The 47,655-nt window shown below is 63.9% G+C and carries 45 protein-coding genes, 3 tRNA genes and 4 pseudogenes; 33 read left to right on the top strand and 19 right to left on the bottom strand.

All coding sequences use genetic code 11. The annotated features are described in order from the left end of the window. Positions 1-70: 70 nt before the first annotated feature. Positions 71-610 (bottom strand): Smr/MutS family protein, encoded by a 540-nt coding sequence (locus WJW29_RS00965; RefSeq protein WP_011408893.1) that lies wholly within the window; start codon positions 608-610, stop codon positions 71-73. A gap of 99 nt (positions 611-709) precedes the next feature. Here WJW29_RS00965 and surE point away from each other — a divergent pair, with 99 nt between their 5' ends. From surE to WJW29_RS00945, 4 genes are read left to right on the top strand one after another with little or no spacing between them, the layout of a single operon-like run. Continuing rightward, positions 710-1,489: a 5'/3'-nucleotidase SurE gene (gene surE / locus WJW29_RS00960; protein WP_011408892.1), complete on the top strand. Its 780-nt coding sequence runs from the start codon at positions 710-712 to the stop codon at positions 1,487-1,489. Then, a complete protein-coding gene (locus tag WJW29_RS00955) occupies positions 1,486-2,163 on the top strand; it encodes a protein-L-isoaspartate(D-aspartate) O-methyltransferase (protein WP_011259522.1) in 678 nt (225 codons plus the stop codon). Before surE ends, WJW29_RS00955 begins: the two co-directional genes overlap by 4 nt. A gap of 18 nt (positions 2,164-2,181) precedes the next feature. After that, entirely contained in the window at positions 2,182-2,796 is a 615-nt protein-coding gene (locus tag WJW29_RS00950; RefSeq protein WP_011259521.1) for a YqaA family protein, read from the top strand. Beyond that, complete coding sequence (locus tag WJW29_RS00945) at positions 2,793-3,566, top strand: peptidoglycan DD-metalloendopeptidase family protein (RefSeq protein ID WP_011408891.1); 774 nt, start codon at positions 2,793-2,795, stop codon at positions 3,564-3,566. Before WJW29_RS00950 ends, WJW29_RS00945 begins: the two co-directional genes overlap by 4 nt. 192 nt (positions 3,567-3,758) lie before the next feature. Here the strand turns inward: WJW29_RS00945 and WJW29_RS00940 are convergent, their stop codons facing one another. Next, positions 3,759-4,133: an Mth938-like domain-containing protein gene (locus tag WJW29_RS00940; RefSeq protein WP_011259519.1), complete on the bottom strand. Its 375-nt coding sequence runs from the start codon at positions 4,131-4,133 to the stop codon at positions 3,759-3,761. Positions 4,134-4,148: 15 nt separating this feature from the next. Then, positions 4,149-4,454, bottom strand: a complete 306-nt coding sequence (yhbY, locus tag WJW29_RS00935) for a ribosome assembly RNA-binding protein YhbY (protein WP_011259518.1) — start codon at positions 4,452-4,454, stop codon at positions 4,149-4,151. A 65-nt stretch (positions 4,455-4,519) separates the two neighbouring features. Between yhbY and rlmE the strand changes: the two genes are divergently transcribed. The 20 genes and pseudogenes from rlmE (at position 4,520) to WJW29_RS00835 (ending at position 24,206) form a co-directional block, all read left to right on the top strand. Next, entirely contained in the window at positions 4,520-5,152 is a 633-nt protein-coding gene (gene rlmE / locus WJW29_RS00930) for a 23S rRNA (uridine(2552)-2'-O)-methyltransferase RlmE (protein ID WP_011408890.1), read from the top strand. Positions 5,153-5,213: 61 nt separating this feature from the next. Further along, entirely contained in the window at positions 5,214-7,154 is a 1,941-nt protein-coding gene (gene ftsH, locus WJW29_RS00925; RefSeq protein ID WP_012444551.1) for an ATP-dependent zinc metalloprotease FtsH, read from the top strand. Between the two features lie 119 nt (positions 7,155-7,273). Next, on the top strand, positions 7,274-8,176 hold the full coding sequence (folP, locus tag WJW29_RS00920; protein ID WP_027703574.1) for a dihydropteroate synthase: 903 nt from the start codon (positions 7,274-7,276) through the stop codon (positions 8,174-8,176). After that, on the top strand, positions 8,176-9,159 hold the full coding sequence (miaA, locus tag WJW29_RS00915; protein WP_011408887.1) for a tRNA (adenosine(37)-N6)-dimethylallyltransferase MiaA: 984 nt from the start codon (positions 8,176-8,178) through the stop codon (positions 9,157-9,159). Before folP ends, miaA begins: the two co-directional genes overlap by 1 nt. Before the next feature lie 77 nt (positions 9,160-9,236). Further along, positions 9,237-9,515: an RNA chaperone Hfq gene (hfq, locus tag WJW29_RS00910; RefSeq protein WP_005915027.1), complete on the top strand. Its 279-nt coding sequence runs from the start codon at positions 9,237-9,239 to the stop codon at positions 9,513-9,515. A gap of 11 nt (positions 9,516-9,526) precedes the next feature. Next, entirely contained in the window at positions 9,527-10,846 is a 1,320-nt protein-coding gene (hflX, locus tag WJW29_RS00905; protein WP_011259513.1) for a ribosome rescue GTPase HflX, read from the top strand. A 431-nt stretch (positions 10,847-11,277) separates the two neighbouring features. Beyond that, complete coding sequence (locus WJW29_RS00900) at positions 11,278-11,772, top strand: CinA family protein (RefSeq protein WP_011259512.1); 495 nt, start codon at positions 11,278-11,280, stop codon at positions 11,770-11,772. Positions 11,773-12,249: 477 nt separating this feature from the next. Then, positions 12,250-13,926: a 2-polyprenylphenol 6-hydroxylase gene (gene ubiB, locus WJW29_RS00895; RefSeq protein WP_011408886.1), complete on the top strand. Its 1,677-nt coding sequence runs from the start codon at positions 12,250-12,252 to the stop codon at positions 13,924-13,926. Between the two features lie 88 nt (positions 13,927-14,014). Beyond that, positions 14,015-14,656, top strand: a complete 642-nt coding sequence (gene lexA / locus WJW29_RS00890) for a transcriptional repressor LexA (RefSeq protein WP_011408885.1) — start codon at positions 14,015-14,017, stop codon at positions 14,654-14,656. Positions 14,657-14,828: 172 nt separating this feature from the next. Continuing rightward, the gene (recA, locus tag WJW29_RS00885; RefSeq protein ID WP_011408884.1) at positions 14,829-15,863 is read left to right on the top strand and encodes a recombinase RecA; all 1,035 of its coding nucleotides are present in this window, start codon (positions 14,829-14,831) and stop codon (positions 15,861-15,863) included. Between the two features lie 302 nt (positions 15,864-16,165). Then, complete coding sequence (gene recX / locus WJW29_RS00880; protein ID WP_012444556.1) at positions 16,166-16,654, top strand: recombination regulator RecX; 489 nt, start codon at positions 16,166-16,168, stop codon at positions 16,652-16,654. 101 nt (positions 16,655-16,755) lie between these two features. Beyond that, positions 16,756-19,404 carry an alanine--tRNA ligase gene (gene alaS, locus WJW29_RS00875; protein ID WP_011259507.1) on the top strand — a complete coding sequence of 883 codons (2,649 nt, stop codon included), beginning with the start codon at positions 16,756-16,758 and terminating at the stop codon, positions 19,402-19,404. A gap of 139 nt (positions 19,405-19,543) precedes the next feature. After that, complete coding sequence (gene csrA, locus WJW29_RS00870; RefSeq protein WP_003481884.1) at positions 19,544-19,756, top strand: carbon storage regulator CsrA; 213 nt, start codon at positions 19,544-19,546, stop codon at positions 19,754-19,756. Between the two features lie 87 nt (positions 19,757-19,843). Further along, positions 19,844-19,936, top strand: a tRNA-Ser gene (locus WJW29_RS00865). Positions 19,937-20,466: 530 nt separating this feature from the next. Continuing rightward, the gene (locus WJW29_RS00860; RefSeq protein WP_011408882.1) at positions 20,467-20,886 is read left to right on the top strand and encodes a helix-turn-helix domain-containing protein; all 420 of its coding nucleotides are present in this window, start codon (positions 20,467-20,469) and stop codon (positions 20,884-20,886) included. A 363-nt stretch (positions 20,887-21,249) separates the two neighbouring features. Beyond that, positions 21,250-21,573, top strand: a complete 324-nt coding sequence (locus WJW29_RS00855) for a hypothetical protein (RefSeq protein WP_240320993.1) — start codon at positions 21,250-21,252, stop codon at positions 21,571-21,573. Positions 21,574-21,758: 185 nt separating this feature from the next. After that, positions 21,759-22,454, top strand: a complete 696-nt coding sequence (locus tag WJW29_RS00850; RefSeq protein WP_011408881.1) for a DnaB-like helicase C-terminal domain-containing protein — start codon at positions 21,759-21,761, stop codon at positions 22,452-22,454. Between the two features lie 4 nt (positions 22,455-22,458). Beyond that, entirely contained in the window at positions 22,459-23,208 is a 750-nt protein-coding gene (locus tag WJW29_RS00845; RefSeq protein WP_011259505.1) for an isopentenyl transferase family protein, read from the top strand. Positions 23,209-23,451: 243 nt separating this feature from the next. After that, positions 23,452-23,919 (top strand): annotated as a pseudogene (locus WJW29_RS00840) (glycoside hydrolase family 104 protein); the annotation flags it as partial. Positions 23,920-24,020: 101 nt separating this feature from the next. Beyond that, positions 24,021-24,206 carry a hypothetical protein gene (locus WJW29_RS00835; protein ID WP_012444564.1) on the top strand — a complete coding sequence of 62 codons (186 nt, stop codon included), beginning with the start codon at positions 24,021-24,023 and terminating at the stop codon, positions 24,204-24,206. Positions 24,207-24,351: 145 nt separating this feature from the next. Here the strand turns inward: WJW29_RS00835 and WJW29_RS00830 are convergent, their stop codons facing one another. Continuing rightward, complete coding sequence (locus tag WJW29_RS00830; RefSeq protein WP_011259502.1) at positions 24,352-25,053, bottom strand: pirin family protein; 702 nt, start codon at positions 25,051-25,053, stop codon at positions 24,352-24,354. Positions 25,054-25,189: 136 nt separating this feature from the next. Here WJW29_RS00830 and WJW29_RS00825 point away from each other — a divergent pair, with 136 nt between their 5' ends. Both WJW29_RS00825 and WJW29_RS00820 read left to right on the top strand, forming a co-directional pair. Next, positions 25,190-26,134: a LysR substrate-binding domain-containing protein gene (locus tag WJW29_RS00825; protein ID WP_011259501.1), complete on the top strand. Its 945-nt coding sequence runs from the start codon at positions 25,190-25,192 to the stop codon at positions 26,132-26,134. A gap of 44 nt (positions 26,135-26,178) precedes the next feature. Then, positions 26,179-27,165 (top strand): DedA family protein/thiosulfate sulfurtransferase GlpE, encoded by a 987-nt coding sequence (locus WJW29_RS00820; protein WP_011259500.1) that lies wholly within the window; start codon positions 26,179-26,181, stop codon positions 27,163-27,165. 167 nt (positions 27,166-27,332) lie between these two features. Here WJW29_RS00820 and WJW29_RS00815 read toward each other — a convergent pair. The 9 genes and pseudogenes from WJW29_RS00815 to WJW29_RS00775 form a co-directional block, all read right to left on the bottom strand. Continuing rightward, positions 27,333-27,409: transfer RNA gene (locus WJW29_RS00815), tRNA-Arg, on the bottom strand. A 93-nt stretch (positions 27,410-27,502) separates the two neighbouring features. Beyond that, positions 27,503-27,579 (bottom strand) — tRNA-Arg (locus WJW29_RS00810). Between the two features lie 40 nt (positions 27,580-27,619). Then, a pseudogene (locus WJW29_RS00805) lies at positions 27,620-28,483 on the bottom strand (alpha/beta fold hydrolase). Further along, positions 28,480-29,289, bottom strand: coding sequence for a bifunctional hydroxymethylpyrimidine kinase/phosphomethylpyrimidine kinase (gene thiD / locus WJW29_RS00800; protein ID WP_011259497.1), 810 nt, complete (start codon positions 29,287-29,289; stop codon positions 28,480-28,482). Before thiD ends, WJW29_RS00805 begins: the two are co-directional and overlap by 4 nt. Positions 29,290-29,373: 84 nt before the next feature. Next, positions 29,374-29,856, bottom strand: a complete 483-nt coding sequence (locus tag WJW29_RS00795) for a hypothetical protein (RefSeq protein WP_011408879.1) — start codon at positions 29,854-29,856, stop codon at positions 29,374-29,376. Next, on the bottom strand, positions 29,856-31,253 hold the full coding sequence (locus WJW29_RS00790) for a PhoH family protein (RefSeq protein WP_011259496.1): 1,398 nt from the start codon (positions 31,251-31,253) through the stop codon (positions 29,856-29,858). The genes WJW29_RS00795 and WJW29_RS00790 overlap by 1 nt, the downstream gene beginning before the upstream one ends. Positions 31,254-31,335: 82 nt before the next feature. Then, the gene (locus WJW29_RS00785) at positions 31,336-31,818 is read right to left on the bottom strand and encodes a peroxiredoxin (protein ID WP_011259495.1); all 483 of its coding nucleotides are present in this window, start codon (positions 31,816-31,818) and stop codon (positions 31,336-31,338) included. A gap of 37 nt (positions 31,819-31,855) precedes the next feature. After that, positions 31,856-32,206 (bottom strand): ribonuclease E inhibitor RraB, encoded by a 351-nt coding sequence (locus WJW29_RS00780; RefSeq protein WP_011259494.1) that lies wholly within the window; start codon positions 32,204-32,206, stop codon positions 31,856-31,858. 11 nt (positions 32,207-32,217) lie between these two features. After that, a complete protein-coding gene (locus WJW29_RS00775) occupies positions 32,218-32,844 on the bottom strand; it encodes a glycine cleavage system protein R (protein ID WP_011259493.1) in 627 nt (208 codons plus the stop codon). 93 nt (positions 32,845-32,937) lie between these two features. On the opposite strand from WJW29_RS00775, the gene dapA reads away from it, so the two are divergent. Beyond that, positions 32,938-33,846, top strand: coding sequence for a 4-hydroxy-tetrahydrodipicolinate synthase (dapA, locus tag WJW29_RS00770; protein ID WP_011259492.1), 909 nt, complete (start codon positions 32,938-32,940; stop codon positions 33,844-33,846). A 16-nt stretch (positions 33,847-33,862) separates the two neighbouring features. Then, complete coding sequence (locus WJW29_RS00765; protein ID WP_011408878.1) at positions 33,863-34,381, top strand: hypothetical protein; 519 nt, start codon at positions 33,863-33,865, stop codon at positions 34,379-34,381. A gap of 124 nt (positions 34,382-34,505) precedes the next feature. Here the strand turns inward: WJW29_RS00765 and fdxA are convergent, their stop codons facing one another. From fdxA to WJW29_RS00740, 5 genes are all read right to left on the bottom strand, one after another. After that, entirely contained in the window at positions 34,506-34,829 is a 324-nt protein-coding gene (gene fdxA / locus WJW29_RS00760; protein WP_011259490.1) for a ferredoxin FdxA, read from the bottom strand. A gap of 82 nt (positions 34,830-34,911) precedes the next feature. Next, entirely contained in the window at positions 34,912-35,790 is an 879-nt protein-coding gene (locus WJW29_RS00755) for a 2-dehydro-3-deoxygalactonokinase (protein ID WP_011408877.1), read from the bottom strand. Then, positions 35,787-36,698 (bottom strand): SMP-30/gluconolactonase/LRE family protein, encoded by a 912-nt coding sequence (locus WJW29_RS00750; RefSeq protein WP_011408876.1) that lies wholly within the window; start codon positions 36,696-36,698, stop codon positions 35,787-35,789. The genes WJW29_RS00755 and WJW29_RS00750 overlap by 4 nt, the downstream gene beginning before the upstream one ends. Next, positions 36,692-37,840: a galactonate dehydratase gene (dgoD, locus tag WJW29_RS00745; RefSeq protein WP_011408875.1), complete on the bottom strand. Its 1,149-nt coding sequence runs from the start codon at positions 37,838-37,840 to the stop codon at positions 36,692-36,694. Before dgoD ends, WJW29_RS00750 begins: the two co-directional genes overlap by 7 nt. Then, a complete protein-coding gene (locus WJW29_RS00740; protein WP_011259487.1) occupies positions 37,837-38,469 on the bottom strand; it encodes a 2-dehydro-3-deoxy-6-phosphogalactonate aldolase in 633 nt (210 codons plus the stop codon). Before WJW29_RS00740 ends, dgoD begins: the two co-directional genes overlap by 4 nt. Positions 38,470-38,881: 412 nt before the next feature. On the opposite strand from WJW29_RS00740, the gene WJW29_RS00735 reads away from it, so the two are divergent. Then, a complete protein-coding gene (locus WJW29_RS00735) occupies positions 38,882-39,853 on the top strand; it encodes a LysR family transcriptional regulator (protein WP_011408874.1) in 972 nt (323 codons plus the stop codon). Positions 39,854-40,050: 197 nt separating this feature from the next. On the opposite strand, the pseudogene WJW29_RS00730 reads toward WJW29_RS00735, so the two are convergent. Beyond that, positions 40,051-40,401: pseudogene (locus WJW29_RS00730) on the bottom strand (relaxation protein); the annotation flags it as partial. 253 nt (positions 40,402-40,654) lie between these two features. On the opposite strand from WJW29_RS00730, the gene WJW29_RS00725 reads away from it, so the two are divergent. From WJW29_RS00725 to xylA, 4 genes and pseudogenes are all read left to right on the top strand, one after another. Next, positions 40,655-43,558: a TIM-barrel domain-containing protein gene (locus WJW29_RS00725; RefSeq protein ID WP_011259484.1), complete on the top strand. Its 2,904-nt coding sequence runs from the start codon at positions 40,655-40,657 to the stop codon at positions 43,556-43,558. Positions 43,559-43,649: 91 nt separating this feature from the next. Beyond that, a pseudogene (locus tag WJW29_RS00720) lies at positions 43,650-44,779 on the top strand (glycoside hydrolase family 95 protein). After that, a complete protein-coding gene (xylB, locus tag WJW29_RS00715; protein WP_011408872.1) occupies positions 44,776-46,269 on the top strand; it encodes a xylulokinase in 1,494 nt (497 codons plus the stop codon). The pseudogene WJW29_RS00720 and the gene xylB overlap by 4 nt, the downstream one beginning before the upstream one ends. 47 nt (positions 46,270-46,316) lie before the next feature. Beyond that, a complete protein-coding gene (xylA, locus tag WJW29_RS00710) occupies positions 46,317-47,654 on the top strand; it encodes a xylose isomerase (RefSeq protein WP_011259480.1) in 1,338 nt (445 codons plus the stop codon). Position 47,655 lies beyond the last annotated feature (1 nt).

The raw sequence follows: 47,655 nt of genomic DNA, 5'->3' as shown, positions 1-47,655 counted from the left end.
CATCCGCCATCCGCCATCCGCCATCCGCCTACCGCCATCCGCCTACCGCCTACCGCCTACCGCCTACCGCCTACCGCCGTGCCAGCAACACCAGCAGCGCCCCGGTGCCGCCCTGCGTGGGCGGCGCCGAATGAAACGCCAGCACATCGTTGCGTTGACGCAGCAGCCGGTCCATCAGGTTTTTCAGCACGGGCGCACCGTTGTCGGACTGCAGGCCCTTGCCGTGGATGATGCGCACGCACCCATGCTCGTGCGCATGCGCCTCCAGCAGAAACTGGCGCAACAGCGATTCGGCCTGAGCGGCGGTGGCGCCGTGCAGATCCAGTTCGTCCTGCACCGAAAATTGCCCGCGCTTGAGTCGCTGAAACAATCGGCTGGGAAGATTCTCGCGCCGATAGCTGGCGGTATCGCCCGCTTCCAGCGGCGCGCTGTCGCGTAACAGGCGCGCAAATTCGCCGAGCGCTTCGGCGTCATCGCGCTCGGCCATGCGCGCACGCGGCTTGGGGCGCGGCTTGGCGTTGGCCGGTGGGGCGACTTCACGAATCGGCTTGACCGCGCCGATCGCTGCGCGGAACAACGCGCCGTCGTCTTCGTCTTCAGGATGCGACATCCGCACAGCGTACCCGGTCCAAGCGCAGACGCACGCGAAGATCAAGCGCGAAGGCGCGGGACGCATCCGGTATCATTGTCCGGTTTTCCGAGGAGTCTCATGCGCGTACTGGTTAGCAACGACGACGGTGTCGACGCCCCCGGCATCCAGATATTGGCCGAGGCGCTGCGCCATGGCGGTCATGAAGTGATGGTCGTCGCGCCCGACCGCGACCGCTCCGGCGCCAGCAACTCGCTGACGCTGGACGTGCCGATCCGCACCCGCCGCATCGACGCGCAGACCTGCGCCGTGGCCGGTACACCGACCGACTGCGTGCATCTGGCACTCACCGGCATGCTTGATTGCGACCCTGACATCGTGGTCTCCGGCATCAACAACTCGGCCAATCTGGGCGACGACGTGATCTATTCGGGCACCGTGTCTGCCGCAATGGAGGGCCGCTTCCTGGGCCTGCCGGCGGTAGCGGTGTCGTTGGTCACGCACAATCACCAAGCGCATCACTACGACACCGCTGCGCGCGCTGCGGTGGAAATTGTGGCACGTCTCAAGGCCGACCCATTGCCCGCCGACACCATTCTCAACGTCAACGTGCCGGATCTGGCGTGGTCGGATGTGCTCGGTTTCGAAGTGACTCGGCTCGGCAATCGCCATCGTTCCGAACCATGCGTGCCGCAGCGTGACCCGCGCGGCCGCACCGTGTACTGGATCGGCCCGGCCGGGCCGGAGCAGGATGCGGGTGCCGGCACCGATTTCCACGCCGTGCGCACCGGGCATATCTCGATTACCCCGATTCACGTCGATCTCACTCGCTACCAGGCGCTGGAGACTGTCGCCGGCTGGGTGGGCGGGCTGACCGCAGCGCTGGACGGCCCGGCATGACGCCGAGGCTGCGCCTGCAACCGGAGTCGGTCGGAATCGGCATGACCTCGCAGCGCGTGCGCGACCGCCTGGTCGAACGGCTGCGCGAGGCTGGCATCCACGACGAGGCGACGCTCAACGCGATGCAGACCGTGCCGCGGCACTTGTTCATCGATGAAGCGCTGGCCTCGCGCGCGTACGAAGACACCGCGCTGCCGATCGGCCACGGCCAGACCATCTCGCAGCCATGGGTGGTGGCGCGCATGACCGAGGCAGTGCTGCAAGTGACGCCGACCAAGGTGCTCGAAGTGGGCACCGGCTCCGGCTACCAGGGCGCGATTCTGGCGGCGCTGGGGCTGGAGGTGTACACCGTCGAGCGCATTGGCGATCTGTTACGGCAAGCGCGCAAGCGCTTTCGGCATCTGGGCATGAACGTGCGCAGCAAGCACGACGACGGCCGTATCGGCTGGCACGAGCACGGCCCCTATGACGCCATCGTGGTGACCGCCGCCGCACCGGCGCTGGTCGATGCGCTGGTCGATCAGCTGGCGGTCGGTGGACGCCTGGTCGCTCCGGTCGGCGGCGCTTCCTCGCAATCGCTGGTGCAACTCACACGCGGCGCCGATGGCACCATCGAACAACAGGTTCTGGCGCCGGTCACGTTCGTCCCGCTGTTGTCGGGCATGCTGGATTGAATCCATGAGAGTTTCTCGATGAAGATTTTCGGTCCGTTGTACGACGTGGCCATCCGTTGGTCGCGCCATCGCCGCGCCCCCACGCTGTTGACCGGTCTCAGCTTCGTAGAGGGTTTCATCTTCCCTGTGCCGCCGGAAGTGATGCTGGCACCGATGTCGCTGGCCGAGCCAAAGCGTTCGTTGTGGTTCGCCACCTTGAGTCTGCTGGGATCGGTCTGCGGCGCATTGGTCGGTTATCTACTCGGCCATTTCGCGTTTGCGGCGTTGCAGCCGTTGATCGAGTGGCTGGGCTGGAGCGCGAAGATCCAGCAGCAGATCGAAACGCTGCGCACGCTGGTCGCCGATTCGCCGTGGAAGGCATTCTGGGCGCTGGTCCTGGTGGGTTTCACTCCGATTCCGCTGAAGATCTTCACCTGGGCATCGGGCGTGGTCGGCGTGCCGATCCTGCCGTTCATCGCCAGCATGTTGGTGGGACGCGGCAAGCGCGTGTATCTGGTTGCCGGTGCGATCCGCCTGGGTGGTGCGCGTGCCGAGGCGGCGCTGCATCGCTGGATCGAGCCGCTGGGCTGGGTTGCGATGGCGGTGCTGGCGGTAGGTGCAGGGTGGCTGGTGTGGAAGACAACGAACGGATGAGCAAGACGCAGATGAATTCGGTACGCAAGACAGCAGTCATGCTCGCAGTGGCCATTGGGCTCACCGCCTGCAGCAGCGCCACGGTGGTGCGTTCGCCTGGGGCGAGTGGTGGTTCGTCGTCGCGTCCAAGCACGGCGCCACGCCCGTCGCTGCCACGCCCGGGTGCCACGGTGACCGTCCAGCGCGGCGATACCCTGTATGCGATCTCGCGCCGGACCAATATCACTGCCGCGGACCTGGCAGCCTGGAACGGCCTGTCGTCGCCGAATACCATCTATCCCGGCCAGACCCTCAAGCTGTATCCCGACGGGGCGAGCAAGCCCGGCAGCAGTGCGCCGGTTGCCGGCAGCGTGGCTCCGCCGCGTCCGGCTGCGCCGATCGCCGCACCGGTCAGCAGTGGATTCTCCTGGCGTTGGCCGGCCGATGGCGTGGTCGTCGGCACCTTCGTCACTGGCGAAACCACCAGGCAGGGCGTGGACATCGCCGGTGCCAGCGGCCAGGCCGTGCGCGCGGCCGCTGACGGCGTGGTGGTGTATTCCGGTGCCGGCCTGGTCGGTTACGGCGAGCTGATCATCATCAAGCACAACGACCAGTGGCTATCCGCGTACGGGCACAACCGCAAGCGTTTGCTGAACGAAGGCCAGAGCGTCAAGGCCGGGCAGCAGATTGCAGAAATGGGCCGCAGCGGTGCTTCCCGCGACATGCTGCACTTCGAGATCCGCTACAACGGCAAGCCAGTGGATCCGTTGCTGTATTTGCCCAAGAAATGAGATTGGGGCGTTGGGATTCGGGATTCGCAACGGCCCCGGGCTGTTCGTATCCGCATGGAGAGTGCGTTCTTCGAACTCACCACGTGGTGACTGATTGACGCTCTAGCCTGGTGTGGCGATTGAAAGCGCAGCTTGCTACAGCCCGCTCTTACGAATCCCCGATCCCGACGCCCACATCCCGTCCCACGCCATTCAGCCAGGCAACACCATCGCCAACGCCACCCGCCGGCCTTCGCTGGCCAGCACGTTGTAGGTGCGCGCGGCGGCGGCATTGGTCATTGCTTCCAGGCCAATACCGCGGGTCAGGCAGGCTGCCACTACATCGGCCTTCGGGAATAGCTGGCGCGCGCCGGTGCCGAGCAGGATCACGGCCGGGCTGAGTGCCAGCACCGCGTCCATATGGCTCACGTGGAGTTGCTCCAGGCTTTGCACCGGCCAGCGTTCCACCAGCTCGTCCGGCATCAGGATGAAGCTCTGCTGCAGAATTTGATCGTTCACCTTGGCATGACGGCCATCGGCCGCGCGCAGCGCATAAGCGTAATCGGGGTGTTCCTGACTTAAAGGCATGGCGAACTCGTTGGCTCAGCCGCGCGGCAGCACAATCTGGCGCTTTTCCTTGCCGGGGCGGTACAAAATTGCGACGTGGCCGATGCGCTGCACCAGCGCACTGCCGGTCTGCTCGATCAGCTCGGCAATCAGCGCATCACGGGTCTCACGATCCTCCGATGCCACTTTTACCTTGATCAATTCGTGGCGCTCGAGCACGTCCTCGAGTTCGGCCAGAAATGCCGGCGTGACCCCTTTGCCGCCGGTCTGCAGCAAGGCTTTGAGATCGTGGGCCTGGCCGCGCAGGAAACGATTCTGGGCGGAGGTGAGAACAATGGACATGCAGGATCGAAGCGAAGGAAAGGGTGTTCAGGGTATCATGGCGACCCGTTCGGACCGCTTTGCCAATGCCTTCCCGCAGTAAAAGCAGCCAGCGCTGGCTCAAGGAACACTTCGCCGACCCTTACGTGAAGAAGGCCCGGGCCGAGGGCATGCGCTCGCGCGCGGCCTACAAGCTGGAAGAGTTGCTGCAGCGCGACCGCCTGCTCAAACCGGGCATGGTGGTGGTCGATCTGGGTGCGGCCCCGGGCGGCTGGTCGCAGCAGGTGCGCAAGTCCATGGGCGACAGCGGCCGGGTAGTGGCGCTGGATATCCTGGACATGCCGGCCCTGGCGGGCGTGGAGTTCCTTCACGGCGACTTCAGGGAGCAGGCCGTCCTATCGCAGTTCGAAGCGATGCTGGGCGATGTGCCGGTCGACCTTGTTCTGTCCGATATGGCCCCAAATAAGAGTGGCATGGATGCGGTCGACCAACCGCGGATGATGCACCTGGCGGAACTGGCGATGGAATTTGCCGACGCCCACCTCAAACCGGGCGGGGCGTTCCTAATCAAGCTGTTCCAGGGTGTTGGGTCCGACGACTACATTCGTGAGCTTCGCCGCCGCTATGAGAAGGTGACGATTCGCAAGCCGGCGGCCTCGCGCAAGCGCTCCCCGGAAGTTTATGCGCTCGGTCAGGGCAAGCGTGTCCAGATCAAGTAAGCTGCCAATGACCACCGTGTTTGAAGAATTTAAAGAGTAGAGGGCACCGGAGCCAATGAGGATGAACGACTTGACCAAGAATCTGCTGCTGTGGGTGGTCGTCGCAGTTGTGCTGATGGTTGTCTTCCAGAGCTTCTCGCCGCGGATGGCAGGCGGCGTCGGTCCCGACTCGATCACCTACACCCAATTTCTGAAGGAAGTGGACTCCGGGCGCGTTAAATCGGTGGACTACACCGACGAGACCAACCTGGCCGTCAACGCGATCCGCTTCAAGCGTACCGACGGTAGCGAAGCTACCGTCTACGGTCCGCGCGACGACAAGCTGGTCGACGTGCTGTACAGCAAGAACATCGAAATGACCCGCCAGAAGCCCTCGACCGGCCCTGGCTTCTGGTCGTTGGTCCTGAATTTCCTGCCCGTCATCCTGATCATCGGCTTCTGGCTGTTCATCATGCGCCAGATGCAAGGCGGCGGTGGCGGCGCGAAGGGTGCGATGAGCTTCGGTAAGTCGCGCGCCAAGCTGCAGGGCGAAGACCAGATCAAGATCACCTTCGCCGACGTTGCTGGTTGCGACGAGGCCAAGGAAGAAGTGGGCGAACTGGTCGACTTCCTGCGCGACCCGACCAAGTTCACCAAGCTGGGCGGCAAGATTCCGCGCGGCGTGCTGATGGTGGGCCCGCCGGGTACCGGTAAGACGCTGCTCGCCAAGGCGATCGCAGGCGAAGCCAAGGTGCCGTTCTTCAGCATCTCCGGTTCCGACTTCGTCGAAATGTTCGTCGGTGTCGGTGCGAGCCGCGTGCGCGACATGTTCGAGCAGGCCAAGAAGCACGCGCCGTGCATCATCTTCATCGACGAAATCGATGCGGTGGGCCGTCATCGCGGCGCCGGTCTCGGCGGCGGGCATGACGAGCGCGAGCAGACCCTGAACCAGTTGCTGGTCGAAATGGACGGCTTTGAAGGCGGCGAAGGCGTGATCGTCATTGCGGCGACCAACCGTCCCGACGTGCTGGATCCGGCCTTGCTGCGTCCGGGCCGTTTCGACCGCCAGGTTGTGGTCGGCTTGCCGGACGTCAAGGGCCGCGAGCAGATCCTGCGCGTGCATATGCGCAAGCTGCCGCTGGCCGACGACGTCGTGCCGATGGTGATCGCCCGCGGTACCCCGGGTTTCTCGGGTGCCGATCTGGCCAACCTGTGTAACGAAGCGGCGTTGTTCGCGGCGCGCGGCAGCGAGAAGGAGGTCCGTATGGACCACTTCGACCGTGCCCGCGACAAGATCCTGATGGGCGCCGAACGTCGTTCGATGGCCATGAGCGAGGACGAAAAGACGCTGACCGCGTATCACGAAGCAGGCCACGCCATTGTCGGCCGCCTGGTGCCGGAGCACGACCCGGTCTACAAGGTCACCATCATTCCGCGCGGCCGCGCACTCGGCGTGACCATGTATCTGCCGGAAGGCGATCGTTACTCGATGAACCGCGTGGCGATCGAATCGCAGCTGTGCTCGCTGTATGGCGGCCGCGTTGCCGAAGAGCTGATCTTCGGCGGCGACAAGGTCACGACCGGCGCCTCCAACGACATTGAGCGGGCTACCAAGATGGCACGCAACATGGTCACCAAGTGGGGCCTGTCCGACGAGCTCGGCCCGGTTGCCTATGGCGAGGAAGAGGACGAGGTGTTCCTAGGCCGTTCGGTGACCCAGCACAAGAACGTCTCCGATGAGACCACGCGCAAGATCGATGAAGTCGTGCGTTCGATTCTGGACAAGGCCTACAGCAAGACCAAGACCATCCTCACCGATAATCTGGACAAGCTGCATGCGATGTCGCAGCTGCTGCTGCAGTACGAAACCATCGACGTGCCGCAGATCGATGCCATCATGGAAGGCCGCGAGCCGCCGCCGCCGGCCGGTTGGGGCAAGTCCGACAAGGACGGTGGCAACAACAACGACAAGGGTAGCCCGCGGCCGTTGCCGCCCATCGCCGGGCCCGCCGAGCAGATCTGAGCCGGCTGTGCACTGATCTGCAGCGGCATGCATCAAGGCCGGGAAGCGATTCCCGGCCTTGATGCGTTATCGGGCGTAGCAATGCCCACATGCAAGCAATGACCCAGGAGACATCGTCGATGTTCGATACCGCCCTCACACTGGATTGCGCCGGCCGCAGCCTGCGGCTGGATACGCCGCAGGTGATGGGTATCGTCAATGTCACGCCCGATTCGTTCTCCGACGGCGGCCAGCATGCCAGCTGCGAAGCGGCGATCGCGCATGGACTGGCGCTGGTGGAGCAGGGTGCTGCGGTGTTGGATATCGGCGGTGAGTCCACACGCCCGGGTGCCACGCCGGTATCGGTTGAAGAAGAACTGCAGCGGGTGATTCCGGTCATCGAAGCACTGGCGCAACGCACCCGCGTGCCGATCAGCGTGGATACGTTCAAACCGGAGGTCATGCGTGCAGCGGTCGCGGCCGGCGCGGGCATGATCAACGACGTGTATGCACTGCGTTCGCCCGGTGCACTGGAGGCGGCGTCGGACCTGCGCGTGCCGGTGGTCTTGATGCATGCGCGCAGCGCGCCGCACGCCATGCAAGATGCGCCGCAGTACGACGATGTGGTGGGGGAAGTCCACCGCTTTCTGGCCGAGCGCATCTTCGCCGCCGAGATGGCCGGCATCGACAAGCGCCGGCTGATCCTGGACCCTGGTTTCGGCTTCGACAAGACCACCACGCACAACCTCGCCCTGCTTGCGCAGCTGCAGCGCCTGCAGGAATTCGGCTTGCCGGTATTGGCCGGGCTGTCGCGCAAACGCAGCATCGGCGAATTGACCGGGCGTGAGGTTGCCGCCGAACGTGTGCATGGCTCGGTGGCCGCCCATCTGATCGCCGCCCAGCACGGCGCGCTGCTGTTGCGCGTGCACGATGTGGCGGCCACCGTGGATGCGTTGAAGGTATGGAACGCGATGGCGGCGATTCCGGTCCCGCGTGTCAGCGCGCCGGTCGCACCGACCATCCGTTGGCCGGACGAGGACTGATGCCTGCCGACCAACGCCCGCTGGCGATCGCCCTGATGGGCCCCACCGCCAGCGGCAAGACTGCGCTGGCGCTGGAAGCAGCAGAGCGCTGGAACGGAGAAATTGTCAGCGTCGATTCTGCGCTGGTGTATCGCGGCCTGGAGATCGGTGCGGCCAAACCCGACGCGGCGATGCGCGCGGCAGTTCCGCATCATCTGCTCGACTTGCGCGATCCCTGGCAGGTGTATTCGGCAGCGGAGTTCGCCGGCGATGCGCGCCAGGCGATCGCGCAGATCGTGGCGCGCGGCAAGCTGCCGATTCTGGCCGGCGGCACCGGGCTATATTTTCGCGCGCTGCTGGAAGGCTTGTCGCACCTACCCGAGGCCGACCGAGCTGCGCGCGCGTCCATTGCGGCCGAAGCCGAGCAGATTGGTTGGGCAGGTTTGCACTCAGAGCTAGCTCGCGTAGATCCAGTTGCAGCTGCGCGCATTCATGCGACCGACCCGCAACGGATCCAGCGGGCGCTTGAGGTCTACCGCATCAGCGGGCGGCCGATCAGTTATTGGCAGGCGCTACCGCCAGGGCTGCGTCTGCCAGTGCGTGTGTTGAAAGTGGTACTGGCACCACGTGAGCGCGCGGTGCTGCATGGACGTATCGAACGACGCCTGGACGCGATGCTGGCACAGGGCTTTCTGGCAGAAGTGGAGCAGGTGCGGGCGCTACCGCAGATGCGGGCGGTGGCAGTACCGCTGGATCTGCCGGCGGTACGCGCGGTCGGTTATCGGCAAGCCTGGGAGTATCTGGATGGGGCAGGCAGCCTGGCCGAGTTCCGCGACAAGGCGATCCAGGCGACCCGGCAACTGGCCAAACGGCAGCTCACTTGGCTGCGTGGCGAGCTGGACGCGCGCTGGTTCGACCCGGAGCTTGATCGCCATCAATTGGAGCGCGCACTTGTCGGCTTCCTCGGTGATCGTTCCGCTGTGCGGCAGGCTTCAGGCGTGTAACATCCCGCTTCCGGGACCGGCTGGGGATGCCAGGTGTCGACCGGGACAATAAGAACAATAACGAAGAGGATTTTTCGATGGCTAAGGGGCAATCTTTACAGGATCCATTCCTCAATGCGCTGCGGCGTGAGCGGGTTCCTGTGTCGGTGTATCTGGTCAATGGCATCAAGCTGCAGGGCACGATCGAGTCGTTCGACCAGTTCGTGGTCCTGCTGCGCAATACCGTGAGTCAGATGGTGTACAAGCACGCCATTTCCACGGTGGTGCCGGCGCGCAATGTGCGCGTGGGGCCGGGTGGTGGGTATGTGCAATCCAATGAAGGCAATCAGGCGGAAGATGACGACGTCGAGCAGTAACGGAGTAGTGCGTGTTTGACCGGTCCCGCAAGGGTGAACACGCGTTGTTGATACAGACCCACTCCGGTGGACCTGCCGAAGACGATGGCATGGAGGAGTTCGCCGACCTTGCAAAGTCGGCGGGCGCCACGGTGGCGGCCACGCTCACCGCACGTATCGACAAACCAAGCCCGTCGACCTTGATCGGTAGCGGCAAGCTGGAAGAGGTCAAGGCGGCAGCCGAAGCCACCGGTGCGGATCTGGTGTTGGTCAATCACACCTTGTCGCCCGGACAGGAGCGCAACCTGGAAAAGTATCTGGAGCGGCGCGTGATCGATCGCACCGGGCTGATCCTGGACATCTTCGCGCAACGCGCGCGCAGCCACGAAGGCAAGCTGCAGGTGGAGCTGGCGCAGTTGCGTCACATGGCTACGCGGCTGGTGCGTGGCTGGACCCACCTGGAGCGTCAGCGCGGCGGCTCGATCGGCCTGCGCGGCCCCGGCGAAACCCAGCTGGAAACCGACCGCCGCCTGCTGCAAAAGCGCGTCGAACAGTTGCAGCAGCGGCTGGAAAAAGTCGAGGTGCAGCGTACCCAGATGCGTCGTGCACGGATGCGCAGCGAATTGCCGCGGATTGCATTGGTTGGCTACACCAACGCCGGCAAGTCGACGCTATTCAATGCGTTGACCGGCGCCGAGGCCTACGTGGCCGACCAGCTGTTCGCCACGCTGGATCCCACCGTGCGGCGCATCGCGTTGCCGGGCGGTAGCGCGATTCTTGCCGACACGGTCGGCTTCGTGCGCGATCTTCCGCACGAACTGGTCGCCGCGTTCCGTTCGACCTTGTCCGAAGCGCGCGATGCCGATCTGTTGCTGCACATCGTCGATGCGGCCGACCCGCTGCGCGAAGAGCGCATTCTGCAGGTCGATGAAGTGTTGCAGGCCGTCGGTGCAGGCGATCTACCGCAACTGCTGGTGTTCAACAAGATCGACAAGATCGACGGCGCCGAAGTACGCCACGATGCGCAGGACGGCATTCCAGACCCGGCACGCCGCGAACGCGTATGGGTGTCGGCGCGCGACGGGCGCGGGCTGGAAGAATTGCAGCATGCGCTCGGTCAGCGACTGGACCTGTGCCATCTGACCGGCCAGTTGCGGCTGCCGCCGTCGGCCGGCCGCCTGCGTTCGCGGCTGCATCAGCTGGAAGTAGTGCGCAACGAGCAATCGGACGAAGAGGGTTGGTTGCTCGATGTGGATCTGCCGATGGTCGAAGCCGAGCGGTTGGCCGCTGGCGAGGACGGTGCGCCACTGCGCGCGATGCTGCCGGATCGCCGCGAAGACTGGGAAGCGTGATGCAGGCAGCACAGTCCGCATAGCGCGACTGTGCTGCTGCTTCAAAGCGAATGAGGTGGATGTTTTGCGTCGTTATGCGGCGGTTGCCACGTCTCGTTGTGGCGACTCGGAAAATCAAACGACATGGGCGATGGCATGGTGCTGTGGTAGACCGCAGTCGTGAGCTGACGCCCTGCACTATCTCGCTCCTCAGTAACGTGGCGCCCTGGCTGCGGTGCTCAGTGATCTGGAGGTTGCGGTGCTGCAGGTTGACGGCGCGCGGCCGGCAACCTGCTGCACATCCGGTGCCGATCCATGCCCGAAGCACCGCCTGTCGGCCACACATTGCCACTGAACCTCGGCCACCTCACGCCCAGCCGGAATCGGCGCTAGCCGCAGACAGGCGCGGCAAATTGGGCTAAAACGTCCGCTGCCCCTTTATTGCCCTGCCCATGTCCCTGTCCGCCGATTCCGAACTGCAGCAGCTGGCCGAAGCCCTCGGGCAGCAATTGCTTGCCGCGCGCGAGCGCCTGGTCACTGCCGAAAGCTGTACCGGTGGCTGGATCGCCAAGGCGGTGACCGATGTCGCCGGTTCCTCGCACTGGTTCGACTGCGGCATGGCGGCTTATAGCTATGAGGCTAAACAGGCGTTGCTTGGCGTCCGTCCGCAGACCCTGGAAGTGCATGGAGCGGTCAGCCGCGACACCGTGATCGAAATGGTCTCTGGCGCGTTGGTCAATTCCGGCGCGAGCATCGCGGTGGCGGTGACCGGCATTGCCGGGCCCGGTGGCGGCAGCGACGACAAGCCGGTCGGTACGGTCTGGATCGGTTGGAAGCGTCGCGGCGGCTATGCCACGGCGCAACTGTTCCACTTCAATGGCGACCGCGATGCAGTACGGCGTCAGACCGTGGCTGCCGCACTGCGCGGGTTGAGCGCGCTGCTTTAACGTCTCGCAGATTCGCTGGATGGCGTTCGGCATCGCACTCGTGGTGCGCGCCATTTCAGCGTGATATAGCGCGGCATCGAAACCGAAGTGCTGAGACAGGGCTGCATGCCCGAGGAAACCTATTGGCAGAGCGTCATCGACAAGCCACTGCAGCCCGCTTCGTAGAACGCATTTTGAGGCGCGCCGCGCGGCGTTGGTGTGACCTTGCGACTGCGCGATTGAGCTGCATGCACCCGACGAAAGTACGCTGCATCTTGCACCTGCGCTACGCAGCGCGTTGCAACCTGCGCTGAGCTTCGAGCGGGCCAGGGCGCGACAGCGGCGGGCAGATCGGCTACAAACGAAGCTCTCGTCACCGCCTCGTGTGCCAATGCGTTCGCTCCTTGCTACTGTCTCATCTTCCCCAACGCTGCAGGCCGCTGTGCAGTGCAGTGTCGCGCAGCATCTGAGAGCGGCATGCTCGCGGGCGGTGCACTGATGTGGGAAGCGCTTGGCACGGTGCGTGATCTTGGGCGTTTGCAGGAAATCGCCTCGGTCCTGATCCGCTACGGCTTCGGCGATGTGGTGCGTCGCATCGGCATGGGCGATGTGCTCGAGCGTGCTGGCAGGTTGTTGCATTGGAATAATGCCGAGGGTCGCTTGCGCATGTCCGCGGCATTGCGCGTGCGGCGTGCGCTGGAAGCCCTCGGGCCCACCTTCGTCAAACTCGGACAGGTGTTGGCCACGCGCGTGGATCTGCTGCCGTCGGAGTGGATCGAAGAATTAAGCGAGCTGCAGAACGCCGTGCCGGCGCTGCCGTTCGAGCAGATCCGCCCGCAGCTGGTTGCCGCGCTGGGCATGGAGCCGGAGAGCGTGTTCGCGCGCCTGGACGAACAACCGCTGGCGGCCGCATCGCTGGCGCAGACGCATCGCGCGTGGTTGGTCGATGGCACGCCGGTGGTGTTGAAGATCCGCCGTCCCGATATCGGCGACACCATCGATGCCGACCTGCGCTTGCTGGCACGGCTTGCCGAAATCGTCGAAACCCGCGCACCGGATCTCAAGCGCTATCGTCCCGCCGAGGTGGTGCAGCAATTCACCGTCTCGCTGCGCCGCGAGCTGGATTTCGCTGCCGAGGGGCGTAACGCCGAACGCATCGCCGCCAACTTCGCACACGACCCGCAGGTGGTGGTGCCGGCGGTGTACTGGGAGTGGACCTGCGAGTCGCTCAACGTACAGGAATTTATCGATGGCATTCCGGGGCGCAATCTGCTCACCGTCGATGCGGCCGGTCTGGACCGCAAGGCGCTTGCACGTGCCGGGGCCGGCATCGTGCTCAAGATGGTGCTGCAGGACGGCTGCTTCCACGCCGATCCGCATCCGGGCAATATTTTCTATCTCCGCGACGGCCGCATCGCGGTCATCGATTTCGGTATGGTGGGGCGCGTCTCCGAGCAGCGTCGGTTTCAGGTCGCGCAACTGCTGCATGGCATGGTCAGCTACGACGCCGAAGCGGTGATCGATGTGCTGCTGGAATGGGCAGGCACCAGCCTGGAGATCGACGAGCCACGGCTGCAGCAGGACATTGGCGCGTTCGTCGACGAGTATCGCGGCGTGCCGCTGAAAGAGCTGCGGATCGGCGCAATGCTCGGCGATGTCACCTCGATCCTGCGCGACCACGGGCTGACGCTGCCGTCGGATCTGGCGCTGATGATCAAGGCGTTTCTCACCCTCGAAGGCATGGGGCGTCAGCTCGATCCGGATTTCGACATGGCCACCGAGGCGCGCCCGTATCTGGAACGCCTGGTGCTGCAGCGTTATGCGCCGCGCGCCATCGTGCGGCGTGGCCGGCGAACAGTGACAGGCGCAATCGACCTGATCGGCGATCTGCCGCGCGACCTCAAGCGGCTGCTGCAAGCAGCACGCCGCGGCAAACTGCAGTTGCAGATCGAAACGCGCGCACTGCGTGAGTTCGGCGAGCAGGTCGACCGTGCGGCCAACCGGCTCACGATGGGCATTGTCACTGCCGCGCTGGTGATCGGCTCCTCGATCGTCATGAACAGCGTCGGCGGTAGCGCCAGTCGTTGGTTGCTCGCGCTGGGCGTGGGTGGCTTTATCGGCGCGGCGCTGTGCGGCATCTGGATCCTGTTTTCGATCTGGCGCAGTCGGCGCTAGCGCATCACATGCGGCATCGAGGTGGCGGTGCGGTCGAAGTGGTGCGAAGCGCTTGCGCAAGTACTCATTAGTAGTAATAATACTAAACATGGACCTGACCGATACCCAGCAAGCAATCCTGGCCTTGATCGCCGAGCGCATCGACGCCGATGGCGTCCCGCCGTCGCAGACCGAAATCGCACGCGCGTTCGGCTTCAAGGGCGTGCGCGCCGCGCAGTATCACCTGGAGGCGCTGGAGCAGGCGGGTGCGATCCGTCGTGTCCCAGGCCAGGCGCGTGGGATCCGGCTAGCTGGGCAGGGCGGACAGACGCGCGCAGCGGCGGTGAGCGAGCCCGTTCGCGACGATGTGCTGCGTCTGCCCGTGCTGGGCCGCGTTGCGGCGGGTTTGCCGATCGGTGCCGATATCGGTTCGGATGACTTCGTGGTGCTGGATCGCGTGTTCTTCTCGCCCTCGCCAGACTACCTGCTCAAGGTGCAGGGCGATTCGATGCGCGACGAAGGCATCTTCAACGGCGATTTGATCGGTGTGCACCGCACCCGCGACGCGCGCTCGGGTCAGATCGTGGTGGCGCGGATCGATGAGGAAATCACCGTCAAGCTGCTGAAGATCGGCAAAGACCGGATCCGGCTGCTGCCGCGCAACCCGGACTACGCGCCCATCGAAGTGCTGCCGGATCAGGATTTCGCGATCGAAGGCCTGTATTGCGGGCTGTTGAGGCCTAACCGCTGAGCTCTGTACCGATGGTCGTGCTGGCTTTTTCCCGAGCAGGCACCGCAGGATTTCCCCCTGCCGCGGGACATGGCGTCTCCCTAATATGAGTGTGTCGCCTGCAGTCTCAGCCTGTGCGATACACCGCCGCTACATTAGCCCCATACCGAAATCACTGACGAGGATCACCCAGATGGACGAGAACAAGAAGCGCGCCCTTGCCGCCGCACTGAGCCAGATCGAAAAGCAATTCGGCAAGGGCTCGGTCATGCGCATGGGCGACCGTGTCATCGAAGCGGTCGAAGTCATTCCGACCGGCTCGCTGATGCTGGATATCGCCCTGGGGACCGGCGGCCTGCCGAAGGGGCGCGTAGTCGAAATCTACGGGCCGGAATCCTCGGGCAAGACCACCCTGACCCTGCAGGCGATTGCCCAGTGTCAGAAGCTGGGCGGCACCGCCGCCTTCATCGACGCCGAGCACGCGCTGGACCCGGTCTATGCGGCCAAGCTGGGTGTCAACGTCGACGATCTGCTGCTCTCGCAGCCGGATACCGGCGAGCAGGCGCTGGAAATTGCCGACATGCTGGTGCGTTCAAGCTCGGTGGACATCGTGGTGATCGACTCGGTTGCCGCACTGACCCCGAAGGCAGAAATCGAAGGCGAAATGGGCGACCAGCTGCCGGGCCTGCAGGCTCGCCTGATGAGCCAGGCGTTGCGCAAGCTTACCGGCAACATCAAGCGCTCCAACACGCTGGTGGTCTTCATCAATCAGCTGCGCATGAAGATCGGCGTCATGATGCCGGGCCAGAGCCCGGAAGTGACCACCGGCGGCAATGCCTTGAAGTTCTACGCCTCGGTGCGTCTGGACATCCGTCGTATCGGCGCAATCAAGAAGGGCGACGAGATCATCGGCAACCAGACCAAGATCAAGGTGGTCAAGAACAAGTTGGCGCCTCCGTTCAAGCAGGTCGTGACCGAAATCCTGTACGGCGAAGGCATCAGCCGCGAAGGCGAATTGATCGATATGGGCGTGGAAGCCAAGCTGGTTGAAAAGGCCGGCGCCTGGTACAGCTACGGCGATGAGCGCATCGGGCAGGGCAAGGACAATGCGCGGACTTACCTGCGCGACAACCCGCAGGTTGCGGTCCGGCTGGAAGCCGAACTGCGCGAGAAGTTCCAGCCTGCCGAAGCGCCGCGCGAAGCCGGCGACGACGAAGAGAAGGAATAAGACGCAGCTGCACAGCATTGCCGGTCGCCGTTAGGCGGTTCGCCGAGGTTAGGGTGGCCCTAATGCTGTCAGTAAGCGATGGGTGACCGTCGGGTGCCCGTGGTAGGCGACGACTCGAGCACCGGCCGCGCTCGCCCGGCGTTGGCACAACAGGTCCAAAAGCGTTTGAAGTTTTTCTATCGCGAGGACGGCGGAGTCAGTGCCGTCGCTTCTCGCGGTAGATCTATCGAAGGCCAGGAGGGCAGGCGCCACGGACGGCGCATTTGATGCAATGCGATTTTGGCGATGCAGGACACCTCACGATGAACGAGCAAGAGCCCGCACCAAAACGGGGGCGCCGGTTCAAGGAGCAGACGCCGGTCCAGCGCGCACTCGGTCTATTGGTGCGGCGCGAACATTCGCGCAAGGAATTGAACCGCAAGCTATTAGCCCGCGGGATCGAGCCAGATGCGGCGCAAGCCGCCGTCGATCGCCTCACTGGCGAAGGGTGGCAGGACGACGCCCGTTTCGCAGCAGCAGTCGTGCGCAATCGCGCCGGCTCCGGTTATGGCCCGCTGCATATTCGTGCCGAACTGGGAACCCATGGTCTGGATAGCGAGGCCATCAGTGCCGCCATGGCGACGTTTCAAGGCGATTGGACCGAAAACGCGCGCGATCTGATCCACCGTCGTTTCGGCGAGCAGGGCCCAATAGACCTTCCACAGCGGCGCAAAGCCGCCGATTGGCTGGCTCGGCGTGGTTTCGACGGCAACAGCATTCGCGCCGCCACGCGCTTCGACCTTGAGGACTGAGGGCGTCAGGCCTGCTACCCTTCGTGGTTTCAGGTTGTTCCCCTCATCTGCACCCACATCGCATGGGGTGACCGGGACTGCCGCCCGCCCAATGTCAGCTCATGAACGCACCTGCCAAATTCAGCACTTCCCAGATCCGTAGCGACTTCCTCGCGTTCTTCGAGGGGAGGGGCCACACCATCGTGCCATCCGCGCCGCTGGTGCCGGGTAACGACCCCACCTTGCTGTTTACCAACTCCGGCATGGTCCAGTTCAAGGACGTCTTCCTTGGCGCGGAGAAACGCAGTTACGTGCGTGCCGCTGACGTGCAGCGCTGCCTGCGTGCCGGTGGCAAGCACAACGATCTGGACTCGGTCGGCTACACCGCGCGTCACCACACCTTCTTCGAAATGCTAGGCAACTGGTCGTTCGGCGACTATTTCAAGAAGGACGCCATCGCCTGGGCATGGGAACTGCTGACCCAGATCTGGAAGCTGCCGACAGACCGTCTGTTGGTCACCGTCTACCACACCGACGAAGAAGCTTTTGCGTTGTGGCGCGACATGATCGGCATCCCGGAAAGCCGCATCGTGCGCATCGGCGACAACAAGGGTGCGCCCTACGCGTCGGATAATTTCTGGCAAATGGCCGACACCGGCCCGTGCGGCCCGTGTACCGAAATTTTCTTCGACCACGGCGATCACATCGCTGGTGGTCCGCCGGGGTCGCCGGATGAGGATGGCGACCGCTTTATCGAGATCTGGAACCTGGTCTTCATGCAGTTCGATCGCCAGCCCGACGGCACACTGGTACCTCTGCCAGCGCCATGCGTGGACACTGGCATGGGATTGGAGCGTCTTGCCGCGATCCTGCAGCATGTCCATACGAACTATGAAATCGACCTGTTCCAGGCGTTGATCGGCAAGGCCAGCGCGCTGACCGGCATCACCGATCTGGAGAACAAATCGCTGCGGGTGATCGCCGATCACATCCGCGCTTGTTCGTTTCTCATCGTCGATGGTGTGCTGCCCTCCAACGAAGGCCGCGGCTATGTGCTGCGTCGGATTATCCGACGTGCGCTGCGCCATGGTTGGATGTTGGGCGTGCGCCAGCCGTTCTTCAGCAAGATGGTGCCCACGCTGGTCGAACTGATGGGCGAAGCCTACCCCGAGCTGGTGGTGGCGAAGGACACCGTGGCGCGCGCCTTGTTGGCCGAAGAAGAGCGTTTTGCGGAGACGCTGGACGCCGGCATGAAAATCTTCGACGAGGTCGCGTCGCGCTCGCAGGACATTATCCCGGGCGCCGATGCGTTCCGGTTGTACGACACCTATGGCTTCCCGGTCGACCTGACCGCCGATATCGCACGCGAGCGCGGCATGCGCGTGGACATGGAGGGCTTCGAGTGCGCCATGGAGCGCCAGCGCGAGACTGCGCGTGCGGCCGGCAAGTTCGGCGGCGGCGTGGCATTGCCCGCCGATCTGGTCGCCAGCATGTCGCCAACGGTGTTCCTGGGTTACGAAGCGTACGATGCCGATGCGCTCAGGGTCGTGGCGTTGCTCAAGCAGGGCCGCCCGGTCGAACGTGCGCAGGCCGGCGACGAGGTGATCGTGTTCACCGACCGCACGCCGTTCTACGCCGAGTCGGGTGGTCAGGTTGGCGATAGCGGTCAGCTGAACGGCCCCGGTGTGTTGATCGAAGTTGCCGACACGCAGAAGTTCGCCGGTCAGTTCCATGGCCATGTGGGTCGCATCAGCGAAGGCACGCTCGCGCTTGGCGATGTGCTTGCCGGTGGGATCGACGTACAACGTCGCGGCAAGACCATCCTCAACCATTCGGCGACCCATCTGCTGCATGCCGCGTTGCGCGAAGTGTTGGGAACGCATGTTCAGCAGAAGGGCTCGCTGGTCGCACCGGATCGTCTGCGCTTCGACTTCTCGCACTTCCAGCCGATCACTGCGGATGAGCTTGCTGTGATCGAGCGCAAGGTCAACGCCGAAGTGCGCACCAACCATGGCGTGGAAGTGCATAACATGGCCATGCAGGAGGCGCTGGATTTCGGCGCGATGGCGTTGTTCGGCGAGAAATACGGCGAAAACGTCCGCGTGCTCAAGATGGGCGGTTATTCCACCGAACTGTGTGGTGGCACGCATGTCACCCGTACCGGCGACATCGGCCTGTTCAAGATCACCTCCGAAGGCGGCGTGTCCTCGGGAGTGCGTCGTATCGAAGCGGTGACCGGGCAGGGCGCGCTGGATTATGTGGCCGACGAAGAGCGTCGCTTGCTTGAGGCTGCCCATTTGCTCGGCGGCAACGCGACCGAGGTGGTGGACAAAGTGCGCGCACTGACCGAGCGTCAGAAGCGGCTGCAGCGCGAGCTGGAATCGCTCAAGGCCAAGCTGGCGTCGGGTGCAACGGCTGACCTGGGCGCTGCTGCGATCGACGTCGCCGGGGTCAAGGTGGTGGCAGTGCGTCTGGAAGGCTTCGATGCCAAGGCGCTGCGCGATGCGATGGATCGCCTGAAGCAACAGCTCGGCGACTCTGTGATCGTGCTGGCTGGCGCTTCAGGCGGCAAAGTTGCGCTTGTCTCTGGTGTGAACGGCAGCCCAACTGGCAAGGTGAAGGCAGGGGAACTTCTCAGCAATATCGCCAGTCAGATCGGCGGCAAGGGCGGTGGCCGTCCAGATCTCGCCCAGGGTGGTGGCGAGGACGGGCCCGCCCTTGCGACCGCACTCGACGGTGTGCCCCTCTGGGTCAAGCAACACTTGGGCTGAACACTTTTCCTGCTATCCCTTGCTGGCTAGCAGGATGTGACGCTACCATTTATGGTCTATTACCTTTACGTAGGACGCGTCTCACTCAGGAGGCCGTCGATGCTGGTGGGAAATCCACCGGTTCCAGGAGATATGCAAAATGTTGATCCTCACTCGCCGGGTAGGCGAAACCTTGATGATCGGCGACTCGGTCACCGTGACCGTTCTCGGCGTCAAGGGCAATCAGGTGCGCATCGGTATCACCGCACCCAAGGATGTCGCTGTGCATCGTGAAGAAATCTATCAGCGCATCCAGCGTGGGGATGAGCCGGTCGCTTCCGGCGCACATCACGGTGACGATTCTTCGAATTGATCGTTGTAAAGGGTTTACGGTAGCCCCTCTTACCCGCTATTCTTCGCGGCCTGCCACGGACATCGCGGCAGGCAGCAAAAAAAAACTGGAGCGATGCCCGAGCGGCTGAAGGGGCTCCCCTGCTAAGGGAGTATAGGGTCAAAAGCTCTATCGAGGGTTCGAATCCCTCTCGCTCCGCCATAACCAACAAAAAACCCCGCTAAATGCGGGTTTTTTTGTTGGTTGCGTTGCCTCTACCCATCCATTTACCCGCCCTCCTGAAACGCCTGGTCCCGCGCGAGCAAGGTGCGCAGTAGCACGCACACGAGTGGCAAGGACTGCCGATCAATAGGGGCATGGACGTGCGTGCGTCCGTCGCGTGGTAGTGGCCGCGGCGGTGTCTGGCGCGAAGAGGCGGGCCGCTTGGCCGTTCGCACATCCCTTTCGTCCAGAGAAGACGAAGCCCCCGCCGTCGACCAAGACAAGTGCGGGGGCTTCGTGGAGCACGAGGTCACGATGCCACCGAGCCACCCTGCATTTCAAGAGCGCGCCATGGAAGGCTTGCGCGTGTTTTCCCATCGCTGCGTTGAACGCTGCCTGGAGCCGTCTGTCTTGCTGATCGAGTGCCTGTCCACCGGGCGTGCGCCAGCGCGGACGATCACCAGTCGCCACGTGAAGCGCTTGGCTCAAATGGTGTTGTCCGCCTTTGCGAAAGGTCAGTAGGGTGGCGCATGAGTGTCCAGGTCATGGCATGGGCGCTTGAGCAGCGCATTGTCCTGGACGCGCCAGCGCGGCACGTGCTGCTGTGCCTGGCCAACTATGCCGACAAGGACGGGCGCGGCGCGTTCCCTGCAGTGCAACGGCTCGTAGACGATACCGGGCTGAGCGGGCGCACGGTCCAGCGGCAGTTGGCCGCCCTGGTCGCGGCCGGGGTCATCCGTCCCGGCAATGAGGCCATCGTCGCAGCCTACATTTCGCGCGCTGATCGTCGCACGGTCTGCTACGACATCATCATGCAGCGGGGTGACACAGGTGCACCCGGTGAGAGGACACGGGGTGACAGCCGTGCACGCCACGGGGTGACAGCGACGACAGAACGGGGTGTCACCGTGTCACCCAATCCGTCAGATAACCATCAAAAAGAAACCTGATTAGCCCCGACCTTCAGCTGCAGCACCTCCGCGCTTATCGCTAAACCGGCCTAATGCCAGGCCGCCATGGGGTCCTGGCTGAAAGAACTTCGCACCGGCTCCTCGCATCAGCAGCGCCAAGATCAGACATCATGGAACACATCGGTAAAACGAAGCTATTTGCAGGACTGCAACAAAAATCCAGCTGACGGTCAGGGCTAATCAGGAAAAGAAATCCATCCCCCTATAGTCCCCGATGGGGACTCAGAAGCCAGCGAGCAACTGCTAACCAATCAGGAAGATCTGAGCAATCAGGGAGAACTGGGTCTTCAGGAAGAGCTGGTTCAGCAGAAAGATCAACACGGACAACCGACACCGGTGGAGGTGATCCGAGAGACCTACAACCGGATGCTTGGGCATCGCCCCGGATGCACTGCCAGCCTGGCGACCACTGCGCTACTGGAACGCAAGCTGCGCAAGGCTGATGCCAACGCACGCAAAACCTGCAAGGCAGCGGGGGTGATCTTCGATCCGCCAGAGTTCTGGGAGATCTACTTCAGCGTGTGTCTGCAGGATCCCTGGATGCGGGGGGATCGTCCGACCCCCAACAACGCGCGCTGGAAACAATCGCTGCCGACGCTGATCGACGATGAGCGATTCGAGCAGGTCATGAACATCGCGCTCGGCAGCCTGGAGATCGAGCAATGAGGCGGCTGGAATTTGATGCCGAATCGGCCGTGCTCGCGTGCCTGATTCGCGATCCGACCTGCTGCAGGTGGACGACTTTGCGGATCGTGAGTGCCGCGCCCTGTTTGAGGCGATCAAGTCCGAGATCGCGGCACGGCGTCCCTCGGACGTGGTCACGCTGGGCGAACGCCATCCGGTAATCGCGGATGTGGCATTTCAACACCGATCAGCACATGACAGGGGTTGCCACCGGATTCCGCCCGCTGGATGACCTCACCGGAGGATGGCAGCCGACCGACCTGATCATCGTCGCGGCAAGACCAAGCATCGGTAAATCGGCGTTTGCGCTGCAGACGCTGCTGCATGGCACACGACCGGACGGGGGCGTGAACGGATTCCTGGCGTCGCTGGAAATGTCCGGTGAGCAGTTGGCCGATCGGGCGATCTCCAAGCTGGGTCGCATCAACGCCATGCACATCCGCAGGCCCAAGCTGATGGAGGAGCAGGAGTGGGCCAGCGCGCCGGCTGCCGCCCAGCAACTGACCAAGCACCTGCTGTATGTCGACGACGCTTCGTCGCTGTCGGTGAAAGGGGGGCGACTCAAGTTCCAAGTGCAACACTTTTCTCGACGGCAGACCCGCGTTTTCTGTCAAAACACTGGCTCACGTAACTTTTGCACAATCAATGGCCTGCTGGGCTGTCCGTCCATACGTTGCGCTAACAGCAGGTCTCTCGAGGTGTTGCACTTGACTCTTGAGACCGCCGTCTCCGGAAGATTTCTTGACTGTCATCGCCTCCGAGTAGGTGGGCGGCCGCGATGTCCTTGCTTTTCACGACGTGCATGCATACGGGCCTATAGCTTTATGGGCATTGTAGTTAAAATTTTTCCATGCATGGCGTGATGCTATGAGTTGCATACTGCACCTGATCTGGGGGCCGACCTGTAGCGGTAAAACCGAGGTGGCCGTCGCGCTGGCAGAGCAAACCGGATGGCCGGTTATCGCGCTCGACCGAGTTCAGTGCTGTCCGGAAATGTCCACGTGCAGCGGACGTCCGCTACCGGCCGAATTGCGCGCTACGCGCAGGATCTATCTGGCCTCGCGCGCGGTTCGCGAAGGCATTATTGCCGCGGATGAGGCACACGCACTGTTGGTTGATCTGGTCGATAGGCGCAGCGCTGCCGGCGGTGTGATCTTGGAGGGCGGATCGATCTCGCTGATCAATCGCATGATCCTCGATCCTTACTGGGCGAATGATTGGCAGTGGCGCTCGCACAGGTTGCTGCTGGGCGAGTGCGCAGATTTCCTGGACAGAGCCCTACGTCGCGTTGAGAAGATGCTGCGCACGGGCATGGGACGGCCGTCGTTGCTGGAAGAGCTGGTGGCGCTATGGCCCGATCCTGCGCTCCGTCCAACTATCGAGGATGTCGACGGATACCGCTATTCGATCCGTTTCGCACGCCAATGGAACGTACCGGTCGGCCAACTGCTGTCCATAGGTGATGAGATGAAACAGCGCCTGATTCACGGTATCGCCGAGGAATATCTTGGCCATGCGCAGTGGCAGGAGCGGGACCTGCTTACGTTGCCAGCGAACTGGCAAGCGCAGGACGTATCGATGGGTGGTTCCAAGTCCGGATTACACCATCGGCTGTGACCAGCCCTTGCGGCCTGGCGCGACCGACCTCATCGTCGCGGGGCTTTTCGATACCGTTTGCGCGACTGGTCCTGCCAAAGCGATACCGTCTTGCATGGGGCGCATGAAATTTGATGTCAATATGCTTGATCGCCTGAAGAAAGCGCGCAGGGCCATGCGGGTCATGCCCAGACTGTCCGCTTACCCGACGTGTGACCCAAGCCCTGCCGGCGACGATGGGGCTTTTTTGTATCCGCAGACTCTGTGGCGTTCATCTCGTTTGAGCAGGCCGGCGGCCGCAATGTCGTTGCGTTTCTCGACATGGTGGCGTGGGCGGAAGGGACGGATAAGCCGAGTCAGCCGACCAAGGATCACGGCTACGACGTGCTTGTCGGCGGCGGGCCATTCGACCGCTATGCAGATCATCCGTATGTGCCAGCGTTGCGCGTGTTCTTGACGGCGGCAGGGCGCTACCAACTGCTGCGACGGTACTAAGACGCATATCGGAAGACGCTCAGGCGATCGGACTTCTCGCCGTTGAGTCAGGACCTGATCGCCCTGCAGCAGATCCGCGAGCGGCGCGCGCTGCGGCTGATCCAGGCCGGGCGCATCCAAGAAGCCATCGCCAAGCTGTCCAGCATCTGGGCGAGCCTGCCGGGCGCCGGCTATCAACAGCATGAGCAGGCCCTGGGTGACCTGATCGCTGCCTACGTGTTTGCTGGCGGGCAACTGACGGAGGAATCAAGATGGACGCGCAACCGAGTGCCGACGGTCGCCCGCGTGTTGTTCTGGGAAGCTTTGAGTGCTGGGCGCTGGGGATCGACGCATCGGTCATGACGACGGCATCGATCGCGTTGGTGACGACCGTCCTGCAGACCAAGAGCGCGGTGGACAAGGTCGCCAAGCAAGAAGCGATCCAGAAACTCTCCGAGCAGCAGGCGGTGATGAATTCGCCCCCCGTTTCCGCAGAATTTGATTTTCGGTTGGTGACCCATGGTCAGGCACAAACAGCCCGATGAGCTGGCCCGCCTCAAGGGGGCCGACAGGCAAAACCCACAGCGATGCAAGCGCCAAGTACCTAAGTCCACATGGATGTCATTGCGTGCCGTGCAGCGGTCAACGCAGGCAGTGGCTGATTGAATGGCGTTTTTCAGGGGCGACCGATTACTTCGGCAGGTCGAACACCAGGACTTCGGCATCGCGTGCATCGGCCAGTACGATTTCCGGCTCGCCGATGATCTGCATCGCGTCGCCTGCCGACAGCACCTGGCCGTTGACGCTCAGGCTGCCGCGGGCCACTTGCACATAGCCGATGCGGCCTTCGGCCAGCGGCTGCTGGAGACGCACCTCGCCATCGAGGATCGAGGCGTACAAGCGCGCATCCTGGTGCAGGCGCAGCGAACCATTCTCACCACCCGGCGAGGCGATCAGGCGCAACTGGTTGCGCTTGCTGTCCGCATCGAAGTACTTTTCTTCGTAGCTCGGCTCGATGCTGGCGCGCTCGGGCATCACCCAGATCTGCAGGAAGTGCACCGGCTCGCTGGACGAGTGGTTGAACTCGCTATGGGTCACGCCGCTGCCGGCGCTCATGCGCTGCACATCGCCGTAATGCAGCACCGAGCCGGTGCCCATGCTGTCCTTATGCTCCAGCGCGCCGCCCAGGACATAGGAGATGATCTCCATGTCGCGGTGTGCGTGGGTGCCGAAGCCTTCGCCCGGCTGCACCTTGTCCTCGTTGATCACCCGCAGTGGGCCGATGCCCATGTGGCGCGGGTCGTGGTAACTGGCAAAGGAGAAGGTATGGCGCGAGGACAGCCAGCCATGCTCGGCGCGGCCACGGGTTTCGCTCTTGCGGACATTCAACATGCTGCTGCTCCTTGAAAGATTCGAATTGGCGCTGGGGGATGAATCGGCGTCCCAGCGGCTTGATGCGTAGTCTCTGCCTTCGCAGGCAAGAGAAAAAGCGAGTAGATTTGGCCGCTATCATCGAAAATTTCGAACAATGAAAATCAGCCTGGAAGCGCTGCAGATCCTCGATGCCATCGACCGCCGTGGCTCCTTCGCTGCGGCAGCCAAGGTGCTGTTCAAGGTGCCGTCGACGATTTCCTACACGGTCGCCAAGCTGGAAGAGGATCTGGGCGTGCAGCTGTTCGAGCGGGTGGGGCCGAAGGCTACGCCCACGCAGGCGGGCCGCGAACTGCTGCGCGAAGGGCGTCATCTGCTGCGCGCCGCGCAAGAGCTGGAGGTGCGCGTGCGCCGGGTGGCCTCGGGCTGGGAATCGGACGTTGCGATCGGGCTGGATGCGGTACTGCCTGCGGCCTTGCTGCAGCCGCAGATCCTGGATTTCTACACCGTGGCCGACAGCACGCGGCTGCGCGTGCTGAGCGAGTCGTTATCGGGCGGTTGGGAAGCGTTGCTGGACAGGCGCGTGGACCTGATCGTGGCGGCGGGCGAGGGGCCCAGTGGCGGTGGCTATGTGGCCGAGCCCATCGGCACGTTGCGCTTCGTATTTGCCGTGGCATCCACGCATCCGCTGGCGAGTGCGGGCGTGCTGGGTGCGGCCGAGCTGGCCGAACACCGCGCGATCGCGGTGGCGGACTCGGCGCGGCGCCTGCTGCCGCGCACGGTCGGGCTGCTGTCCGGTCGCGATGTGCTCACGGTGCCGGACATGCGCACCAAGCTGCTGCTGCAGCTGGCTGGCGCCGGCTACGGCTTTCTGCCCGAGCCGTATGCACGCGGGGCCCTGCAGGACGGCCGGTTGCGCGAGGTGCAGGTGGAAACACACAAGCCCGACGAAACCTTCTACCTGGCGTGGCGGCCGGGCGAGGAGGGCGAGGCATTGGGCTGGTGGCGACGCGCTTTGCGCAGCGAGGGCCTGTTCGACAGCTGGTTGCACGCCTTGGCCGCAACGTATCGTTCCGTCGCCGCGGGGCAGTCGCCGCGGTGAGGGAAGGCGGATAATGGCGGCTCGCCGTCGCGCAGGATCGTCGCATGCAAGGCCTGATCGAACAGTACGGATTGGCGCTGGTGTTCGCCAACGTGCTGGCGTTGTCACTCGGGCTGCCGGTTCCGGCATTGCCGACCCTGTTGCTGGTCGGTGCGAGCTACGCGTTGCAGGGAGGGAGCGATGCCTGGCTGGCCGGGCTTGCGGCATTGGCCGTCTCCGTATCGGCGAGTTTGTTGGGCGATCTGGCGTGGTATCTGGCTGGCCGTCGCTTCGGCAATCGCACCCTGCAGTCGCTGTGTCGACTGTCGCTGTCGCGCGATAGCTGCATGAAGCAGACCGAGCGCTTCTTTTCGCGCTGGGGCGTGCGAGTGCTGGCAGTTGCCAAGTTCGTGCCCGGCTTGTCGCTGGTGTCGGTGCCGATGGCCGGTGCGATGCGGGTGCGTCCTGCGGCGTTCCTGCGATACGACGCCTTCGGAGCATCGCTGTGGGCATTGGTCGGCTTGAGTGTGGGCGCCGTGTTCGCGCACCAGGTGCAGGACGTGCTCGTCTTTTTGTCCGAACTCGGCTCGGGCGCGGTCGTGGTGTTGGCGGCGTTGCTGGCCTGCTATGTCGGTTGGCGCTGGCGGCGGTACAGCCTGTTGCGATCGCTGGAGCATGCGCGCATCGCGGTAGATGAGCTTGTGCCGTTGCTGGATGGCGAAGAGGGCCTGCGGCCGACCGTGCTGGACATCCGTGCACCGGGCTATCGCGATCTGCAGCCCTACATGATTCCGGGCGCCGTGTTTGCCGATGAGCGTCAGCTGGCGCAGATTCTTGCCAGCGTGCCGCGCGATCGCAGTGTGGTGATCTACTGCGCGTGTCCGGACGAAGTGTCTGCAGCGTGCTTGGCCGCGCGGATGCGCGCGCGTGGGTATCGCGATGTGCGGCCGCTGCTGGGCGGTCTGGATGCATGGCGCGGTGCCGGGCATCCGGTGACATCGCTGCTGCCGGTAGTGGTGGTTGCTGACGCGAGCATTGCTGCCACGGCCTGATTGCACTGGATGCGGTGCCCGCGGTGGCGTCGGCGAGCGCTTCGCTAGAGAACGGCACCGCCTGCTGGAGCAGCGCACGACGATACGGCGCGATGCGCGCCGTCATCTGCATCCGCAACATCGACAGGCAAAAAAAAGACCAGCAAGCTGGCCGTTTTCTTCAAGGTTGGTGCGCCCGGAGAGATTCGAACTCCCGACCGCCTGGTTCGTAGCCAGGTACTCTATCCAGCTGAGCTACGGGCGCATGTCTTGTGTGACTTGCACATCTGACGCAGTGCGATCAGATCTTTTAACTGAAAAAACAGCGATTGAATGCTGTCTTTTTTTGCTCTGAAGATGGTGCGCCCGGAGAGATTCGAACTCCCGACCGCCTGGTTCGTAGCCAGGTACTCTATCCAACTGAGCTACGGGCGCCTCGTCAGGAGCGGAATTATGCCGATGAGCGAGGTGCCCGTCAATCCCTTTGTGAAATTCGATCGCCGTTGATGGCATCGTCAGACGCACTGCGCAGCGTAGCAACCACGGCCGCAGGCGTTTTCATCCAGGCGAAATGATCGCTGCGCGTGCCCAGTTGCCTATCGTCCAAGGTTACGTGGGCCGCGTGTGCCTGCGGCATTTTGTCGAGTAATGCACGCAGCGCACCTGCGGGACCTACCGTATCGCGTGCAAGCGTCACCGCGCGGATCGGCACGCGTAGTTGGCCCAGTGCCTGCTCCAGATCCCATGGTGCGCCTGCCGCGGCCGACCTGCATCCAATCGGAATCAGGCTGCGCGTTTCGGTGCCGCCGAAGCCGAGCTTGCGCCCGTGCAGCACGCCTTGCCTGCGTGCCAGCCACGGCAACAGCCCAAATGCCACCGGCAGGCCGTAGCGCATCGGCGGGGGAAAATTGCGCCAATATGGCGAGCCGCTGGCCACCAGCCAGAACTGGGCGAAATGCGTCGGGTGCAGCGCGGCATGGCAGCACGCGAGCTGACCGCCAAGGCTGTGTCCGCCGATGAGGCGCGGAAGCTACGGGTCGTGCAGATCGGGCAGGGCGTGGCTGGCGGGCAGATCATCTGCAAGCAGCGTGCGATAGCCCCAATCGTGCTCACGCGAGGGGCGCAGCTTACTGCTGCCGCTGCCGCGCCACTCGTGCAGATACACCGCGACGTCGAGGGGCGCGAGGGCATGTGCGAAGGGTTGGTAATGCCGCGCTGCCACGCCCAACGCGGGCAGTCACAGCAGGGTGGCCGTTGGTTGCGGTGGCGCGCAGCGAATCACCTGCCATCGGTGTCCATCTGCAGCGCTGGCGAGCAAGGTATCGGTCTGCACGCTCATGCGCTGGGTGCTGCGCCGAAGTGGTCGAGCACCAGTACATCGCTATGGCCGGGACGTTGGCCGAGGCAGATGGCGCGTGCAACGTAATCGATGGCCGCTTCGCAGGCATTGAGCAACGACAGGCCCTGACACAGCTGCGCGGCAATCGCCGCCGACAGGCTGCAGCCGGTGCCATGCGCATCCACCTGCAGGCGCGGATGCATGAACACATCCTGGGTCACGCCGTCATCGAAGCGATCGAGTACACGCGCGCCTTCATGCAGATGTCCGCCCTTGAGCAGCACCGCATTCGCGCCCAGATCGAGCAGGGCGGCGGTGGCGCGTTCGGCGCTATCGGCGCTGTCGACGCGGCGGCCGATCAGTAGCTCGGCTTCGTGCGTATTGGGCGTGATCAGCGTGGCCAGCGGCAGCAGACGCGTGCGCAGCGCATCCAGCGCGGCATCTTCGAGCAGGCGTGCGCCACTGGTGGACACCATCACCGGATCGAGCACGACGAATGGTGGGCGATGCCGTTCGAGCAGATCGGCCACGCAATGGATGACGGCGGCATTGGACAGCATGCCGAGCTTGACCGCCTGGATCTCGAAATCGGCGAAGCAGGCATCCACCTGCGCCTGCAGAAACGGCAGTGGCGGGATATGCACGGCGGTGACGGCGCGAGTGTGTTGTGCGGTCAATGCGGCGATTGCCGACAACCCGTGCACGCGGTGTGCGGCGAAGGTCTTGAGGTCGGCCTGGATACCGGCGCCACCGCCGGAATCGGAACCGGCGATGGTCAATGCAGACAGCGTGCTGGGCGTGGTCATCTGCCGATTCTGCACTGCCGGATTGCGGCTGTGCAGAATCGGTGTGTCGACACCACGTTGCGCCGGTCCATCGCGACAACAGCGTCACCGTATCGCGTTCACCGCAATCTGCGAAAACGCGCCGGTCTGCGGATCGTACAGCGCGCCCCAGAACATGCTGCCGCCATCGCAGACCTGGATCGCCTCGGTGGCCGGCTTCACCTCCGGCGTATTCGGCAGCTTGAAGGCGTTGATGTAGATCAACTGCCGGCCCTGGATCACCACGCCCACGTATTGGCGGTCGAACTCGCGCGGCTCGGCAATGGTGGGCGTCAACGCATCCTGCCGCGCTTCGAGTTGTTCGATCTGCTGATGGCTCGGCGCCCAATAGCCGCTGATCTGGCCGGGATGCTTCGCCGGACTGTCCCGCGAACAGGGTTGCAGCACCTGTTCGGCAACGCCTTGCCGGGTGATGATCCACGACTGCCCGTTCTTGAGGTTGGTCGGCACGCTGGCCGGCCCCTGCGTGGTGGCGCAGCCAGCCAGTGCGATCACGGCAAGCGCCACCGCGCCGCGCAGTGCGTGCATCACAACACCTCCGAGGCGAAGTCGGCCAGACGCGAGCGCTCGCCACGACGCAGCGTGATATGCGCGCTATGCGGCCATGCCTTGAAGCGATCTACCGCGTAGGTCAGGCCCGAGGTGGTTTCGGTGAGGTAGGGCGTGTCGATCTGCTCGACGTTGCCCAGGCACACGATCTTGGTGCCGGGGCCGGCGCGGGTGATCAGCGTTTTCATCTGTTTGGGAGTGAGGTTTTGCGCCTCGTCCAGAATCAGATAGCGCGACAGGAAGGTACGGCCGCGCATGAAGTTCATCGAGCGGATCTTGATGCGGCTGGCGAGCAGGTCGTTGGTGGCCGCACGGCCCCACGAGCCGCCTTCCTGGTTGTGCGTGAGCACTTCCAGGTTGTCGGTCAGCGCGCCCATCCACGGGGTCATCTTTTCTTCTTCGGTACCGGGCAGGAAGCCGATGTCTTCGCCCACGCTGACGGTGGCGCGGGTCATGATGATTTCGCGGTAACGCTGCTGATCCATCGTCTGCGCCAGGCCGGCGGCCAGTGCGAGCAAGGTCTTGCCAGTGCCGGCGGTCCCGAGCAGGGTGACGAAGTCGATTTCCGGGTCCATCAGCGCATTGAGCGCGAAATTCTGCTCGCGGTTGCGTGCGGCAATGCCCCACACCGCGTGCTGCGTGTTGCGGAAGTCGTCGACCAGGCACAGCGTGGACTTGCCGCCGCCAACCTTGGCGACGCGCAGCTCCACTTCGTCTTCGCCGGGCAGGTACAGGTACTGGTTCGGGTACCAATCTTCATCCTCGGCCAGCACGATTTCGTAATGGGTGCGGCCGCGTTCGTTCCAGCTGCGCAGGTCTTCGTTGTGCTTCTGCCAGAAGTCTTCCGGCAGCTCGATGGCGCCGGTAAACAACAGGCTGAAATCGTCCAGCGCACGGTCGTTCTGATAGTCCTCGGCGACCAGGCCGCTGATGTAGGCCTTGATGCGCAGGTTGATGTCCTTGGACACCAGGATGACCGGAACATCCGGATTTTCTTCGCGCAGCGCCAGCACCGAGGCCAGGATCTTGTTGTCCGGCAGCATCGCGCCGAACGTGCGGCCCGGATCGATCGGTTTGATCTGGAAAAACAGGCGGCCGATCGCGGCCTGGCCCTTGAGCTGGATGCCTTGCGGATGGCTCAGCAGGATGCCGGTCTGGATCTGGTCGGCATTGGTGTTTTCCAGTAATTCGTCCAGGAAACGGCTGACCTGGCGTGCATTGCGACTGACTTCGGAGGTGCCCTTCTTGGCGTTATCGAGCTCCTCGATCACCTGCATCGGCAGGAACACATCGTGTTCCTCGAACTTGAACAGCGCGGTGGGATCGTGCATCAGCACGTTGGTGTCCAGCACGTAGATGCGCTTGCCTCGGGTCATTGGGTCTTCCAAGTGATGGAGCAGGGGCGAGCCATCACGCCTGCAACTGCAGGGTGATGGAGGACACGGGAAGCCGGCGGTGTCACTGTTTGGCGTGCGCCTTTACTGCGGCCAGCACGGCCTCGGCATGGCCGGCCACCTTGACCTTGCGCCATTCCTGCACGACATGCCCATCGGGCGATAGCAAAAAGGTGCTGCGCTCGATGCCGAGCACCTGTTTGCCGTACATGTTCTTTTCCTTGATCACGTCGAAGGCGCGGCACAGCGCTTCATCGCTGTCGCTGATCAATGGGAAGGTGAAGCCCTGTTTGGCGCAGAAGTTGTCGTGCGATTTCACCGAATCGCGCGAGACGCCCAGCACGACCGCGCCTGCCTTTTTGAACTGCGGCAGCAAGGCGTTGAAGTCCAGGCCTTCGGTGGTGCAGCCAGGCGTGCTGTCCTTCGGGTAGAAGTACAGCACCAACCACTTGCCGGCATGGCCGCGCAGCGTGGTCTGGGTGCCGCCGGACAGCGCCAGCGGCAGGTCGAAAGTTGCAGCGGGTAATTCCAGCATAGCGTCGGTCATCGTTGCTCAGCCCAAAGTGGAGGTGCGCACGGCGCGGTCATGCCGGGCCGACGTCCATCCCATCATAAGCAGCCACATGGAAACGTTTGGCAAGTGCGTCGAACTGCGCATTGCGCTGATTCAGCGACTCGATGGTGTGGTGCTCTTTCCTGTCCACATGCAGGAAGTACGACTGTTCATCGTCGCCATCGTCTTCGTCGCGTTCGCCGAGGAAGATATCGATGACGCGGTAGCCATCCTGGGTCAGTTGCTCGGCGAGTTTCTGCAGCGGTTCCTGCGCCGGGTCGGCGAAGAAATATTCCCAGCGCAGCGGGCCGTCCAGATTCCAGTCGGTCTCGGAGCGGATGTGGTCGAACATCTGTTTCAGCGCGGACATCGCGATGGCCATGGATGGGTGCCTTAGAACTTCATCGGATCCATGATCGCGTCGAGATTGAGGTGATCACAGAATTCCAGGAAATCATCGCGCAATGCGGCGATGTGCATGTTGGCCGGCACACCGATCGTTACCTGCGCAGAAAACATCTCCGCACCGGTTTGCATGGCAAGGTAGCGCGTGCTCTGCAGGTTTTCGATGGTGATGCCCTGGCGGTCGAAGAAATCGGCCAGCTGGAACAGGATGCCCGGCTTGTCGGCAGCGATGACCTCGACAATGTAAGGCAGCAGGTTGGACTGGGTCTGTTTGGGGCCGGTGCGGTACCACACCAGCTTGAGGCCTTCTTCGCGTTCGAGCCGGGTCAGCATGGCTTCGAGCTTGGCAACCGAATCCCAGGAGCCGGTCGCCAGTGCGGTGACAGAGACGTCGCGCCCCACCGTGGCCAGGCGAGCGTCCAAGAGATTACAGCCGCTGTCGGCGATGCGGCGGGTGACGGGCAACAACGGGGACTCCGGATGCGTCGTGTAGGCGTTGATCAGGAGGTGATTTTCGGTCGGCGAAGGCCGGGGGGTAGAGTCGGTCAAAGGGGCTTCCGGCATTGCATCAGGCTGAATGGCCGCCCGGGCAGGCGCCCTGGCGGTGACCAGCATACTTGCCCGTGGTTTCGCGCCGCAAGTAACATGCAGGTGGTTTCAACCCGTGCCCGCGCGGGCCTTTTCCTGTCACGTAAGAGCAGCAGAATCTTGTCCCTTTCCGGCATCATCACCGCCCTGGCGACCCCCTTCGGTCCCGATGGCGCACTCGACCTGGATGCATGGCGGCGGCTGCTGGAGCAGCAGTTGCACGGTGGCGTGCAGGGAATCGTGGTCGCTGGCTCCACCGGCGAAGCGGCGGCATTGAGCGAGGACGAATACGACACGCTGTTGCGCGCTGCCGTTGCCCAGGTGGCCGGCCGCGTGCCGGTGCTGGCCGGCACCGGCTTGTCTGGTACTGAAAAGACCATTGCGCAGACGCGTCGCGCCGCAGCGCTGGGCGCGCAATACGCGCTGGTCGTGACGCCGCCGTATGTGCGTCCGACCCAGGCCGGACTGAAAGCGCATTTTCTGGCGATAGCCGATCACGGCGGCCTGCCGGTGGTGATGTACAACGTGCCGGGCCGTACCGGTTGCGACCTGCTGCCGGAGACGGTGGCCGAGCTGGTGGTGCATTCGAATATCGTCGGCATCAAGGAAGCGCGTAGCGAGCCCGGGCGTGTGGCCGCGCTGGTGGCGCTGCGCAGCGATAGTTTTGTGGTGCTCAGTGGCGACGACGGCAGCGCAGCGCAATCGATGCTGTCCGGCGCTGCCGGGCTGATTTCGGTGGCCTCCAATGCCTTGCCGGCGGCGTACCGGCGCCTGTGCGATCTGGCCCGCGACGGCCAGCGCGAGGCTGCCACTGCGTGGGACGCGCGTCTGAGCGAGTACCACAGCTTTTGCGGTATCGAATCCAATCCCATCCCGGTCAAGGCGCTACTGCAGCGTGCCGGGATCGGCCATGGCCTGCGCTTGCCGCTGTTACCCCTTTCTGCGGCGCACCAGCCTGCCGCCGACCGCCTTGCCGCCGACGCCGTTGCGTTGGAAGCGCTTTCCAGCCGCGAAATGCTCGCGGCCTGACCCAGGAGATTTATCGATGCGTCATTCCGTTTCCTCCGTCCGCGTGCTGTCGCTCGCGTTGCTGGCGAGCGCCACTGTCGCCGCCACGAGCGGTTGCAGCTGGTTTCACAAGGGCGCGCGCGGCGACTATGCGCTGGCCCCGGAAGCCCGTCCGTTGGAAGTGCCGCCGGATCTGAACCTGCCCGACACCTCCGGTGCGATGAAGGTGCCGACGCTGGCGTCGACCACGCAGCAGCAGGCCAACACGCCGCCGTCGGCAAGCGCCAATAGCGGGTTCACCGTGCCGGGCGAGCGCGACGAGGTGTTCGGCAAGGTGGGCGCAGCGTTGGCCGACATCCCGGGTCTGACCATCGCCAGCAAGGCGCAGATGCTTGGTTCCTACGACGTGAGCTACGAGGGTTCCAGCTTCCTGGTGCGCGTGGTCAAGGTCCAAGCGGGCAGCTACGTGTCGGCAGTGGATCCGCGTGGCATGCCGGCGACGGCGGCAGCGCCGGTGGCGGTGATCACCGCGCTCAAGGGCAAGCTGGGCGGCTGAGGCCGGTTCAGTGTGCTGGATAGCAGAACGGGCGCTTCAGGCGCCCGTTTTGCGTTGGTGGGAATTTGCGATTGCTCTGCGGACGCGCCCGGCAGTGTGAACGCGTTGCGTCCGGTCGTGCAGCTCAGCGCTGCAACAGCGGCAACTTGTTCGGCTTGCCATCCCATTCGGCGGCATCGGGCAGCGGTTCCTGGCGCACGGTCAGTACCGGCCAGACCTTGGAGAGTTCAGCGTTGAGCGCGACGAAGCCTTCCTGGCCTGCTGGCACGTCATCTTCCGGGTAGATCGCGTTGGCCGGGCACTCCGGCTCGCACAGGGTGCAGTCGATGCACTCGTCCGGGTCGATGACCAGGAAGTTCGGGCCGACGTGGAAGCAATCCACCGGACAGACCTCGACGCAGTCGGTGTATTTGCACTTAATGCAGTTTTCGGTGACAACAAAAGGCATGGCGGAATCCGGCGTCTAGCCTTCCAATTCTAAAGCAGTCGCGTGATGGGTGTGGGGTTGTCGATGTTTTGCTGATGGCTGGTCAGGCCAGCCTGAGCTGCCTGGCCAGTGCGAACAGCCCCGCCGCCGCCAGATCTTCCGGGTGCAGCTGGCTTTCGACGCCCAGGTGCTGCAGCGCAAGGGCATAGCGTTGCGCCAGACCAGGGCTGCCGACCAGGTGCACGGTGGCGTGGTCGCCACGGTGCTCGCGCAGTTCGTGGCCGATCAGCAGACCCGAGAGGTAGGACGGCAGCGCCGCGGACGACAGCCGTTCGAACAGGCCGAGTGTGCGGGTGCCGAACAGGTGGTGACTGAGGCCGCCGGGGGCGGCGCTGCGGTCGATGCCCTGCACAAACGCATCGGTGTCCAGCGCGGCGTGGTCGTCCTCCATCAGCTTGCCGAGGATGCTGTGCTGACACAGCACGGCGTACAGCTCACCGGTCATGACGGTGGCAAACCCGGTCAGTTGGCCGTTGCCGATCCGCGCCCATTTGCTGTGTGTACCTGGCAGGCAGGCGACGTGCGCGCCGTCGCCGAGTGCGGCGATCAGGCCGACCAGCTGGGTTTCTTCACCGCGCATCACGTCTGGCACGCCGGCCTGTCCGCCGGTGCTCACGCCGGGCACGAACCACAGCGTGCGACCGGGCATCAGGTCGTCGTAGCTGCGCATCGCCAGGGCGAGCGAGCGAGTGTCTGTGGGGCAGGGCAGATAGGCTTGTTCGACCCAGCCGTTGCGGCTGCCGACCATGCCCGACAGCAGCAGCGGGCCGTCCCAGCCGTCGACCAAGCCTGCCAGTACCTCGGCGAAGCGGCCCTGGCAGGCGAGGACGCCGTTGCTGCCACGGCGCTGCTCAAGTACCTTGCCGTCGGCATCGAGCAGGTAGCCGCGCAGGCTGCTGGTGCCCCAGTCGATGGCGATCACGCGCTGGCCACCAAGCTCTCTGGCAAGCCCGCGACCGGCAGATCGCACCAGTACAAGCTGCCGGCTTCAGGGGTACGGGCCAGTTCCTCGGCGCTATGGTCCAGACGCGAGCTGATCACGTGCAGGCGGTCCAGCGCGGCGCCACCGAACGCGCTGCAGGTGGGGTGCTTGACCGGCAGTTGCACGATGCGCTCCACGCTGCCATCGGGGCGATAGCGCACTACGCGCCACGCGCGCCATTGCGCATTCCACAGGTGACCTTCGGCATCGATGATCGATCCGTCCGGTTCGGCATCGTCGCGGTCTAACGTGGTGAACACGCGGGTGTTGCTGGTCTGCGCGGTCTGCGCGTCGTAGTCGCAACACAGGATCTGCGGGCGCGCCGAGTCGCAGTAGTACAGCGTGCGGCCGTCGGGGCTGAAGCAGATCGAGTTGGGGATCGATACGCCTGGCAGCGGCAATGCACGCAAACCATGCGTCAGCGAGAACTGGTACATCGCTCCGCGCGCGGCCTTGGTGTCGTGTTCGTCCATGGTGCCGAATACGAAATTGCCGTTGCGATCGGCGCGACCATCATTGCTGCGCGTGAGCGGATTGTCCGCTTCCACGTCGGCCAGTTTTTCGAAGGGCAGCACGTCTTCTTCGATAGTGTCCGGATCGACAATCCCGATCGCCTTGGCCAGCGCGACCAGCACGCGACCGTCGTCCATCAGGCCGATGCATCCCGGGCGGTCGGGCAGCGTCCAGTGGCGCGATTGCGCACTGGCCGGATGGTGCCGCCACAGGCGTTTTTCGCTGATGTCGACCCAGTACAGCGCCTCGCGCCGTGCGCACCACAGCACGCCTTCGCCGTGCGTGCAGCGGCTGTCGACCGCCAGCACGGCGGTGTGTTCGGGCGTGCTCACCATTCGGCGATGCTGCCATCGCTGTGGCGCCACACCGGGTTGCGCCAGTCGGGCGGGTTTTCGTTTGCGCGCTTGAGCATGTCTTCGTCGATCTCCACACCGAGCCCGGGTTTGGGCAGGGCGGCAATGCTGCCATCCACGCAGTGAAAATCGTCTTTGTTGATGACGTAATCGAGCAGGTCGGCGCCTTCGTTGTAATGAATGCCGATGCTCTGTTCCTGCAGCACCGCATTGTGCGAGACGAAGTCCACGTGCAGGCATGCAGCCAGCGCGATCGGGCCGAGCGGGCAGTGCGGCGCGAAGCCGACATCGTAGGCTTCGGCGATCGCGGCGATCTTGACGCATTCGGTGATGCCGCCGGCATGCGACAGGTCCGGCTGCACCATGCCGATGCCGCCGGCACACAGCACGTTCTTGAATTCGAAACGCGAGAACATGCGCTCGCCGGCGGCCAGCGGAATGGAGGTGCTGGCGGCCAGGCGCGGGTAGTACTCGGCCTGTTCGGCCAGCACCGGCTCTTCGACGAACAGCGGCTTGAACGGCTCGAGTTCGCGCAGCAACGCCTTGGCCATCGGCGCGCCGACGCGGCCGTGGAAGTCGATGCCGAAGTCGATGGTGTTGCCGAAGGCTTCGCGGATTTCGGCCACCTTGACCACCGCAGCGTCGACCGCGCGCGCGCTGTCGATCAGCTTCATTTCTTCGGTGCCGTTGAACTTGAAGGTGTCGAAACCCAGCGCGCGGTAGTCGGTGATCTGCTGGATGATCGCGCCCGGGCGGTCGCCGCCGACCCAGCGATAGGTCTTCATGCGGTCGCGCACCAGCCCGCCCAGCAACTCGTATACCGGCACGCCCAGCGCCTTGCCCTTGATGTCCCACAACGCCTGGTCGATACCGGCGATCGCGCTCATCAGGATGGCGCCGCCACGGTAGAAACCGGCGCGGTACATGGTCTGCCACAGGTCGTTGATGCGCGCCGGATCCTTGCCGACGACATAGCCGGCCAGTTCGTGTACGGCGGCCTCCACCGAACGGGCGCGGCCTTCGATAACCGGCTCTCCCCAACCGGTAATGCCCTCGTCGGTTTCGACCTTGAGGAACAACCAGCGCGGCGCAGCGTGGTAGGTGGTGAGGCGGGTGATCTTCATCCTTGCAGTTCCTGGTAGGCCTGCACGAAGGCGCGTGCATGCGTCTGGGTTGTTTCGAGCGATTGCGCCGGTTTGTACAGTTCGCCGCCGATGCCGGCGCCGGCGGCACCCTGGGCGATGAAGCCGGCCAGGGTCTGCGGGCTGACGCCGCCGACCACATACACCGGGATGTGCTTGGGCAGCACCGAGCGCAGGGCGCGCACATGCGCGGCGCCATAGGTCGCTGCCGGGAACAGCTTGAGGATGGTTGCGCCGGCGTCGATGGCGTCGAACGCCTCGCTGGCAGTGGCGAAGCCGGCCACCACGGTCAGCCCGCGCGACACCGCATGGCGGATCAGCGACGGGCGCGTATTGGGGGTGATGATGAAGCGCGCGCCAATCTCGACCAGGGTGTCGACGTCTTCATTGCGCAGCACGGTGCCGGCACCGATCCAGGCGCGTTCGCCGAAGGTCTGTTGCGCCAGCGCGATGCTTTGCTCCCAGCGCGGCGAGTTGAGCGGGATTTCGATCGCATCGAAACCGGCGTCGATCAGCGCGCCGACATGGTCGAGCGTTTCTTCCGGCGTGATGCCGCGCAGGATGGCGACCAGGGGCAGGGCGAACGGGCTGGCGGTGGTATCTGAAGTCATGCGGTTACTCGCGCTAGAGCGGAAAGCAATGGTTGGCGGCCGGGTGGCTGGTACCGTCGGGGGAGGTTGCGCAACTGCGGGGCGAGGCGCGGCGGCAGACGCGCAGCTCAAGATGAGGACGGGGGACGACGCAGGTCATGTATTCCGACCTTGACGGTGTGCCACCCGGACCCGCGTGCGCGGTCTTGCGGCCTGCATTAGGGGCCAGATGCCGTCATCGTTGTCGACCTCCGCATATTGGCGTGCGTGTTGCCGTCCGAGGACGGGCAGGCCACGTCTGTTTTCACCGCGCCAGGGATGTAGGGGCTCCCGTTGCGGCATTGGATAGCCTTGCCCGGGGAAATATGTGCTGCAAATGAAATTTTCGGCCTATTCTATTCCTCCGAAGAATACACCGCCGCAACCGCACGCTATGGCAACTTCCGGTATTCCCTGGTTCAACGCAGCCCGTCTTAAGACGCGCCAGCTCTTGCTATTGCTGCATTTGCATGAACAACGCTCGGTGTTGCGCGCGGCTGAGGCCGCTAGCATGACCCAGCCGGCGGCGTCCAAGCTGTTGGCGGAAATGGAAGACATGCTGGGCGTGAAGTTATTCGAGCGGCATGCCCGTGGCGTGGAACCGACTTGGTATGGCCACGTGCTGATCCGACGCGCGCGCGCCGCGATGTCCGAGATCGGTCGGGCGCAGGAAGAAATCGCCGCGCTGCGCGCCGGGTGCATGGGCCAGGCCTCGATCGGCACGGTGGTCAATCCGGGCACCAACTTGGTGCCGCAAGCGATCGCCGAGGTAAAGCGCGAGTTCCCGGACATCCTGGTGCGGGTGGAGATGGACTACAGCCGTCCGTTGGTGGCCAAGTTGCTGGATGGGCAGCTGGACATCGTGATCGGCCGCATCCTGGGGCCGGAAGGCGTGGGCGAGCTGGCGTTCGAGCCGCTGGCCGACGAGCCGCATTCGGTGATTGCCCGCGCCGGCCACCCGCTGGCCAGCCGCGCCGGCCTGCAGCATGCCGATCTGGTGCGGCATGGCTGGATCTTGCCGCCGGCCGATAGCGTGCTGCGCGCGCGGCTGGACTCGATGTTCATGGAGCATGGCGTGCAGGCGCCAACCAATGCCATCGAAACCTCGTCGCTGCCGGTCACCTCGACCCTGCTGCGCGGCACCGACATGCTGACTGCATTGCCGGTGGAATCGGTGGCGCCGTTGATCCAGGCGAAATTGCTCACCGTGCTGCCGATCAAACTGGGCGTGCGGATGGAATCGTTCGGCATCATCCGTCGGCGCGATTACAACCTGCCACCGGGTGCCGAGCGCATTTTGCAGGCGTTACGCACCACTGCACGGCGTTTGTACCCCGGTCTGAGGGCACCGGAGTCGTCGCTCTGACCGGCCTCGAAAAACCATTTCACGGTGACGACGGCAACGGGCGCGGATGTTTGCACTTTAGGCCGCGGCATCCTCGGCCCGATCAAGACCCGCCGCAAGACGACCCAGCGCAGGCTGTCGCCGACAGCCGTGCGATAGCGCACAATGCGGCGCCCCTGCTTTGAGGCGTCAGGGGCATTGGGTGCCTGACGCCGGAATCAGCGCGGTTTGACCTGCCGATATAGACGGTGATCGCCGTAGGCCTGGCCCTTGGTCTCCACGTTGGCGCAGAGCTGGTCGTTGCACAGCGTCACGTCGGCGGCGTTGTAGGCCCGCAACAGCTCCGCACGCAACTGATTGTCTTCGATTTGCTGGCGATAATGGGCCAGCAACCATCCGCCACCGCCCAGCAACACCAGTAGACTTCCGACCACCACCGTCGCGCCTTTCAACAGCAACAGGCGCTGCGCCCGCTCGATGCGCTTGAGTTGATCTGACAGCGACTGCGCACCTCCCCCGATCAAGCTACCGGCGAGTTGCAACCGCTTCTCGAAACCGGGGAGACGTCGTGGCGCACAGCAGCAGGTGTGCTGCTCGGTGCTGCGGGATGCAATGCGGTCGCACAGCCATGGGGCCGCCTGTTGGAAGGAAACAGTGGCCTACGGCAGCCTGCTTCCCGCCATGTGCTCAGCGCACGTGATTGCCCTTGTTGTCCTGTGACCTGCCAAGCGATACGTGGCAGCGCGCGCCCTCGCTTCCATCTGTGGCACATCGCTATAGCCTAGACCACCGTCGAGGTTGCGCAATTCCAAGGGAGTGACCATGCAAACCACCCTCCGTTCCGCCGGCGCCGCGCCTGCAAACCGGCGTACCCCGCTTGCCCACTGCCTGGCGCTGTCGCTGGCCCTGTTGGCCAATGCCGCGCATGCGCAGGAAGTACGCAAGGCCGCCGATGGCGTCACCGTGGTGCCGAGCGCCAAGGGCGCCGCACCGGTGCGCCTGCAAGTGGTCGACAGCGGCATCATCCGTGTCAGTGCGGATCCGGACGGCGACTTCGCCCGCAGCCCCAGCCTGATGCGCGTGCCGGTGCAGGGCGATGGCGCATTCCAGATTGCCGAGCAGGGCGACAGCGTGCAGCTGAAGACCGGCAAGGTCACCGCCACCGTGTCCACCGTGGATGGCCATGTCAGCTTTGCCGATGCCAACGGCAAGACGGTGCTGTCGGAAGTGGCCGGCGGGCGCAGCTTTGCGCCGCTGAAAGTGGAGGACAAGCAGTACCTGAGCGTGCGCCAGCGCTTCCAGTCGCCCGATGACGAAGCGTTGTACGGCTTCGGCCAGCATCAGCAAGGCTGGATGAACCAGAAGGGTCGCAACGTCGAGCTGCAGCAGAACAACATCGACATGGCGGTGCCGTACCTGGTGTCCAGCCGTCACTACGGCCTGCTGTGGGACAACAATGCGATCACCCGCCTGGGCGATCCGCGCGGCCTGCAGCCGCTGCCGAAAACGCTGAAGGTGTACGACGCCAAGGGCAAGGCCGGCGCGCTGACCGCACGCTACGCAATCAATGGCAAGCAGATCCTCGAGCGCCGCGAGAGCGAGGTGAACTACCAGTACCTCAGCAACCTGCCCAAGTACCCGAAGACGGCGATCACCAAGGACAAGAACAGCCGCATGCACGTCACTTGGGAGGGCGAAATCGAAGCGCTCACCGGTGGCGAACACACCTTCTCGCTGTATTCGAGCGAATACGCCAGGTTGTATGTGGACGGCAAGCTGGTCGTCGACCGCTGGCGCCAGAACTGGAACCCGTGGAATCACGAATTCACGCTCGATCTGCAGCCGGGCACGCGTCATACCGTCAAGCTCGAGTGGGACCTGATCGACCCCAGCTACATCGCGCTGCTGCACCGCGACCCGCTGCCGGCGGCCGAAGCCAAAGATCTGTCGTTGTGGTCCGAAGCCGGGCAGATGATCGACTATTACTTCGTTTCTGCCGATTCGTACGACCAGGCCGTTGCCGGCTATCGCGAACTCACCGGCAAGTCGGTGATGCTGCCCAAGTGGGCGTATGGCTTCTGGCAGAGCCGCGAGCGTTACAAGAGCCAGGACGAACTGGTGGGCGCGGTGGCCGAATACCGCAAGCGCAGATTGTCGCTGGACAACATCGTGCTCGATTGGTCGTACTGGCCGGAAAACGCATGGGGCTCGCATGATTTCGATCCCGGGCACTTCCCGGATCCCGATGGCATGGTCAAGGCCGTGCACGACATGCATGCGCAGATCATGATTTCGATCTGGCCCAAGTTCTATCCCACCACCGCCAACTACAAGGAACTGGACGCTGCCGGTTTCATGTTCAAGCGCAATGTGAAAGTGGGTGAACTGGACTGGATCGGCAAGGGCTACAAGAACTCCTTCTACGACCCATATTCGGAAAAGGCGCAGACCATGTACTGGCGCCAGATCGACGAAAAGCTCAACAGCAAGGGCTTCGATGCCTGGTGGATGGACGCCGACGAGCCGGACGTGCATTCCAACCTGGACATCGCCGAGCGCAAGGCACGGACTACGCCGAACGCGTTGGGCTCGTCCACCGAATACTTCAACTCCTACCCGTTGCCGCACACGCATGGCGTGTACGTGGGCGACCGTGCGGCCGACGACAAGCGCGTGTTCATCCTCTCGCGCAAGGGCTACGCCGGCACCCAGCGCAATGCTGTGGCGGTGTGGAGCGGCGACATCGTCTCGCGTTGGGACGATATGCGCGACCAGATCTCTGGTGGTGTGAACATGGCGCTGTCGGGCTTGCCCAACTGGACCTTCGACATCGGCGGCTTTGCGGTGGAGAAGCGCTACGAAGACCATGACCCGGCGCACCTGCCGGAATGGCGAGAGCTCAACACGCGCTGGTTCCAGTTCGGTGCGTTCGTGCCGATCTTCCGTTCGCACGGCCAGTTTCCGTACCGCGAAATCTGGAACATCGCTCCCGAAGGCACGCCGTTCTACGAGAGCATGGCGTACTACAACCGTTTGCGTTACGCGCTGCTGCCATACCTCTATAGCCTCGCCGGCGATACCTACCAGCGCGATGGCGTGATCATGCGCGGCATGATGATGGACTTCCCGAACGACCCCAAGGTCCGCGACATCAACGACCAGTACCTGTTCGGGCCGGCGTTCCTGGTCGCACCGGTGACCCGCTTCGGCGCCACCTCGCGGCAGGTGTATCTGCCGGCCGGCAGCAGCTGGCTGGATTTCGCTACCGGCAAGCGTTATGAAGGTGGCCAGAGCATCATTGCTGCCGCACCGATCGAACGCATGCCGCTGTTCGTGCGTGCCGGTTCCATCGTGCCGACCGGACCGGTGCAGGAATACGTGGACCAGAAGCCCGACGCACCGCTTACTGTAATGGTCTATACCGGTGCCGATGGCCAGTTCTCGCTGTATGAAGACGATGGCAAGGGCTACGGCTACGAGAAGGGCGAGTTCAGCCGCATTGCGCTGGTCTGGAGCCAGGCCAAGGGCGAGCTGAGCATCGGCAAGCGCGAGGGCAGCTGGACCGGCATGCAGGCCAAACGCACCATTAATGTGCGCTTCGTCGATGGCCCGCGCGACGATGCCGGTGCGCTGCAGCCCAAGACCGATACCAGCATCCAGTACGAGGGCAAGGCGGTCAGCGTGTTGCAGCGCAAGATTGCGTCCGGCAAAGCGCGTCGCCGATGATCGCAGGCTGTCTTCAGTCACCGAGTAAGCAGATGCCGGAACGTCGCAAGGCAGGCGCGGGCGGTTCCGGTCAGTCAGCACGGCGGTGGCCGTGCTGACCCCTCGCGAGCTGTGCAAGGCAACCGGGGACGCCATCGCGGTCCTGGGCGCCGTGCCGGCGGCGACACAGGCCGCGCAATCTTCGAAGAAGGCCGTGCTGCCGCCTGTTGCAGCGGCCGAGGCCCTGCAGCTGTGCTACCCCCAACCGGCCAACGAATGGGTGGAAGCCCTGCCGGTCGGCAATGGGCGATTGGGCGCGATGATGTGGGGCGGTATCGCCCACGAGCGCCTGCAACTCAACGAAGACACACTGTACGCAGGCGGGCCCTACGATGCCACCAGCCCGGACGCATTGGCGGCCTTGCCGCAGGTGCGTGCGCTGATCTTTGCAGGGCGCTATGCAGAAGCCGAACAACTGGCCGATGCCAAGCTGCTCTCGCGTCCGCTCAAGCAAATGCCGTATCAACCGTTGGGCGATCTGTTGCTGGATTTCGATCGCGCCGATGGCATTAGCGACTACCGCCGTCAGCTCGATCTGGACACTGCGGTGGCAACCACCACGTTCCGCTCCGGCGGCGCGGTGCATCGGCGCGAGGTGTTCGTCTCTGCGCAAGCGCAATGCATCGTGGTAGGCCTGTCGTGCGACCACCCTGGCGGTATTTCGTTGCGTGTGGGCATCGACAGCCCGCAAAACGGCGAGGTCACCGCCACGTCTCGCATCTGTACGCGTTGCATCCGTCCAGCCAGATCAAGCCGCGCGATCCTCCCGAACTGGCTGCCGCCGCACGGCGCTCGCTGGAAATCCGTGGCGACAACGCCACCGGCTGGGGCATGAGCTGGCGCCTGAACCTGTGGGCGCGGCCGGCCGATGGCGAGCATGCCTACCGCATCCTGCAACTGCTGATTTCGCCAGATCGTACTTATCCCCATCTGTTGGACGCACATCCGCCATTCCAGATCGACGGCAACTTCGGCAGCACCGCCGGCATTACCGAAATACTGCTGCAACGTTGGGCCGGCAGCGTGTTTCTGCTGCCGGCCTTGCCCAAGGCGTGGCGACGTGGCAGCGTGCGTGGCGGGCGCTATCAACTGTCCTACGCTGGGCAGACCCTGGACCTGGACCTGGGCGCAGGCCGCACCCAGCAAGTGGGACTCAACAACAACCGATGGGTGACGCAATGAGCTTGTACGTAGGACTGGATGTAGGCACGCAGAGCGTCAAGCTGGTGGCCTACGATCCGCAGGATCGCGCGGTGGTCGCCACCATCGCAGCGCCTATGGAGCTGATCAGCCGCGACGACGGCACCCGCGAGCAACAGGCGCAGTGGTGGATCGACGGCATCGTGCATTGCTTCGCGCAGCTCGAAGGCGGGTTGCGTGCACGCGTGCGCGGCATCTCCGTGTCGGGTCAGCAACACGGCTTTGTGCCGGTGGCAGCCGACGGCAGCGTCACCGCGCCGGTCAAGCTGTGGTGCGATACCAGCACTGCGCTGGAATGCGACGAAATCATGGATGCCGTTGGCGGCGCGGCCGGCAGCGTTGCGGCTGCAGGCAACCCCATCATGGCCGGCTACACCGCCTCCAAATTGCCGTGGACGCGCAAGCATCGCCCCGACGCGTATGCAGCGATGACCACGGTGATGCTGCCGCACGACTACATCAACTTCTGGCTGACCGGCGCGCGCTTTGCCGAAGTCGGCGATGCCTCCGGTACCGGCTGGCTGGACGTGCGCACGCGGCAGTGGTCCGAGCGCATGTTGCGTGCGGTCGACGCGCAACGCGACCTGCGCGATGCATTACCGCCGCTGGTGGAAACCGGCGCGGTCTATACGTTGTCCGATGCCGCTGCCCAGGCATTGAATTTGCCGGCCGGCGTGCGCGTCACCACCGGCGGTGGCGACAACATGATGGCCGCCATCGGCACCGGCAATGTGGTACCCGGGCGTCTGACCATGAGCCTTGGCACCTCCGGCACCTTGTTCGCTTACGCCGATCATCCGGTGGTGGACGATCAGGCACGCTGGGCCGCGTTCTGCTCCTCCAGCGGCGGCTGGTTGCCGTTGATCTGCACGATGAACTGCACGGTCGCCACCGAGGCGGTGATGCACATGTTCTCCATCACCCGCGCGCAGACCGAGGCAATGATCGCCGACACCGCACCAGGTGCGGACGGATTGGTATTGCTGCCGTTCTTCAACGGCGAGCGCACCCCGGATTTGCCGGCCGCGCGTGGCTGCCTGTTCGGCATGGATTTGCACAACACCACCGCCGCGCATTTTTATCGCGCCGCGATGGAAGGCGCTACCTACAGCCTGCGCAACGGCTTCGATGCCTTTGTTGCTGCGGGTTTGCAGTTCGATACCATCCTGCTCACCGGTGGCGGCAGCAAGAGCGCGCAGTGGCGGCAGATGGTGGCCGACATCTTCAACCTGCAGGTCGTGGTGCCAACCCAGCCCGAAGGTGCTGCGTTCGGTGCGGCACTGCAGGCATTGTGGGCTTGCGAGCGCGCCGATGGTGGCGATGCGGCGTTGGCGGATGTGGTGCTGGAGCACCTGCAGGTGGACGACGCGCTTGCCGCACAGCCCAACCCGCAGCGTGTGGCCCAGTATCAGCAGCACTATCAGACCTTCCTCAAGCACCTGCATGTCGTCAGCCCGCTCTACGCTAGCTGATCGATCTTTTTTTTGAAACTTCCCCAGCAGTAAGGACGTCTCACCCCATGAGCAACACCGTCTACATCGGCGCGAAAGAATATTTCCCCGGCATCGGCAAGATCGGTTTCGAAGGCCGCGAGTCGGACAACCCGCTCGCGTTCAAGGTCTACGATGCCAACAAGACCATTGGCGACAAGACCATGGCCGAGCATCTGCGCTTTGCCGTGGCCTACTGGCACAGCTTCTGCGGCAATGGCGCCGATCCGTTCGGCCCGGGTACGCGTGCGTATCCGTGGGATGTGGGCAACAGCGCGCTGGCGCGGGCTGAAGCCAAATCCGATGCCGCGTTCGAGTTCTTCACCAAGCTCGGCGTGCCGTACTACTGCTTCCACGACATCGACCTGTCGCCGGATGCCGATGACATCGGCGAATACGAGAGCAACCTCAAGCACATGGTGGGTGTTGCCAAGCAGCGTCAGGCCGACACCGGCATCAAGCTGCTGTGGGGCACGGCCAATCTGTTCTCGCATCCGCGCTACATGAATGGTGCCTCGACCAACCCGGACTTCAACGTCGTCGCGCGTGCGGCGGTGCAGGTCAAGGCCGCGATCGATGCCACGGTGGAGCTGGGCGGCGAAAACTACGTGTTCTGGGGCGGCCGCGAAGGCTATGCCTGCCTGCACAACACGCAGATGAAGCGCGAGCAGGACAACATGGCGCGGTTCCTCACCCTGGCGCGCGACTACGGCCGCAGCATCGGCTTCACCGGCAACTTCCTGATCGAGCCAAAACCCATGGAGCCGATGAAGCATCAGTACGATTTTGATAGCGCGACCGTGATCGGTTTCCTGCGTCAGCACGGTCTGGATCAGGACTTCAAGCTCAACATCGAAGCCAACCACGCCACCTTGTCCGGCCATAGCTTCGAGCATGACCTGCAGGTCGCCTCCGATGCCGGCCTGCTGGGCAGCATCGATGCCAACCGCGGCAACCCGCAGAACGGTTGGGATACCGACCAGTTCCCGACCGATCTGTACGACACCGTTGGTGCGATGCTGGTAGTGCTGCGTCAGGGTGGCTTGGCACCGGGGGGGTTGAACTTCGATGCCAAGGTGCGTCGCGAATCGTCCGATCCGCAGGACCTGTTCCTGGCGCACATCGGCGGCATGGACGCGTTCGCACGCGGGCTGGAAGTGGCCAATGCACTGCTGACGTCCTCGCCGTTGGAGCAGTGGCGCGCCGAACGTTATGCCAGCTTCGACAATGGTACCGGCGCCGACTTTGCCGCAGGCAAGATCACGCTGGCGGATCTGGCCGCACATGCCGCCGGCAATGCGCCCAAGCAGATCAGCGGCCGCCAGGAAGCGTACGAAAACTTGATCAATCAGTATCTGACGCGTTGAT

Source organism: Xanthomonas sp. JL1, from assembly GCF_038405005.1.
Note: the sequence above shows the minus strand (reverse complement) of the source record. Positions and strands in the feature narration are given on the sequence as shown.

What these genes read in the sequence shown, in the direction of transcription:
- WJW29_RS00965 (WP_011408893.1), bottom strand. Translation starts at nt 610, where the DNA reads ATGTCGCATCCTGAAGACGAAGACGACGGCGCGTTGTTCCGCGCAGCG.
- surE (WP_011408892.1), top strand. Translation starts at nt 710, where the DNA reads ATGCGCGTACTGGTTAGCAACGACGACGGTGTCGACGCCCCCGGCATC.
- WJW29_RS00955 (WP_011259522.1), top strand. Translation starts at nt 1,486, where the DNA reads ATGACGCCGAGGCTGCGCCTGCAACCGGAGTCGGTCGGAATCGGCATG.
- WJW29_RS00950 (WP_011259521.1), top strand. Translation starts at nt 2,182, where the DNA reads ATGAAGATTTTCGGTCCGTTGTACGACGTGGCCATCCGTTGGTCGCGC.
- WJW29_RS00945 (WP_011408891.1), top strand. Translation starts at nt 2,793, where the DNA reads ATGAGCAAGACGCAGATGAATTCGGTACGCAAGACAGCAGTCATGCTC.
- WJW29_RS00940 (WP_011259519.1), bottom strand. Translation starts at nt 4,133, where the DNA reads ATGCCTTTAAGTCAGGAACACCCCGATTACGCTTATGCGCTGCGCGCG.
- yhbY (WP_011259518.1), bottom strand. Translation starts at nt 4,454, where the DNA reads ATGTCCATTGTTCTCACCTCCGCCCAGAATCGTTTCCTGCGCGGCCAG.
- rlmE (WP_011408890.1), top strand. Translation starts at nt 4,520, where the DNA reads ATGCCTTCCCGCAGTAAAAGCAGCCAGCGCTGGCTCAAGGAACACTTC.
- ftsH (WP_012444551.1), top strand. Translation starts at nt 5,214, where the DNA reads ATGAACGACTTGACCAAGAATCTGCTGCTGTGGGTGGTCGTCGCAGTT.
- folP (WP_027703574.1), top strand. Translation starts at nt 7,274, where the DNA reads ATGTTCGATACCGCCCTCACACTGGATTGCGCCGGCCGCAGCCTGCGG.
- miaA (WP_011408887.1), top strand. Translation starts at nt 8,176, where the DNA reads ATGCCTGCCGACCAACGCCCGCTGGCGATCGCCCTGATGGGCCCCACC.
- hfq (WP_005915027.1), top strand. Translation starts at nt 9,237, where the DNA reads ATGGCTAAGGGGCAATCTTTACAGGATCCATTCCTCAATGCGCTGCGG.
- WJW29_RS00900 (WP_011259512.1), top strand. Translation starts at nt 11,278, where the DNA reads ATGTCCCTGTCCGCCGATTCCGAACTGCAGCAGCTGGCCGAAGCCCTC.
- ubiB (WP_011408886.1), top strand. Translation starts at nt 12,250, where the DNA reads ATGTGGGAAGCGCTTGGCACGGTGCGTGATCTTGGGCGTTTGCAGGAA.
- lexA (WP_011408885.1), top strand. Translation starts at nt 14,015, where the DNA reads ATGGACCTGACCGATACCCAGCAAGCAATCCTGGCCTTGATCGCCGAG.
- recA (WP_011408884.1), top strand. Translation starts at nt 14,829, where the DNA reads ATGGACGAGAACAAGAAGCGCGCCCTTGCCGCCGCACTGAGCCAGATC.
- recX (WP_012444556.1), top strand. Translation starts at nt 16,166, where the DNA reads ATGAACGAGCAAGAGCCCGCACCAAAACGGGGGCGCCGGTTCAAGGAG.
- alaS (WP_011259507.1), top strand. Translation starts at nt 16,756, where the DNA reads ATGAACGCACCTGCCAAATTCAGCACTTCCCAGATCCGTAGCGACTTC.
- csrA (WP_003481884.1), top strand. Translation starts at nt 19,544, where the DNA reads ATGTTGATCCTCACTCGCCGGGTAGGCGAAACCTTGATGATCGGCGAC.
- WJW29_RS00860 (WP_011408882.1), top strand. Translation starts at nt 20,467, where the DNA reads ATGAGTGTCCAGGTCATGGCATGGGCGCTTGAGCAGCGCATTGTCCTG.
- WJW29_RS00850 (WP_011408881.1), top strand. Translation starts at nt 21,759, where the DNA reads ATGTGGCATTTCAACACCGATCAGCACATGACAGGGGTTGCCACCGGA.
- WJW29_RS00845 (WP_011259505.1), top strand. Translation starts at nt 22,459, where the DNA reads ATGAGTTGCATACTGCACCTGATCTGGGGGCCGACCTGTAGCGGTAAA.
- WJW29_RS00835 (WP_012444564.1), top strand. Translation starts at nt 24,021, where the DNA reads ATGACGACGGCATCGATCGCGTTGGTGACGACCGTCCTGCAGACCAAG.
- WJW29_RS00830 (WP_011259502.1), bottom strand. Translation starts at nt 25,053, where the DNA reads ATGTTGAATGTCCGCAAGAGCGAAACCCGTGGCCGCGCCGAGCATGGC.
- WJW29_RS00825 (WP_011259501.1), top strand. Translation starts at nt 25,190, where the DNA reads ATGAAAATCAGCCTGGAAGCGCTGCAGATCCTCGATGCCATCGACCGC.
- WJW29_RS00820 (WP_011259500.1), top strand. Translation starts at nt 26,179, where the DNA reads ATGCAAGGCCTGATCGAACAGTACGGATTGGCGCTGGTGTTCGCCAAC.
- thiD (WP_011259497.1), bottom strand. Translation starts at nt 29,289, where the DNA reads ATGACCACGCCCAGCACGCTGTCTGCATTGACCATCGCCGGTTCCGAT.
- WJW29_RS00795 (WP_011408879.1), bottom strand. Translation starts at nt 29,856, where the DNA reads ATGCACGCACTGCGCGGCGCGGTGGCGCTTGCCGTGATCGCACTGGCT.
- WJW29_RS00790 (WP_011259496.1), bottom strand. Translation starts at nt 31,253, where the DNA reads ATGACCCGAGGCAAGCGCATCTACGTGCTGGACACCAACGTGCTGATG.
- WJW29_RS00785 (WP_011259495.1), bottom strand. Translation starts at nt 31,818, where the DNA reads ATGACCGACGCTATGCTGGAATTACCCGCTGCAACTTTCGACCTGCCG.
- WJW29_RS00780 (WP_011259494.1), bottom strand. Translation starts at nt 32,206, where the DNA reads ATGGCCATCGCGATGTCCGCGCTGAAACAGATGTTCGACCACATCCGC.
- WJW29_RS00775 (WP_011259493.1), bottom strand. Translation starts at nt 32,844, where the DNA reads ATGCTGGTCACCGCCAGGGCGCCTGCCCGGGCGGCCATTCAGCCTGAT.
- WJW29_RS00765 (WP_011408878.1), top strand. Translation starts at nt 33,863, where the DNA reads ATGCGTCATTCCGTTTCCTCCGTCCGCGTGCTGTCGCTCGCGTTGCTG.
- fdxA (WP_011259490.1), bottom strand. Translation starts at nt 34,829, where the DNA reads ATGCCTTTTGTTGTCACCGAAAACTGCATTAAGTGCAAATACACCGAC.
- WJW29_RS00750 (WP_011408876.1), bottom strand. Translation starts at nt 36,698, where the DNA reads ATGGTGAGCACGCCCGAACACACCGCCGTGCTGGCGGTCGACAGCCGC.
- dgoD (WP_011408875.1), bottom strand. Translation starts at nt 37,840, where the DNA reads ATGAAGATCACCCGCCTCACCACCTACCACGCTGCGCCGCGCTGGTTG.
- WJW29_RS00740 (WP_011259487.1), bottom strand. Translation starts at nt 38,469, where the DNA reads ATGACTTCAGATACCACCGCCAGCCCGTTCGCCCTGCCCCTGGTCGCC.
- WJW29_RS00735 (WP_011408874.1), top strand. Translation starts at nt 38,882, where the DNA reads ATGGCAACTTCCGGTATTCCCTGGTTCAACGCAGCCCGTCTTAAGACG.
- WJW29_RS00725 (WP_011259484.1), top strand. Translation starts at nt 40,655, where the DNA reads ATGCAAACCACCCTCCGTTCCGCCGGCGCCGCGCCTGCAAACCGGCGT.
- xylB (WP_011408872.1), top strand. Translation starts at nt 44,776, where the DNA reads ATGAGCTTGTACGTAGGACTGGATGTAGGCACGCAGAGCGTCAAGCTG.
- xylA (WP_011259480.1), top strand. Translation starts at nt 46,317, where the DNA reads ATGAGCAACACCGTCTACATCGGCGCGAAAGAATATTTCCCCGGCATC.